The sequence below is a fragment of the Actinotalea soli genome (genome assembly GCF_017565425.1).
In the GTDB taxonomy this organism is placed as follows: Bacteria; Actinomycetota; Actinomycetes; order Actinomycetales; family Cellulomonadaceae; genus Actinotalea; species Actinotalea soli.
Genome location: NZ_JAGEMK010000013.1, coordinates 1 through 43393, shown reverse-complemented (window position 1 = coordinate 43393; position 43393 = coordinate 1). Strand labels below are relative to the sequence as shown.

Annotated in this window: 40 protein-coding genes; 27 read left to right on the top strand and 13 right to left on the bottom strand. The window is 72.4% G+C overall.

Annotated features, from left to right (window positions below; translation table 11 throughout):
* Positions 1-145: 145 nt before the first annotated feature.
* Positions 146-868, bottom strand: a complete 723-nt coding sequence (locus J4G33_RS16750; protein ID WP_208057145.1) for a FadR/GntR family transcriptional regulator — start codon at positions 866-868, stop codon at positions 146-148.
* Positions 869-885: 17 nt separating this feature from the next.
* Entirely contained in the window at positions 886-2214 is a 1329-nt protein-coding gene (locus J4G33_RS16745) for an L-fuconate dehydratase (RefSeq protein WP_208057144.1), read from the bottom strand.
* Between the two features lie 135 nt (positions 2215-2349).
* On the opposite strand from J4G33_RS16745, the gene J4G33_RS16740 reads away from it, so the two are divergent.
* The 5 genes from J4G33_RS16740 (at position 2350) to J4G33_RS16720 (ending at position 7195) form a co-directional block, all read left to right on the top strand.
* Positions 2350-3372: a 2-hydroxyacid dehydrogenase gene (locus tag J4G33_RS16740; RefSeq protein ID WP_208057143.1), complete on the top strand. Its 1023-nt coding sequence runs from the start codon at positions 2350-2352 to the stop codon at positions 3370-3372.
* Positions 3373-3465: 93 nt separating this feature from the next.
* On the top strand, positions 3466-4317 hold the full coding sequence (locus tag J4G33_RS16735; RefSeq protein WP_208057142.1) for an IclR family transcriptional regulator: 852 nt from the start codon (positions 3466-3468) through the stop codon (positions 4315-4317).
* Positions 4318-4497: 180 nt separating this feature from the next.
* Complete coding sequence (eda, locus tag J4G33_RS16730; RefSeq protein ID WP_208057141.1) at positions 4498-5124, top strand: bifunctional 4-hydroxy-2-oxoglutarate aldolase/2-dehydro-3-deoxy-phosphogluconate aldolase; 627 nt, start codon at positions 4498-4500, stop codon at positions 5122-5124.
* Between the two features lie 70 nt (positions 5125-5194).
* Entirely contained in the window at positions 5195-6295 is a 1101-nt protein-coding gene (locus J4G33_RS16725) for a sugar kinase (protein WP_208057140.1), read from the top strand.
* A gap of 129 nt (positions 6296-6424) precedes the next feature.
* Positions 6425-7195: an SDR family NAD(P)-dependent oxidoreductase gene (locus tag J4G33_RS16720; protein WP_208057139.1), complete on the top strand. Its 771-nt coding sequence runs from the start codon at positions 6425-6427 to the stop codon at positions 7193-7195.
* 13 nt (positions 7196-7208) lie between these two features.
* Here the strand turns inward: J4G33_RS16720 and J4G33_RS16715 are convergent, their stop codons facing one another.
* The 5 genes from J4G33_RS16715 to J4G33_RS16695 form a co-directional block, all read right to left on the bottom strand.
* Complete coding sequence (locus J4G33_RS16715) at positions 7209-8024, bottom strand: hypothetical protein (RefSeq protein WP_208057138.1); 816 nt, start codon at positions 8022-8024, stop codon at positions 7209-7211.
* 68 nt (positions 8025-8092) lie between these two features.
* Positions 8093-8938, bottom strand: coding sequence for an NAD-dependent epimerase/dehydratase family protein (locus tag J4G33_RS16710; protein ID WP_208057137.1), 846 nt, complete (start codon positions 8936-8938; stop codon positions 8093-8095).
* Between the two features lie 192 nt (positions 8939-9130).
* Complete coding sequence (glpK, locus tag J4G33_RS16705) at positions 9131-10648, bottom strand: glycerol kinase GlpK (protein ID WP_208057136.1); 1518 nt, start codon at positions 10646-10648, stop codon at positions 9131-9133.
* A gap of 76 nt (positions 10649-10724) precedes the next feature.
* Positions 10725-11459, bottom strand: coding sequence for an MIP/aquaporin family protein (locus J4G33_RS16700; RefSeq protein ID WP_208057135.1), 735 nt, complete (start codon positions 11457-11459; stop codon positions 10725-10727).
* A 107-nt stretch (positions 11460-11566) separates the two neighbouring features.
* Positions 11567-13381, bottom strand: a complete 1815-nt coding sequence (locus tag J4G33_RS16695) for a glycerol-3-phosphate dehydrogenase/oxidase (RefSeq protein WP_208057134.1) — start codon at positions 13379-13381, stop codon at positions 11567-11569.
* A 221-nt stretch (positions 13382-13602) separates the two neighbouring features.
* Between J4G33_RS16695 and J4G33_RS16690 the strand changes: the two genes are divergently transcribed.
* Positions 13603-14562, top strand: a complete 960-nt coding sequence (locus J4G33_RS16690; protein WP_208057133.1) for a sugar-binding transcriptional regulator — start codon at positions 13603-13605, stop codon at positions 14560-14562.
* 79 nt (positions 14563-14641) lie between these two features.
* Complete coding sequence (locus tag J4G33_RS16685) at positions 14642-15136, top strand: amino-acid N-acetyltransferase (RefSeq protein ID WP_208057149.1); 495 nt, start codon at positions 14642-14644, stop codon at positions 15134-15136.
* A gap of 12 nt (positions 15137-15148) precedes the next feature.
* Here J4G33_RS16685 and J4G33_RS16680 read toward each other — a convergent pair whose 3' ends face one another.
* Complete coding sequence (locus J4G33_RS16680; RefSeq protein WP_208057132.1) at positions 15149-16072, bottom strand: aminoglycoside phosphotransferase family protein; 924 nt, start codon at positions 16070-16072, stop codon at positions 15149-15151.
* Positions 16069-16941 (bottom strand): iron-sulfur binding domain-containing protein, encoded by an 873-nt coding sequence (locus J4G33_RS16675; protein ID WP_307793977.1) that lies wholly within the window; start codon positions 16939-16941, stop codon positions 16069-16071. The genes J4G33_RS16680 and J4G33_RS16675 overlap by 4 nt, the downstream gene beginning before the upstream one ends.
* 110 nt (positions 16942-17051) lie before the next feature.
* Between J4G33_RS16675 and J4G33_RS16670 the strand changes: the two genes are divergently transcribed.
* Positions 17052-17666, top strand: coding sequence for a hypothetical protein (locus J4G33_RS16670; protein WP_208057131.1), 615 nt, complete (start codon positions 17052-17054; stop codon positions 17664-17666).
* Here the strand turns inward: J4G33_RS16670 and disA are convergent, their stop codons facing one another.
* Both disA and radA read right to left on the bottom strand, forming a co-directional pair.
* Positions 17667-18584, bottom strand: coding sequence for a DNA integrity scanning diadenylate cyclase DisA (disA, locus tag J4G33_RS16665; RefSeq protein WP_208057130.1), 918 nt, complete (start codon positions 18582-18584; stop codon positions 17667-17669).
* Between the two features lie 98 nt (positions 18585-18682).
* Positions 18683-20128, bottom strand: a complete 1446-nt coding sequence (radA, locus tag J4G33_RS16660) for a DNA repair protein RadA (RefSeq protein ID WP_208057129.1) — start codon at positions 20126-20128, stop codon at positions 18683-18685.
* A 131-nt stretch (positions 20129-20259) separates the two neighbouring features.
* Between radA and J4G33_RS16655 the strand changes: the two genes are divergently transcribed.
* The 14 genes from J4G33_RS16655 (at position 20260) to J4G33_RS16590 (ending at position 36515) form a co-directional block, all read left to right on the top strand.
* Complete coding sequence (locus J4G33_RS16655) at positions 20260-20913, top strand: TetR/AcrR family transcriptional regulator (RefSeq protein WP_208057128.1); 654 nt, start codon at positions 20260-20262, stop codon at positions 20911-20913.
* A gap of 43 nt (positions 20914-20956) precedes the next feature.
* Entirely contained in the window at positions 20957-21934 is a 978-nt protein-coding gene (locus J4G33_RS16650; RefSeq protein WP_208057127.1) for an ABC transporter ATP-binding protein, read from the top strand.
* Positions 21931-23580, top strand: coding sequence for an ABC transporter permease (locus J4G33_RS16645; protein ID WP_208057126.1), 1650 nt, complete (start codon positions 21931-21933; stop codon positions 23578-23580). The genes J4G33_RS16650 and J4G33_RS16645 overlap by 4 nt, the downstream gene beginning before the upstream one ends.
* A gap of 94 nt (positions 23581-23674) precedes the next feature.
* Entirely contained in the window at positions 23675-24469 is a 795-nt protein-coding gene (locus J4G33_RS16640) for a hypothetical protein (RefSeq protein WP_208057125.1), read from the top strand.
* A 58-nt stretch (positions 24470-24527) separates the two neighbouring features.
* Positions 24528-25355 carry a pyrroline-5-carboxylate reductase gene (gene proC / locus J4G33_RS16635; protein WP_208057124.1) on the top strand — a complete coding sequence of 276 codons (828 nt, stop codon included), beginning with the start codon at positions 24528-24530 and terminating at the stop codon, positions 25353-25355.
* Positions 25356-25375: 20 nt separating this feature from the next.
* The gene (locus tag J4G33_RS16630) at positions 25376-26362 is read left to right on the top strand and encodes a LacI family DNA-binding transcriptional regulator (RefSeq protein ID WP_208057123.1); all 987 of its coding nucleotides are present in this window, start codon (positions 25376-25378) and stop codon (positions 26360-26362) included.
* A 124-nt stretch (positions 26363-26486) separates the two neighbouring features.
* Positions 26487-28091 (top strand): xylulokinase, encoded by a 1605-nt coding sequence (locus J4G33_RS16625; RefSeq protein WP_208057122.1) that lies wholly within the window; start codon positions 26487-26489, stop codon positions 28089-28091.
* Between the two features lie 78 nt (positions 28092-28169).
* Entirely contained in the window at positions 28170-28856 is a 687-nt protein-coding gene (locus J4G33_RS16620) for an L-ribulose-5-phosphate 4-epimerase (protein WP_208057121.1), read from the top strand.
* 54 nt (positions 28857-28910) lie between these two features.
* Positions 28911-30419 (top strand): L-arabinose isomerase, encoded by a 1509-nt coding sequence (gene araA, locus J4G33_RS16615; RefSeq protein ID WP_208057120.1) that lies wholly within the window; start codon positions 28911-28913, stop codon positions 30417-30419.
* Between the two features lie 316 nt (positions 30420-30735).
* Positions 30736-31539 (top strand): DeoR/GlpR family DNA-binding transcription regulator, encoded by an 804-nt coding sequence (locus J4G33_RS16610; protein WP_307793975.1) that lies wholly within the window; start codon positions 30736-30738, stop codon positions 31537-31539.
* Positions 31540-31655: 116 nt separating this feature from the next.
* Positions 31656-32819, top strand: coding sequence for a multiple monosaccharide ABC transporter substrate-binding protein (gene chvE, locus J4G33_RS16605; RefSeq protein WP_208057119.1), 1164 nt, complete (start codon positions 31656-31658; stop codon positions 32817-32819).
* A 94-nt stretch (positions 32820-32913) separates the two neighbouring features.
* Entirely contained in the window at positions 32914-34455 is a 1542-nt protein-coding gene (gene mmsA / locus J4G33_RS16600) for a multiple monosaccharide ABC transporter ATP-binding protein (protein ID WP_208057118.1), read from the top strand.
* Positions 34452-35627: a multiple monosaccharide ABC transporter permease gene (mmsB, locus tag J4G33_RS16595; protein ID WP_208057117.1), complete on the top strand. Its 1176-nt coding sequence runs from the start codon at positions 34452-34454 to the stop codon at positions 35625-35627. Before mmsA ends, mmsB begins: the two co-directional genes overlap by 4 nt.
* Positions 35628-35765: 138 nt before the next feature.
* Positions 35766-36515 (top strand): YitT family protein, encoded by a 750-nt coding sequence (locus J4G33_RS16590; RefSeq protein WP_208057116.1) that lies wholly within the window; start codon positions 35766-35768, stop codon positions 36513-36515.
* Between the two features lie 67 nt (positions 36516-36582).
* On the opposite strand, the gene J4G33_RS16585 is transcribed toward J4G33_RS16590, so the two are convergent.
* Positions 36583-37248, bottom strand: a complete 666-nt coding sequence (locus tag J4G33_RS16585; protein ID WP_208057115.1) for a potassium channel family protein — start codon at positions 37246-37248, stop codon at positions 36583-36585.
* Positions 37241-38575: a TrkH family potassium uptake protein gene (locus tag J4G33_RS16580; RefSeq protein ID WP_208057146.1), complete on the bottom strand. Its 1335-nt coding sequence runs from the start codon at positions 38573-38575 to the stop codon at positions 37241-37243. The genes J4G33_RS16585 and J4G33_RS16580 overlap by 8 nt, the downstream gene beginning before the upstream one ends.
* A gap of 170 nt (positions 38576-38745) precedes the next feature.
* Between J4G33_RS16580 and J4G33_RS16575 the strand changes: the two genes are divergently transcribed.
* From J4G33_RS16575 to J4G33_RS16555, 5 genes are all read left to right on the top strand, one after another.
* Entirely contained in the window at positions 38746-39939 is a 1194-nt protein-coding gene (locus tag J4G33_RS16575) for an acetoin utilization protein AcuC (protein WP_208057114.1), read from the top strand.
* A 221-nt stretch (positions 39940-40160) separates the two neighbouring features.
* On the top strand, positions 40161-40364 hold the full coding sequence (locus tag J4G33_RS16570) for a helix-turn-helix domain-containing protein (protein ID WP_243759298.1): 204 nt from the start codon (positions 40161-40163) through the stop codon (positions 40362-40364).
* A 130-nt stretch (positions 40365-40494) separates the two neighbouring features.
* Positions 40495-40593, top strand: coding sequence for a 30S ribosomal protein bS22 (locus J4G33_RS16565; protein ID WP_003792170.1), 99 nt, complete (start codon positions 40495-40497; stop codon positions 40591-40593).
* Between the two features lie 193 nt (positions 40594-40786).
* The gene (locus J4G33_RS16560; protein WP_208057112.1) at positions 40787-41812 is read left to right on the top strand and encodes a LacI family DNA-binding transcriptional regulator; all 1026 of its coding nucleotides are present in this window, start codon (positions 40787-40789) and stop codon (positions 41810-41812) included.
* 151 nt (positions 41813-41963) lie between these two features.
* Positions 41964-43340 (top strand): ABC transporter substrate-binding protein, encoded by a 1377-nt coding sequence (locus tag J4G33_RS16555; protein WP_208057111.1) that lies wholly within the window; start codon positions 41964-41966, stop codon positions 43338-43340.
* Positions 43341-43393: the final 53 nt, after the last annotated feature.

Here is a 43393-nt window from a genome sequence, read left to right as displayed (position 1 = left end):
GGGGGGTGTGGGGGGTTTTTGGGGCCCCCCCCCCCCACCCCGATCTCGGGCGCGGGTCCTGCCCCGACGGCGTCGGGCGCCCCGCTCACCCGACGGCGTCGGGCGTCGGACGGCCCGCGCGCCCCGGGGGCGCCGAACGCCGCGCTCACCCGTGGGCGCGGAGGAAGTCCTCGACCTCGAGGAGGTGCGCGGCCATCCGGACGCGGGCCCGCTCGGTGTCCCCGGCGAGCACCGCGTCGAGGACGGCCTCGTGCTCGTCCTGGGTGCGCTCGTCGGCCCCGGCCTGGGCGATCCCGCGCCACAGCCGGTGCCGCGCGGTCCGTCCGGCGAGGGCCTCGACCAGGGCCCCGAGCACCGGGTTGGCGGCTGCCTCGGCCAGGGCCCGGTGGAAGGCGATGTCGGCCTCGAGGAGGGCCTCGTGGTCAGCAGGGTCCTCCGCCGCGCCGCCGGCCGGGGAGGTGCGGGCCGCGAGGGTCGCGGCCGAGGAGTCGAGCGCGGCACGGGCCCTCGCGAGGGCCTCGCCCGCCCCGGCGGCGTTGCTCGCGGCGAGGCCGGCCACCTCGGTCTCGAGCATCCGGCGCACCGTGTGCACGTGCAGCGCGTGGCCTGCGCCCTGGAGCTCGACGACCAGCCCGAGGGGGGCGACCAGCAGGCTCGGGTCCAGGCTCGTCACGTAGGTGCCGTCACCCTGACGGGAGTCCACCACCCCGAGGACCGACAGGGCCCGGACCCCCTCGCGCAGCGACCCCCGGGAGACGCCGAGGGTCGCTGCCAGGTCCTTCTCGACCGGGAGCCGGTCACCAGGGGCGAGGCTGCCGTCGAGGATCATCGCGGTGATGCCGTCGACGACGCGGTCGGTGCGGGACATGCGAGGAGTATCCCGGCTCAGGGGGCCTCGAGGGCCAGACGGCCGGCCCAGTAGCTGCCGTCGGGGAAGCGGAACTCCTCGATCGAGGCGGCGTGCATCTCGGTCGAGTACCCGGGCTGGCTCGGCAGCGCGTAGGCCGCCTCGCGGACCACGCACGGGTCGGTGAAGTGCTCGTGCAGGTGGTCGACGAACTCGGTGACCCGGCCCTCGCGGGTGCCGCTCACCGCGACGAAGTCGAGCATCGAGACGTGCTGCACCATCTCGCACAGACCCACCCCGCCCGCGTGCGGGCACACGGGGACGTCGAACTTCGCGGCCAGGAGCAGGACCGCGACGATCTCGTTGAGGGAGCCGAGCCGCCCGGCGTCGAGCTGGCAGAAGTCCAGGGCGCCGGCCTGCATGAACTGCTTGAACATGACGCGGTTGTGGCAGTGCTCGCCGGTGGCGATGCCGACGGGGGCGACCCCGCGGCCGATGGCGGCGTGACCGAGCACGTCGTCGGGGCTGGTGGGCTCCTCGATCCACAGCAGGTCGAACTGCGCGAGGGCGTTGGTCCACTCGATGGCCTGGTCGACGTCCCACACCTGGTTGGCGTCGATCATCAGGGTGCGGTCCGGACCGATCACCTCGCGGGCGATCCCGCAGCGGCGGATGTCGTCCTCGAGGTTGGCGCCGACCTTGAGCTTGATGTGCTGGTAGCCCTCGTCGACGGCCTCCTGGCACAGGCGGCGCAGCTTGTCGTCGTCGTACCCGAGCCAGCCGGCCGAGGTGGTGTAGCAGGGGTAGCCGGTGGCCTCGAGCTCGGCGATGCGCTCGGCCTTGCCGGCCTCCTTGGCGCGCAGCAGGGCGATGGCCTCCTCGCGGCTCAGGGCGTCGGAGAGGTAGCGCAGGTCGGCGACGTCGACGAGCTGCTCGGGGGTCATGTCGGCGAGCAGGCGCCACACCGGCTTGCCCGCCAGGCGCCCGGCCAGGTCCCATGCGGCGTTCATCACGGCGGACAGGGACAGGTGGACGACGCCCTTCTCGGGGCCGAGCCAGCGGATCTGCGCGTCGGAGGTCAGGTGCCGGTAGACGGCGCCCATGTCGGCAGCCATCTCCTGGACGTCCATGCCGACGAGCAGCTCGGCCTGCTGGCGGGCGGCGACGGCGACGATGTCGTTGCCCCGGCCCGTGGTGAAGGTCAGGCCGAAGCCGGCGAGCGGGGCGCCGTCGGCCGCGGTGCCGTCGGTGCGCAGCACGACGTAGGCGGCCGAGTAGTCGCCGTCCTTGTTCATGGCGTCCGAGCCGTCGGCGGTGAGCGAGGTCGGGAAGCGGACGTCCTCGATCTCGATGCTGGTGATGCGCATGGGGAGCTCCTCGGTGCGGGCTGGGGTCCTCCCACCGTAGGCGCAATCATCAGATGAATCCACCCCGGACGGCGACAGTCGCCCGCTAGAGTGGCCACCGAACCCCCAGATGTCAGATGTATAGAGGAGAGACTCATGGTCCCGACCCCCTACCGCGTCGGCGTGACGGCCGAGGGCGTCGAGCCCGACGGCACCACCCTCTTCGGGGACATCGGCCTCGACCGGCTCACCGCCGCGGGCCTCTCCTGGGAGGTCATGCCTCCCGCGGCCGGCCACGCCCCGGCCCCCGAGGACCTCGAGCCCTATGACGCCGTGCTCTCCATCGGGCACCTGCAGTTCACCCGCGAGGTGGTCGCGGCGGCGCCCCGGCTGCGCCACGTCGCACGGTTCGGCGCCGGGTACGACGGGATCGACCTCGAGGCCCTGGCCGACGCCGGGGTCGTGGTCACCAACACCCCTGACGCCGTGCGTCGTCCCCTCGCCGCCTCAGCCGTGACCCTGCTGCTCGCCCTGGCCCACCGGCTCCTGGAGAACCACGCCGCCGCCACCTCAGGGCGCTGGTCCGAGCGCGGGCGGTACCGCGGGGCCGGGATCGCCGGCCGCACCGTCGGGATCATCGGCCTGGGCAGCGTCGGGGCCGACGTCGCCCGCCTGCTCGCGCCGTTCGGCGCCCGTGTCGTCACCCAGGACCGCCCCTCCGCGCGGGACCGGGCGGCCGAGCTCGGCATCGACTGCCTCCCGCTCGAGGACCTCGTCGCCCAGTCCGACTACGTGGTGCTGACCGCCGCGCTGACCCCGACCTCGCATCACATGGTCGACGCGGCCTTCCTCAAGGCGATGAAGCCCACCGCCTTCCTGGTCAACGTGGCCCGGGGCGGGCTCGTCGACCAGCCGGCCCTGACCGCCGCGCTCGCGGACGGCAGCATCGCCGGGGCTGGCCTCGACGTCCTGGACCCCGAGCCGCCGCTGCCCGGCGACCCCCTGCTGGGCCTGCCGAACGTCATCGTGACCCCGCACGCCCTGTGCTGGACCGAGGACTTCACCCGCGACGTCGCGAGCAGCTGCTTGGGCGCGCTCATCGACGTCGCCCACGGCCGACGCCCTGCCCACCCGCTCAACCCCCGAGCCCTGGACGTGACCTGGCCGACGGTCGACTGAGGGCCTGGCGACGGTGACGGCTGGGCGGTCCGACGACGGCGCATCGGTGCGGTCCCGGTCTCCGCACGCTGCGCTGCTCGTAGGGTGGGCCGCATGGACCGAGCCGACCCCACGGTGGTGAGCCCGACGACGGTGAGCCCGACGTCGGGTGCCTCCACGCCCGGGGCGGGCGGTCCGGTCGAGGCGCAGGGCTCCCCGGTCGAGGCCGTCGACCGCGCGCTGCTCGTCCTGCAGTCCCTCGCCCGTGCGGGGGCCCGCGGCGCCGTGCTCGCCGACCTGGCCACCGGGCTCGGGCTCAACAAGACCACCGTGCACCGCACCCTCGCCGCGCTGCGCTATCGCGGCTTCGTCACCCAGGACCCGACGTCGGGCGCCTACCGGCTCGGGCCCTCGGCCACTCAGCTCGCCGACGACTACCTGAGCGACGAGAACCTGCCTGCCCTCCTGCACCCCGCCCTGGTCGCCCTGTGCGCGGCCGCGGAGGAGCTCGTGCACCTCGGGGTGCTCGAGGGCAGCCACGTGGTCTACCTCGACAAGGTCGAGCCCGACCGGTCGCTGCGGGTGTGGTCGGCCATCGGTCGGCGCAGCCCCGCGGTCACCACCGCCCTGGGGCGAGCGCTCCTCTCGCACCGCCGCACCGACCGCTCGCTCCTGCCCGGGTACGTCCGCGCGGCGGGGGAGGGGGCCGGGGTCGACGCCGATCACGTCTGGGCGGTGCTCGAGCGGGCTCGCGAGCGCGGCTACGCCACCGAGGACCAGGAGAACGAGGTGGGCATCAGCTGCCTCGCGGTGCCTCTGCTGCGCTCGGGCACGGCGGTCGCCGCAGTGAGCGTCACGGCGCCCGCGGAGCGGATGACCCCCGACCGGGTCGCCTGGCTGCACGAGCAGATCCGGGCCGTGCTGCCGGCGCACCTGCCGGAGGGGATCACGATCCCTGGTCGGTGAGCCCTCGACAGGCGTGGCGCTGGTCGGTGCTGTGCACCGTTCGTCGTCCTCGCCAGGCTAGGTGAGGGTGCCGTCCGAGGCTCGTCGGTGCCCGACGTCCCTTGAGCCCGGGCCCGACCCATGGCATCCTGTGTTTCGGAGAGCGACACACGCATTCCGCCTAGCGAAATGGATGCCACGATGACGGACACCCTGACTGCCCTCGGCGCCGCGCGCCTCGTCCCGGTGGTCGTGCTCGACGACGCCGCCGACGCCGACGCCCTGGCCGGCGCCCTGGTCGCGGGCGGTCTGCCCGTCGCCGAGGTCACCTTCCGCACCGCCGCGGCCGAGGACTCGATTCGCGCGATGGCCGACCGTGGCGACATCCTCGTCGGCGCGGGCACCGTGCTGAACCCCGAGCAGGTCGACCGGGCGGTCGCCGCTGGCGCCTCGTACGTCGTCTCTCCGGGGTTGAGCCGGGCCGTCGTCGAGCGGTGCCGGGAGCACGGCGTGCTCGCCCTGCCCGGGGCGGTCACCGCGACCGAGATCCAGGCCGCCCTCGAGCTCGGGCTGAGCACCGTGAAGTTCTTCCCCGCGGGCACCTCGGGCGGCGCCCCTGCGATCAAGGCCCTCGCGGCCCCCTTCGGCGGCGTGACCTTCGTGCCCACGGGGGGCGTCGGTCCGGCCAACCTGCACGAGTACCTGGCCATCCCCGCGGTCGCCGCGGTGGGCGGCTCGTGGATGGTCCCCCGCGACAGGATCAAGGCCGGCGACTTCGCGGGCATCACCCAGCTCACGGCCGAGGCCGTCGCGCTGCTCGACGCCTGACCCTCCCGCCCCCGCCCGCGACCACCGGGCCCACGCCCACCCCAGCCGTCCCCGACGAAGGAGCCTGACCATGGCCCTGACCATCCGCCCCGCGGCCGAGTGCCGCTACGACGCCGTCTCCCTCGGCGAGGTCATGCTGCGCCTCGACCCCGGCGAGGGTCGCATCCGCACCTCGCGGCAGTTCCGCGCCTGGGAGGGTGGCGGCGAGTACAACGTGACCCGTGGCCTGCGCCGGGCCTTCGGGCTGCGGGGGGCGGTCGTCACGGCCCTGGCCGACAACGAGATCGGGCGGCTGGTCGAGGACTGCATCCTCACCGGTGGGCTCGACACCCAGTTCATCCAGTGGATCCCGTTCGACGGCCTCGGTCGCGAGGTCCGCAACGGGCTCAACTTCACCGAGCGCGGCTTCGGCGTGCGCGGCGCCGTCGGGGTCTCGGACCGTGGCCACACCGCGGCCTCGCAGATGAAGCCCGGCGACGTGGACTGGGACCACCTCTTCGGCGAGCTCGGCGTGCGGTGGCTGCACACCGGTGGCATCTTCGCGGCGCTCAGCGAGACCTCGGCCGAGACCGTGATCGAGGCCGTGACCGCGGCCAAGAAGCACGGCACGGTGGTGTCCTACGACCTCAACTACCGCCCCAGCCTGTGGAAGTCGATCGGCGGCCACGCCAAGGCGCAGGAGGTCAACAAGGAGATCGCCCAGTACATCGACGTCATGATCGGCAACGAGGAGGACTTCACGGCCAGCCTCGGCTTCGAGGTCGAGGGCGTCGACGAGAACCTCTCGGCCCTCGAGGTCGACAAGTTCGCCGCCATGATCGAGACCGCTGCCGCGGCCTACCCGAACTTCCAGGTCATCGGCACCACGATGCGGACCGTGCACAGCGCGAGCGTCAACGACTGGGGCGCCCTGGCCTGGTCCCGGGAGACCGGCGTCGTGCAGTCCACCCACCGCGAGCGCCTCGAGATCATGGACCGCGTCGGTGGCGGGGACTCCTTCGCCTCGGGCCTGGTCTACGGGCTGCTCGACGGACAGGACCTGCAGACCGCCGTCGAGTACGGGGCTGCCCACGGCGCCCTGGCCATGACCACCCCGGGGGACACGACCATGGTCACCAAGGCCGAGGTCCTCAAGCTGGCCGGCGGCGGCAGCGCCCGCGTCGACCGCTGACCCACCCCCCGGTGGTCGCAGGCTGAACCACCCCCACCCGTCCGGCCCCCGGCCGGCCGTCGATGACGACCCCCGCAGAGCGTTCTCGCAGGCGCTCGGCGGGGGTCGTCCTCTGATCAAGGAGAAACCATGAGCGAGACCGCAGCCCTGACCGACCTGACCGGCAAGCGAGCCCTGGTGACCGGGGGTGGCACCGGCATCGGCCGGGCCGTGGCCCTCGAGCTCGCCCGGGCGGGGGCCGACGTCGCCGTGACGTACCGCTCGCACGACGCCGCCGAGGTGGTCCGTGAGATCGAGGGCCTGGGGCGTCGCGCTGTGGCCTTCGCGCTGGACGCCACCGACAGCGCTGCCGTGACCGCCGTCGTCGAGCAGGCCGTCGAGGCCCTCGGCGGGGGGATCGACCTGCTGGTCAACAACGCCGGCGGCCTGGTCGGGCGGCAGAAGGTCGCCGAGATGAGCGACGAGCACTGGCACGCCGTGATCGACGTCAACCTCACCAGCACCTTCTACGTGACCCGCGCCGCCCTGGCGGCGATGCCCGACGGCGGGCGCGTGGTCTCGATCGGCTCCCTCGCCGGCCAGAACGGCGGCGGGCCGGGCGCGGTGGCCTACGCCGCCTCGAAGGCGGCCCTCGACGGGTTCACCCGTGGCCTCGCCAAGGAGCTCGGCCCGCGTGGCATCACCGTCAACGCGATCGCGCCGGGGTTCATCGGCGAGACACCCTTCCACGCGACCTTCACCCCCGAGGAGGGCCAGCGCGCCGCCGTCGCGGGCACCCCGCTGGCCCGCGCCGGTCGCCCCCAGGACGTCGCCGCCGCCGTGCTGTTCCTCGCCTCGGCCGCCGGATCGTTCAGCACCGGGACCGTGCTCGACGTCAACGGGGGCACCTGGTTCCACTGAGCCGACCGCGGGCTCATTCCTCGATCTCCGGCAGCTCGACGGGGTCGCCCCAGGCGGAGAACTCGTAGAAGGTCTCGCTGACGACGCCCATCGCGCTCACGGTGCTCTCGATGCGGACCGGCCGGTAGGTGTGATCGATCCAGATGTCGAAGCTCAGGACCTCCCCGAGCCCGAGGTCGGTGGGGGTGGCCGAGAACCCGACGGTCGCCGTCTCGTCGATCTCCCGCGGGCCGGTCGGGAAGAACTCGGGCGAGGTGCGCCAGTACTCCCGGTGGAAGGACGGGCGCGAGCTCTCGATCCCCGCGGTGACCAGCGCGGTGCCCATCATCGCCTCGGGGGGCGCCTCGGGGTAGACCTCGAGCCACCCCGCGTCCGGGTACCGGACCCACCCTCGGTCCTGACGCACCACGACCCGGACACTCTCGTCGTGGGTGGCGTCGAGGGTGAACTCGGGCTCGAGCTGCACCCGCCGGTCCCAGTGCGTGCCGTCCACCCCCTGCACCATGCGGTAGCTGTTCGACAGCAGCATGGCCGCCTCGGCGCACTCGGCGAAGACCTCCCCGGGTACAGGGTCCTCCGGGAAGGCGAAGGTCCGCCCGCACGCGTCGGTGAGGGCCTCCTCCTCCCCCTCGTCGGGGCTCCCGGACTCCTCGGGGTCCTCTGGCCCGACGGGGTCGGCCTCTGACGCTGCGGGCGCGTCCTCCTCAGGGCCGTCGCTCCCCGGGCCGCACGCCGTGAGGGTGAGCAGCGCGACGGCCATCACGACGGCGGCGCCCCGTGCACCCCCCGCGTGGGTCGAGGTCGGCGGGGAGGTGGTGACGGGGCGCATGACTCTCCTCTGCGGTGCTCGGGCGCGTCGGCGCAACCTAGCAGCCCCGAGGAGCAGACGGGCAGGCCTCAGCCCACGTGGTCGCGCCAGGAGTGCGCGGGGGCGTAGCCGATGAGCTCGCGGGCGGCGTCGATCGAGAGCAGGGTCTCGAACTCGCCGACCTCGCGGGTGCGCTGGACGTCAGGGAACACCTCGGCCATCAGGTCGGCCGAGGGACGGTTCATGATCGTGTCGGCCGCGGCGATGATGACGTTCTGCGCCCCCTCGGTCTCGGTCTCCAGTCCGAGGCGGAAGCCCTGCGCGACGTCGCGCACGTCGACGTAGCCCCACAGGTTCCACCGCCGCAGCTGTGCGTCGCCCCAGTAGCCGGGCACGGCCGCGTAGTCCTCGGGGCGGTGGATGTTCGACAGCCGCAGCCCGAGGAAGGGGATGCCGCTCCACGCCTGGACGTGACGGGCCGTCTCCTCCCCGAGCACCTTGGACAGGGCGTAGGTCGAGGTCGGCACGGGGAAGTGGGCCTCGTCGACCGGGGCGTACTGCGGGGGCACGTCGAAGGGCAGGCCGAGGGTGGTCTCGCTCGAGGCCCACACCACCTTGCGCAGGTTGTGCCGCGCCGCCGCGAGGAACACGTTCTGGTTCATCGCGGTATTGCGGTTGAGGGTCTCGGGGGCCGTGGCGCGGCCGGGGGCGGGGATGTTGCCCAGGTGGACCACGGCGTCAGCCTCGGAGAGCACCTCGAAGGCCTGCCCGTAGTCGGTGAGGTCCGCGACCAGGAGCTCGGTCCCGAGGCCGGCATCGGCTCCCGGTGGACCGGCCAGGTCCGTCGCGTGCACCTCGTAGCCGTGCTCGAGCAGATCGGCCACCACCGCTCGCCCTGCCTTGCCGTACGCCCCTGTCACAGCGATCGTCGTCATGCGCCCATCCTGGCCTCCCGAGGCCGCCCCCGCACGCGACCACCCCGCGGAGCCTGCCACCACCCGCTGCTGGGCCCCTCCCTCGACCGGGGATGGCGCTGGGGGGCGTGCAGAAGCCCCGCCGCGCTCGGGGCGTGGCGGGGCTTCTGGTGATGCGTTGCAGCTCAGGCGGTGGTCATCAGGCGGTGAGGCTCAGTCCACGTCCTCGTCGACCCAGTCGAAGGTCTTGGTGACAGCCTTCTTCCAGTTGCGGTAGGTCTTCTCCCGCGCCTCGTCCTCCATCGAGGGCTCCCAGCGCTTGTCCTCGGCCCAGTTGTCGATGACGTCCTGCTCACCGGACCAGAAGCCGACGGCGATGCCGGCCGCGTAGGCCGCGCCGAGGGCCGTGGTCTCGGCGACCTTGGGCCGCACCACCGGGACGCCGAGGATGTCGGCCTGGAACTGCATCAGGGTCTCGTTGGCGATCATGCCGCCGTCGACCTTGAGCTCGGTCAGGTCCACGCCCGAGTCCGCGTTCATGGCGTCGAGCACCTCGCGGGTCTGGAAGGCCGTGGCCTCCAGGGCGGCCCGCGCGATGTGGCCCTTGTTGACGTAGCGGGTCATCCCGACGAGCGCACCGCGGGCGTCCGAGCGCCAGTGCGGGGCGAACAGGCCCGAGAACGCGGGGACGAAGTACGCGCCACCGTTGTCCTCGACGCTGTTGGCGAGGGTCTCGCTCTCGGCCGCGTCCTTGATGATGCCGAGGTTGTCCCGCAGCCACTGGATCAGCGAGCCGGTCACCGCGATCGCGCCCTCGAGGGCGTACACCGCGGGGGCGTCGCCGATCTTGTAGCAGACCGTGGTGAGCAGGCCGTTCTTGGACTGGACGGGCTCGGTCCCGGTGTTGAGCAGCATGAAGTTGCCCGTGCCGTAGGTGTTCTTGGCCGTGCCCACCTCGAAGCAGGCCTGGCCGAAGGTGGCCGCCTGCTGGTCGCCGAGGATGCCGGCGATCGGGACCCCGGGCACCATGCCGCCCTTGCGCCCCTCGCCGTACACCTCGGAGGAGGAGCGGATCTCGGGGAGCATCGACACCGGGATCTTCATCTCGGCGGCGATCTCCTCGTCCCAGGTGAGGGTGCGCACGTCCATGAGCATGGTGCGCGAGGCGTTCGTCACGTCGGTCACGTGCACACCGCCGTTGACCCCACCGGTCATGTTCCACAGCACCCAGGAGTCGGTGTTGCCGAACATGAGGTCCCCGGCCTCGGCCTTCTCCCGCGCGCCGTCGACGTTGTCGAGGATCCAGCGGATCTTCGGCCCGGAGAAGTAGGTCGCCAGGGGCAGGCCGACCTTCTCCTTGTAGCGCTCGGCCCCGCCGCCCAGGGCGGCCAGCTCGTCGCAGATCTTCTGGGTGCGGGTGTCCTGCCAGACGATCGCGTTGTACACGGGCTTGCCCGTGGTGCGGTCCCACACCACGGCGGTCTCGCGCTGGTTGGTGATGCCTACCGCCGCGATGTCCTCGTGGGTGAGGTTGCCGCGGGTCAGGGCCAGGCCCACGACCTCGCGGACGTTCGTCCAGATCTCCTCGGCGTTGTGCTCGACCCAGCCGGCACGCGGCAGGATCTGCTCGTGCTCGAGCTGGCCGGTCGAGTGGATCGACCCGGAGTGGTCGAAGACGATCGCCCTCGAGCTGGTCGTGCCCTGGTCGATGGCAAGGATGTAGTCAGCCATGTCAGTCCTTCACGTCGTCGTTGATGGTGATGGTCGTGCGGGCCGCTGGGGGCCCTGAGGGAAAGGTCCGCACGGGTCAGCCGATGGCAGCGGCGAGCAGTCCGGCCAGGACGCCACCGACGATGGGGCCGGCGATCGGCACCCAGGCGTAGCCCCAGTCGCTGGACCCCTTGCCCTTGATGGGGAGCAGGGCGTGGGCGATACGAGGCCCGAGGTCACGAGCGGGGTTGATGGCGTAGCCCGTGGGCCCGCCGAGGCTCGCGCCGATGCCGACGACGAGCAGGGCGACGGCGAGCGGGCCGAGCTCGTTGGGCGTGTTGCCGAACTGGATCACGATGTACACCAGCACGAAGGTGCCGATCACCTCGGTCACGAAGTTCCAGCCGTAGGAGCGCAGCTCCGGGCCGGTCGAGAAGACGGCCAGCTTGATGCCCGCCTCGGCCTCCTGGTCGAAGTGCGGCTTGTAGGCGACGAAGGCGAGCACGGCACCCAGGAACGCGCCGAGCAGCTGGCCGGCGACGTAGACCAGGGTCGAGGCCACGGTGACCGGCACGCCGGTGGCGTACTCCTCCACACCGTTGGCCAGCAGGCCGAAGGTCACGGCCGGGTTGATGTGGGCGCCCGACTGCCAGGCGGCGAACACACCGGCGAAGACGGCGAGCCCCCAGCCGAAGTTGATCAGCAGCCAGCCCCCGCCGTTGCCCTTCGTCTTGGGCAGGATGACGTTGGCGACCACACCGGCACCAAGCAGCAGCAGCAGCCCGGTACCGATGACCTCAGAGATGAAGACATCGAGAAGACTGGGGTCCATGGCATTCCTCGTTTCGTCAGCGGGACGTCGTTGTCACGTGCTCTCCGGGCTGGTGCCCGGAGGGTCGAGGTCCCCCGGGCAGGTCACCCGGGGGGTCGGGGCGGGCCTCAGGTCCCGGCGGGACCTGCGGTACCGCGGTCGTGGGGGGAGGAGCCGGGCTTGGTCCCTCCCTCGGCGGAGGTGCCCAGGGGCACCAGGGGGGTGATGTCCTCGGCCGCCAGGCGAGCGGTCTCGGCTCCGGCGTCGTCGGTCTCGTGGGAGGCGGCCTCCTCGGCCTCGCACCGCGCACGGTAGGAGGCGATCTCGGCCGTGCGGGTCGCCTCGTCCCAGCCGAGGCGCTCGCCGACCAGGTCGGCGATCTCCTCGATCGCGCCCAGGCCGCGGTCGGCCTGCTCGTAGACGAGCCGGGTGCGGTGCAGCAGGACGTCCTCGAGGTGCAGGGCGCCCTCGTGGCTGGCCGCGTAGGCGACCTCGGCGCGCAGGTACGCCGGGGCGTGCTCGAGCGGGCGCCCCAGGGACGGGTCGGCCTCGACCATCTCGATGATCTCGGTGAGCAGCGACCCGTAGCGGTGCAGCAGGTGGTCGACCATGGCTCGGCTCCACCCGTGGGCCGCGGCGATGCGGCGGCTCTGGCGCTGGAGCACGGCGTGCCCCTCGGCGCCGACCAGGGGGATCCGGTCGGTGATCGAGGGCAGCTGCTTGGCGCGCCCGCCGAGGGCGAAGTCCACGGCGTCGACGGCCATGACCCGGTAGGTCGTCAGCTTGCCGCCCGCGACGACCGTCAGCCCGGGGGTCGGGGAGGCGACGGTGTGCTCGCGCGAGACCTTGGCCGAGGAGGTGCCCTCCTTGGTGCCCGGCTGGAGCAGCGGCCGCAGCCCCGCCCAGGTGCCGATGATGTCGTCGCGGGTCAGGGGACGGGCGAGCACCGTGTTGGCGTGCTCGATCACGTAGTCGATGTCCGCCGCGGTGGCCACGGGGTGCTGGAGCTCCTGCTCCCAGGGGGTGTCGGTGGTGCCGATCACCCAGTACCGCGACCACGGGATGACGAAGAGCACGGACTTCTCGGTCTGCAGGATCAGCCCGACGTCACCACGGATACGGTCCCGGGGCACGACGATGTGCACCCCCTTGGAGGCCAGCACCCTCAGGCCGCCGTCGGCCTCGGCCAGGGCCTCGGTCTCCTCGGTCCAGACGCCCGTGGCGTTGATGACCTGGTCGGCGCGCACGGTGACCCGCCGCCCGGTCTCGAGGTCGGCGAGCACCGCGCCGTTGACGGCGCCGGTCCCGCGGTGGGTCAGCTCGACCACCTGGGTGCGGCTCGCGACGTGGGCCCCGTAGGAGGCTGCCGTGCGGACCAGGGTGCTGACCAGGCGCGCGTCGTCGACACTCGCGTCCCAGTAACGGACGGCGCCGACGGCGGCGTCGTGGCGCAGGTCGGGGAACATGCGCTCCATGCCCTTGCGGCTGAGGTGCCGGTGCCAGGGCATCGCCCGGTTGCCCGGGGCCAGGCTGGCCAGGGTGTCGTAGAGGGCGACCCCCGCACCGACGTAGGCCCGCTCCCAGACCTTGTGCTCGAGGGGGTAGAGGAAGGAGACCGGGCGCACCAGGTGCGGGGCGATCCGCTTGAGCAGCAGGTCGCGCTCGGTGAGGGCCTCGTGGACCAGGTGGAAGTCGAGCATCTGCAGGTACCGCAGCCCGCCGTGCACGAGCTTGCTCGACCGGCTCGAGGTGCCCGAGGCCCAGTCCTGCGCCTCGACGATGCCGACCCGCAGGCCGCGGGTCACGGCGTCGAGGGCCACGCCGGCTCCGGTGACGCCGCCGCCGATCACCAGGACGTCGAGCTCGTTCCCGTCGGTCGACGACGCGTCGAGCGCATCGAGGGCCTTGGTCCTGGACTCCGGGGTCAGGGCGGCTGTCTTCACTTCGTCCTCCTCGACGCACGATGGCGCTCCGCGGTGCGCGGCGACCCTCGACGGAGGCCTCCGGGACGGAGGCTTCACGAAGCAGCCGGCCGCGCGGCTTGTCCTATGTTTTCCACGGGGAGAACGAACGCGCAACCCGAGTGCACGAACGTGCAAGACTGGGTCGTGCGGGATCTGGCCGGGAGAGGACCCCGACGACCCACGAGAGGGCGGAGAGCGCGATGGAGCGCGAGGACGTGCTGCGAGCAGCATCGATGTACTACCTGCAGGACATGACGATGGACGTGATCGCCCGCCACCTGAGCACCTCGCGGTCGACCGTCTCCCGCTTGATCAAGCGGGCCCGTGAGACCGGGCTGGTCGAGATCACCATCCGCCCTGCACGAACTCTCGCCCCGGGGCTGAGCCGCACGATCGCCCGCGAGCACGCGATCGAGGCGTACGTGGTGCCCGTGCCGGACTCCGCGACCGAGCTCCAGCGCCTCGAGCAGGTGGCCCTGACCACCGCCAAGCTCATCGGCTCGTGGTTCGACTCCGAGATGGTCCTCGCCCTGGCCTGGGGTACCACCCTGGCCGCGATCGGACGCAACCTGACCCCCAAGGCCACCCGCGGCAGCGCCGTCGTGCAGCTCAACGGGGCCGCCAACACCCGGACCAGCGGCGTCGAGTACGCGAGCGACCTCATCTCCGGGTTCGGTGGGGCCTTCGACGCCGCGGTGCACCACTTCCCGGTGCCCGCCTTCTTCGACTACCCCGAGACCAAGGCCGCGATGTGGCGCGAGCGGTCGGTCCGGCGGGTGCTCGACGTCCAGCGCCGCGCGGACATCGCCCTGTTCAGCGTGGGCGCCGTGAGCGGCGGGGTGCCCAGCCACGTCTACTCGGCGGGCTACCTCGACGCCGAGGACGTGACGCTCCTGCACGACGAGGGCGTGGTCGGCGACGTGTGCACCGTGTTCCTGCGGGCCGACGGCAGCTACGCCGACGTCGCCCTCAACGCCCGCGCGACCGGCCCCACGCCCACCGAGCTCCGCCGCATCCCGCGCCGGGTCTGTGCCGTCGCCGGGGACAACAAGGTCGCCCCGCTGCGTGCTGCGCTCGCGGCGGGGGCCGTCACGGACCTGGTGATCGACGAGGTCACCGCGGCGGCCCTGGTCGACCTGCCGGCCGCCGTCGTGCCCTGATCTGCTCTAGCGTTGGTCCGTGCCTGACGAGATCCCTGACCAGCCCGTGCCGTCGGCCGAGCCGTCGACCGGGCCGTACGTGCTCCGCCCCGCCCTGCCGCGTGACGTGCCCCAGCTGCGCGACCTGGTCCAGCCGTACGCGCAGGAGCGCATCCTGCTGGCCAAGGAGCTGGTCGGCTACTACGAGGCCGTGCAGGACTTCATGGTCGCCGAGGACGAGACCGGCACCCTGATCGGCTGCGGCGCGCTGCACGTCATGTGGACCGACCTCGCCGAGGTGCGCACCCTCGCCGTGCATCGCGCGTGGCGGGGCCGCGGGGTCGGGCACGCCCTGCTCGACGCCCTGGTCGCGCGGGCCCAGGACCTCGGGCTGCGTCGCCTGTTCTGCCTGACCTTCGAGGTCGAGTTCTTCCGCCAGCACGGCTTCGAGGCCATCAACGGCACCCCGGTCGACGCCGACGTCTACGTCGAGCTGCTCCGCTCGCACGACGACGGCGTGGCGGAGTTCCTCGACCTGGCGCGGGTCAAGCCCAACACCCTCGGCAACACCCGGATGCTCCTCGAGATGCCCTGAGGGCGCGAGCCGTCAGTCCTGGACGGCCTTGGCGATCGTGACGGCCCGGGTGATCCACTCGCGGTCGGCCGAGGTCAGGGAGCGGCCCTCGCGGTCCGCGGCCTCGAGGCACCAGAGCACCATGACCACCTCGCGTACCACCACCCAGTCCCGTGCACGGTCCGGGTCGAGGCCGCCCGCGTCCACCGCCGACCAGAAGCGCTGCTGCACCGCCCAGCGCACCTCGCCCGTCGCGACCACCTCGGCCCACCGGTTCCACAGCAGGGGGGCGACCTCGAAGGCCGGGTCCCCGGCCAGGGGCTTGGGGTCGATGGCGAGCCACGGCTCCCGGGTGGACGCGAGCACGTTCGCGTAGTGCAGGTCGGTGTGGACCAGCGTCTCGTCGACCCCGTCGGCGCGCGCGAAGGTGCGGGCGAGCGAGGCCGCCTGCTCGACGAGCCGCCGCGGCACCGGTGCGTCCCGGGGCAGGGCCACGAGCCTCTGGGCCCAGTCCGCCGCCACCCCGGACAGAGCCCGCAGCTGCGGCAGGGCGGGCCGGTGCAGCCTCCGGTACAGACCGCCGACGACGGCGCAGGCCTCGACCGCATCGATCGACCCGAGGTCGGTGGTGCTCGCGCGCTCGAGGAGCAGGGCGCCGCGCCGTGGGTCTGCCGTGAGCAGGTGCACCGCCCCCTGCCCGTGCCAGTGCTGCAGGGCGAGGTGCTCGTGGTCGGACTCCTCGTGCGGCCAGCCGAGCTTGAGGACCGCAGGCTCCCCCTCCTCGGTGCGGACCGGGACAGCCAGGGCGCACTCGCCGTGTCCCGGCACGCCGTCGGGGACCAGGGACCAGTCGCCGAGCACCTCCTCGAGCAGGCGTGGCAGGCCGTCGAGCCACGGCTGCCACGTGGCGCCGTGGTCGGGGAGGGCCAGCAGGCCGGCGGGGAGCTGGATGCTCATCCGGGCAGCCGGTAGCCGTCGTCGAGCTTCTCGACCAGGCCGTCGAGGAGCAGGCCCGCGAGGACCCGGGCGCGCTGCTCGGCGTCGAGGGTCACGTCCTCCAGGACCGCTCCGGGCACCGGGTGATCTGCAGCCCGGAGCCGGGCCATGACCCTGCCCCGCACCTGCCGGTCGGTGCCCTCCCAGGCCTGCCGGCGCCGGACCAGCACGTGCAGGTCGGCCGGACGTCCCGCGGCCAGCCAGCCGCACTGCTCACGCACCGGGCACGCCTCGCACCGCGGCGACCTGGCGGTGCAGACCACGGCACCCAGCTCCATGACCGCGGCGTTCCAGCGTGCGGAGGTCGCGTCGTCCTCGGGGACCAGCTCGCCCGCACGGCGCAGCTCTCCGGCCGACAGGTGCGGGGGCGGCAGGGCCTCGCCGTCCAGGGTGCGGGTCAGCACCCGGCGCACGTTGGTGTCCACCACCACGGAGCGACGCCCGTGGGCGAAGGCGGCCACGGCCGCTGCGGTGTACGTGCCGACCCCCGGCAGGGCGAGGAGGGCGGCCTCCTCGGTGGGGACCGCGCCGTCGTGCCGGTCGACGACGGCCTGGGCGCAGGCGTGCAGCCGGAGGGCCCGCCGCGGGTAGCCGAGCCGGTCCCAGGCGCGCAGCACCTCGGCGGGGGTCGCGGCGGCGAGGTCGGCCGGGGTGGGCCAGCGGTCCATCCACTCCTCCCAGCGCGGCTGCACCCGGACCACGGGGGTCTGCTGCAGCATGACCTCGCTGACCAGCACCCCCCACGGGGTGCAGCTCGGGTGACGCCAGGGCAGGTCACGGGCGTGGGCCGCGAACCAGTCGATCACCGGGGGGACGAGGGGGTGGACCACGCGACGATCATGCCTGGCGTGGGCGAGGTGGCGCGCGCGGGCCCCCGGCGCGCCACCAGGAGGCCGGGGTGGGGCGGCCGTAGCGTAGGGGCAGGAGAAGGGGAGGGTCCATGAGTACCGTCCTGAAGCCCGTCGGCCCGCAGCCAGACCGGGTCTACTGGGTGCGCCGCGTGGTCGTCCTCGTCCTGGCCGTCCTGCTGGTCGTGGTCGCCTCCTTCGGCGTGCGCGCGCTCGTCTCGGGGGGATCCGCCGAGGAGACCCCCGCCGCTGAGGGGTCCGAGGGCGCGCCGACCGAGGACGGCGCCGCCGAGGAGGGCGGTGCGGGTGGCGCCCCCATCTCCTGCGACCCCGGGGCGTTGACCGCGACGCTGGCCACCGACGCCCAGAGCTATCCGGCGGAGTCTGCGCCGGTGCTGACCCTCACCGTGACGAACACCGGTGAGGCCGCGTGCACGGTCGAGGTGGGTTCCGAGACGTCGGCGATCACGATCACCTCGGGCTCGGACCGGATCTGGGCCAGCACCGACTGCGAGGCCGAGGTCGAGGAGCCGCGCCTGCTGCTCCTCGACCCGGGCGCGCAGGTGCCGGTCGAGCGGGCGTGGTCCCGTGAGCGGTCGGACGAGGAGTGCACCGCGGGCCTTCCCGAGCCGCGACCGGGGACCTACACGGCCTCGGCGACGGTGCTGGGTGTCGAGGTCGAGCCCGTGGCCTTCGTGCTCGAGTAGTCAGACGTAGCGCTCGAGGATGCTCGACTCGGCGAGACGGGACAGTCCCTCGCGGACCGCGCGGGCCCGCTGCTCGCCGACCCCCTCGACGCCCATGAGCTCGTCGATGCCGGCCGCGAGGAGCTTCTGCAGCCCGCCGAAGTGCCCGACGAGCCGGTCGACGATGGTGGAGGGCAGCCGCGGGACCTTGGACAGCAGGCGGTAGCCGCGCGGGCCGACGGCGCCGTCGAGGGAGTCGTCGATCGCGACGAGGCCGAGGACCCGGGCGATGTGCGCGAGGTCGAGGAGCTCGGTGGCGTCGAGGGCGGCGAGGTCGGTCTGCACGTCGACCAGGTTGCGTCCGGCGCGGTTGGCCTCGACGTAGTCGCGGATGACCAGCTGGCGGTCCGAGCCGATGCCGCCGCTGACCTCGTCGAGGCGGGACTTGTAGCGCTCGAGGGTCGCGAGGGCCTGGTTGGCGCGGGACTGGATGATGTCCGAGCCCTCGAGCACGTACCGCGACCCGCCCACGTACAGGGCGATGATCCGCATGGACTGGCTGACCGAGACCACGGGGAAGCCCGACTGCTTGGCCACGCGCTCGGCCGTGCGGTGCCGGGTGCCTGACTCGGTGGTCTCGATGGTCGGGTCGGGCAGCAGCTGGACGGCGGCCCGCACCACCCGGGTGGCGTAGCGGTCGACGACGATCGCCCCGTCCATCTTGGCGAGCTCGCGCAGCCGGGTCGCGGAGAAGTCGACGTCGAGGGTGAAGCCGCCCGAGCACATGGACTCCACGACGTCGTCGTGGCCCAGCACGATCAGGGCGCCGGTACGACCGCGGAGGATGCGCTCGAGACCGTCCCGCAGCTCGGTGCCCGGCGCGACGGCGGCAAGGGTGGAGCGCAGCTTGTCCTCGGCGGAGCGCTCGGTGGTGACCACGTGCGAATCGTACGCGAGGGCGGGGCGCTGGGAAGGGGTGCCGCCCGGGCGCGCCGCGCCGGGACCTGCGCCGTCCGGGTGATGTCGACCCGGCGTGATCACGCCCTGCCGGCGGCTGGGCGCTGCGTCATGCGGACGGCCTCGGCGAGGTCCCGGACCTCGACCAGCTCGAGCCCCGAGGGGACCTGGGCCGCCTCGACCCCGCCGGCGGGCACGACGGCCCGCGTGAAGCCCAGCCTCCTGGCCTCGGCGAGCCGGCGGACCAGCCCCACGACCGGACGGATCTCCCCGGCGAGACCCACCTCGCCGAGGGCGACGAGGCCCGCGCCGAGGGGGACGTCGCCGACCCCGCTGGTGGTGGCGAGGGCGACCGCGAGGTCCGAGGCGGGCTCGGCGACCCGGGCCCCGCCGACGGTCGAGACGTAGACGTCACGGTCGGCGACCCCGACCCCGGCCCGGCGCTGCAGGACGGCGAGGATCATCGCGAGCCGGCTCGAGTCGATGCCGCTCGTGGTGCGCCGCGGGTTGCTGAGGATCGAGGGCACCACGAGGGCCTGCACCTCGGTCGCGAGGGGCCGGCGACCCTCGAGGGTCACGGTCACGCAGGTCCCGGGCACGTGGTGCAGGGTGTGGGACAGGAAGAGCCCGCTCGGGTCCGTGAGGCCGACGATCCCGGTCTCGGACAGGTCGAAGCAGCCGACCTCGTCGGTGGGCCCGTACCGGTTCTTGGTCGCGCGGACCATGCGCAGCCGCGAGTGGCGGTCCCCCTCGAACTGGCACACCACGTCCACGAGGTGCTCGAGGGTGCGTGGCCCCGCGACGCTGCCGTCCTTGGTGACGTGCCCCACGAGGACCGCGGGGATGTCGCGCTCCTTGGCCACCGCGATGAGCGCGGCCGCGACCTCGCGCACCTGGCTGACCCCGCCCGGGGCGCCGTCGACCTGGGCCGAGGCGATGGTCTGGACCGAGTCGACCACGAGCATGGTGGGGGAGTCGGCCTCGATGTGGCCGAGCACCGTGCCCAGGTCGGTCTCGGCCGCGAGCAGCAGCCCGTCGGCCAGGGCGTCGATCCGTTCGGCGCGCAGCCGGACCTGACCCGCGGACTCCTCGCCGGTCACGTAGAGCACCCGCTGGCCCGGGTGCCGGGCCACGCGGGCCGCGACGTCGAGCAGCAGGGTGGACTTGCCGACCCCGGGCTCCCCGGCCATGAGGATGACCGCTCCGGGGACCAGGCCGCCACCGAGCACGCGGTCGAGCTCCTCGACCCCGGTGGGCCGGGCCCGAGCGGTCTCGACGTCGATCTGGGCGATCGGGCGCGCGGGGGTACGCGCGGGGCTGGTCGCGACGGTGCGCGGCCCCGCGGTCGGCCCGGCGTCCTCGCTGACGGTGCCCCATGCCTGGCACTCGCCGCACCGACCGGCCCACTTCGCGGTGGTCCACCCGCACTCGGTGCACACGTAGCCGGGGCGGGCAGGGCGGGCCGAGCGTGAGCGGGCGGTCGTCGAGGAGGTCACGCCCGCGACGCTAGCTGCCGGCACCGACATCCCCGGGAGGTCCCCGCTGACATCCCGCAGGGCGGTCCCGAGGGCATCCCCGGCCCTCCTGGACGGACCTCCTCCCTTCGCCCTGCGACAACCCCTTGTGCCCAACTGAACGCGCGTTTAGCATCTTGAACATGCGTTCAGCGTCTGCGGCCGAGGACTCGACCGCCCGCGCGCGGATCCGGGACGCTGCCGTCCTGCGCTTCTCCCGCGAGGGCTTCCGGGCCTCCCTGCGGACCATCGCGCAGGAAGCCGGCGTGAGCGCAGCCCTCGTGGTGCACCACTTCGGCTCCAAGGACGGGCTCCGCGAGGCCTGCGACGAGCACGTCCTCGCCGTCATCCGAGAGCAGAAGCGGGACGCCGTGGGCCCGACAGGCCCGACGCAGCTCCTCGCGCGGATGGCCGAGCTCGACGAGTGGGCGCCGCTGGTCGGCTACGCGCTGCGCAGCATGCAGGCCGGCGGGGATCTCGCCCGGGCCTTCCTCGACCACTTCGCCGCGGACGCCGAGGAGTACCTCCGTGAGGGGGTGGCCGCGGGAACCATCCTCGCCAGCCGGGACGAGGTCGCCCGGGCCCGGTACCTGACGGTGATGGGCTACGGCGCCTTCCTGCTCGACATCGCGCTCCACCCGCCCGAGGACCCCGCCGACCTGCGCGCCTACCTGCACGGCTACCTCGAGCGCACCGGCCTGCCCGCGATGGAGCTCTTCACCCAGGGGCTGTTCACCGACCGCTCGATGCTCGACGCCTACCTCATGTACGTCACGGACCCGCCCGCGGAGGGCTGACCTCCGCGCCCCGCAGTCCCCGTACGACCCCGAGAGGTGCCCCGTGAACCCCGTCATCGACGTCCACGACCTGACCAAGCGCTTCGGCCGCGTGCTGGCCCTCGACGGCCTCGACCTCGTGGTCGAGCCCGGCGAGGTGCACGGCTTCCTCGGCCCCAACGGCGCCGGGAAGTCCACCGCGATCCGCGTGCTCCTCGGCCTGCTGCGCGCCGACGCCGGCAGCGTCCGGATCTTCGGCGCGGACCCCTGGGACCAGGCGGTGAGCCTGCACCGCCGCCTGGCCTACGTGCCGGGGGACGTGAACCTGTGGCCCAAGCTCACCGGCGGGGAGGCCATCGACCTCTTCGCGAGCCTGCGCGGCTCGCTGGACCAGCGCCGCAAGGCCGAGCTGCTCGAGCGCTTCGACCTCGACCCGAGCAGGCGCACCCGGACCTACTCCAAGGGCAACCGGCAGAAGGTCGCCCTCGTGGCGGCCCTCGCGAGCGACGTCGAGCTCCTGGTGCTCGACGAGCCGACCTCGGGCCTCGACCCGCTGATGGAGCTGGTCTTCCAGGAGTGCGTGACCGAGGCCGTCGCGGCCGGGGCCACGGTCCTGCTCTCGAGCCACATCCTGGCCGAGGTCGAGAAGCTCTGCGACCGCGTGACGATCATCCGTCAGGGCCGGGACGTGCAGAGCGGCACCCTGGCCGAGCTGCGCCACCTCACCCGGTCGACCGTCTCGGTCGTGACCACCCAGGAGGTCACCGGCCTGGACCTGCTCGACGGCGTCCACGAGGTGCGCCAGGAGGGCGGCCGCACCGTGCTCACGGTCGACGACCCGGCGCTCTCGGCGCTGATGTCCCGCCTGGCCCCCCACGGCATCGAGAGCCTGCAGGTGACCCCGCCCACCCTCGAGGAGCTCTTCGTCCACCACTACGGCACCGCGCCGTCCGGGGCGCCTGGCGGCACCGCGCCGTCCGGGGCGCCTGGCGGCACCCGGGCGGCCGGGGTGCCCGACGGCGCCGCACGGGGTGCACGGTGAGCGCGGTGACCGGGGCGGCCCCCGCGCGGCCGGTCGCCGCGACCCGCGGGGACCACGGCCTGACGGGCACCCGCCGGCTGGTGCGCTTCGGTCTGCGCCGCGACCGCGTGCGGATCCCGGCCTGGGCCCTGGGCGTCGCCGGGCTGGTCGGGTACATGGGCCTGGCCATCCCGCTCGCCTACCCCGACGCCGCGGCCCGGCAGACCCGCGCCGCGATCATGGCCGACCCGGCCGGGGCCCTGCTCACGGGCCCGGGCTACGGGTTGGCGGACTACACCTTCGGTGCGATGGTCGCCAACGAGCTCGTCGGCATGATCTCGGTGGCCGTCGCCCTGATGTCGATCTTCCTCGTGGTGCGCCACACCCGGGCCGAGGAGGAGACCGGCCGCGCCGAGCTCGTCCGGGCCGGGGCCGTGGGTCGCTACGCCCCGTTGACCGCGGCCCTCGTGGTCGCGGTGGTCGCGAACCTCGTCGTGGCCCTCGCGCTGGTCCTCGCGCTGAGCGCCAACGACCTCGCCCTCGTGGACTCGGTGGCTGTCGCCGTCGGGGTGGCGACCGTCGGCCTGGTCTTCACGGGCGTCGCCGCGGTGACGGCCCAGCTCGGTGACCACGGTCGCAGCGCGAGCGGGACGGCCGGGGCGGTCCTGGGCCTGGCGTACGTGCTGCGCGGCGTGGGTGACGCCCAGCAGCTGGGCGGCAGCGCGTCGTCCTGGGCGTCACCGATCGGCTGGGTGCAGCAGACCCGCGCCTTCGTCGACCTGAGGTGGTGGCCTCTGCTGCTCGGGCTGGGCCTGGCGGTGCTCCTCATCGCTGTCGCGTACGTGCTGGTGGTCCGGCGCGACGTCGGGTCGGGGCTCGTGGCCTCCCGCCCCGGCCGTGCGGGGGCGAGCCGTGGGCTGGTGCGCCCGGTCGGACTCGCGCTCCGGATGGAGCGGGTGAGCCTCGTGGGCTGGGGGGTGGGGCTCGCGGTCTTCGCGGGGCTGACCGGGTCGATGGGCCAGGGCGTGGTCGACAGCTTCCTCGAGCAGCCCGAGCTGGCCCAGGTCTTCGGCACCTCCGGTGCCCAGGACATGCTGCTGGCCACCCTCGCGGCCTTCCTCGGCTTCTTCGCCATGGCCGTCGCGGTCTACGCCGTGATCTCGGTCAACCACCTGCGCCGGGACGAGGACGAGGGCCGCACCGGGATGGTCGTCGCCTGCGGGGTGAGCCGGCCCCGGTGGCTCGGTTCCTCCCTGGCGGTCACGGCCGTGGGGGCGGTGGTGCTGCTCGTGGTCTCCGGACTCGCCCTGGGCCTGGGAGCTGGGCTGTCGACCGGCCGGGCGGGGCTCGCGGGGGAGTTCGCCGTCGCGGCGCTCGTCCACCTGCCCCTCGTGCTGTGCTTCGCAGGGCTCGCGGCCCTCGCGTACGCGGCGCGCACGGGGACGTGGGGCGTGTGGCTGCTGCTGGTCGCCTCGATCCTCGTCGGTCTCTACGGGCCGATCCTCAACCTGCCCGACGTCGTGCTCGACGCGGCCCCCTTCGGTCTGGTTCCCGCCCTCCCGCACGAGGCCCTCGAGCTCGGCCCGCTGGTCGCCCAGGGGGCGGTCGCCCTCGCCCTCGTGCTGCTCGCCACGCGGGCCTTCCGCCGCCGGGACCTCACCGGCTGACGGGGCCCCGCCTCGGGGCCGTCGGCGCCCTCGACCGGTGACAGGTGCGGCGAGGCCATAGTCTTGCCGCGACGGCAGCGGTAGGAGACGACGCATGGATGACAGCACCCGACGGCCCCGCGGGGACGCACGCGGGGCACCGACGGGACCGATCCCGGCGGGCACGGGCGAGGACTCGCGACGAGGTCGACGCGAGGCCGAGGGAACTGCCCAGGACGCCGCGCCGGCAGGACGACGGATCCCTCGGTGGGCGTTCGTCGTCGGCGCCGTGGTGCTCGTCGCCGCCGTGGTGGGGATCATCCTCGCGGTGACCAACAACGCCGAGACCGCCCCGCCGCCCGACCCCCAGATCGTGACCCTGCCGGTGCCGACCCCGACCGTGGAGCCGGCCGAGCGCGAGGAGGGCACCGCCTTCTTCGAGGCGCTGCCCTCGACGATCCTGGCCTTCGCCCTCACGGAGACCGCCGAGGAGTCCGCGCTGGTCGAGGCCGGCGCCATCGAGGCCTACCGCTTCGACTACTCGGACGGCTCGCAGGAGATCACGGTGCGGGCGGGGCAGTGGGCCGACGCCGAGGAGACCGAGGCGGCCCTCGCCGAGCAGCTCGCTGCTGCGGACGAGGAGATCGAGGCAGCCCGTGCTGAGGCGCCCTCCGAGGAGGAGGCCTCCGAGGAGGGCACTGCCGAGGAGAGCGCCGCCGAGGGGGCCGTCGCCGCCCCGGGGGTCGACGAGGGCACGGTCGAGGTCGACCGCGAGGAGGTCGGGCGCTACGTCATCCTCACCCGTGAGGACGGCACCGCGACCGCGTGGTGGACCAACGGCACCGTGCTGCTCCAGGTCGACGGCCCGGCCGCGGCGGTCCGGGACGTCTACACGGGCTACCCGCTCTGACGCCCTCGGCCTGGCTAGGCTGACGCACGCACCGTCCGCGTCACCCGAGGAGCAGCCCATGAGCACGTCCCGCTTCGGCCAGGTCGCCGTCCTCGGGGGCGGGGTGATGGGCGAGGCCCTCGTCGGGGCGATGCTCCGGGCTGGTGTCGAGGTCGACGACCTCAGTGTCAGCGAGCCGTCGGCCCATCGCGCCAACGAGCTCTCCGAGCGGTACGGGGTGCGAGCCGCGGACGGCAACGCCAAGGTCGCGAGCCGGGCCGACGTCGTCGTGGTGGCCCTCAAGCCCGGGGACCTCGCCGGGGTGCTCACCGAGATCGGGCCCCGCCTGCGGGAGGGGGCCGTGGTGGTCAGCGTGGCCGCGGGAGTCCCGCTGTCCTTCTACGAGCGCCACCTGCCCGAGGGCACCGCGGTCGTGCGGGTCATGCCCAACACCCCGGCCCTGGTCGGTCGGGGGGCCAGTGCGCTGAGCGGCGGCTCCCACGCCAGCGCCGAGCACCTCGAGACGGTGCGGGCCCTGCTCGCCGAGACCGGCCTGGTGCTGACGGTCCCGGAGAAGCACCTCGACGCCGTCACCGCCGTCTCCGGCTCGGGCCCCGCCTACGTCTTCTACCTGGTCGACGCCCTGGCCGAGGCCGGGGTCCTGCTCGGGCTGCCCCGGGCCCAGGCCCTCGAGCTCGCGACGGCGACCTTCGGCGGGGCGGTCGCGCTGCTCGAGGACGGCGGGGAGCACCCGGTGGTGCTGCGCGAGCGCGTGTCCTCCCCCGGGGGCACGACGGTCGCGGCGCTGCGGCAGCTCGACGCCCACGGCGTCCGCGCCGGGGTGCTCGCCGCGGCCGAGGCGGCCCGGGACAGGTCGCGCGAGCTCGCCGCCGAGATGGACGGGTGACGCCCCGTCGCCCTCCCGCGATGAGCGACGTCGCCGTCGTCGCGGGGGTCTCGCACCAGACGGTCTCTCGGGTGCTCAACTCCCACCCGAGCGTCCGCCCGGAGACGCGGCAGCGGGTCCTCGAGGCGATCGAGCAGCTCGGCTACCGCCGCAACGTCGCGGCCCGCGCCCTGGTCACCCGGCGCACCGGCACGCTCGGTGTGGTCACCTCGGGCTCGGCGCTGTTCGGTCCGACGAGCACCCTCATCGCGATCGAGGAGGCCGCGCGGGAGGCCGGGTACTTCGTCAGCCTCGCGACGGTGGCGCGGTGGGAGGTCCCGGCGCTGCTGCGGACCCTCGAGCACTTCATGTCGCAGGGGGTCGAGGGCATCGTCGTGGTGGCCTCGCACGACGACGCGGCCGACGCCGTCCGGGGCTTCGAGAGCACCGTCCCCGTGGTCATGGTGGGCCCCGAGGACCTGCAGGGTCCGCAGCTGTACTCGGTCGCGGTGGACCAGTACGCAGGGGCCCGGATGGCCGTGCAGCACCTGCTGGACCTCGGCCATCGCGACATCGTGCACCTCGCCGGCCCCGAGGACTGGTTCGACGCCCGCGCCCGTGCGCGTGCCTGGCGCGACGCCCTGGTCGAGGTCGGCGTCGAGGCCCGGACCGAGATCGCGGGGGACTGGCGCGCCGACCGCGGCTACGAGGTGGGCCTCGAGGTCGTGGCCGAGGGGCCGCCGAGCGCGGTCTTCGCGGCCAACGACCAGCTCGCCCTCGGGCTGCTGCGGGCCTTCGCCGAGCGAGGGCTCCGGGTGCCCGAGGACGTGTCGGTGGTGGGGTTCGACGACGTGGACGGCTCGGCGAACTTCTACCCGCCCCTGACCACGGTGCGCCAGGAGTTCCGTACCCTGGGGACCCGGTGCCTCGAGGTGCTGCTCGCCGCGATCGAGGGCGAGACCCCGTCCCGGCAGCGCATCGAGCCCCGGCTCGTGGTGCGCGCGAGCAGCGGTCCGGCCCGTCCGTGAGCCCGTCGTCACAGGGCTCGTGGGGACCGTGCCAGGGCACCGAAGGTCCCGGGGGGCACCGTCGACACCGTGTTAGTGTGAGCGTTAACATCGACCCCAGATCCAACCAATGACGGAGGACCGCATGGCCACCGACGACCACGCCACCGCCGCCCGGGACGAGATCGCGGCCGGACGAGCCGTCCTCGGCATCGAGCTCGGCTCGACCCGCATCAAGGCCGTCCTGATCTCCTCGGACGGCACCCCGCTCGCGGTCGGGGGGCACGCGTGGGAGAACCAGTTCGTCGACCGGATGTGGACCTACTCGCTGGACTCGGTCTGGACCGGGCTCCAGGAGAGCGTCGCGGCCCTCGCGGCTGACGTCCAGCAGCAGTACGGGATCCCCCTGGCCACGGTCCGCGCCCTCGGGGTGTCCGCCATGATGCACGGCTACCTCGCCTTCGACGCCGACGGCGAGCTCCTGGTGCCCTTCCGCACCTGGCGCAACACCACGACCGGTCCCGCGGCGGCCGAGCTCAGCGAGCTCTTCGGGTACAACATCCCGCTGCGCTGGTCGATCGCGCACCTCTACCAGGCGATCCTCGACGACGAGCCGCACGTGCCGCAGATCGCCTCCCTCACCACCCTGGCCGGCTACGTCCACCGTCGTCTGACGGGCCGCTCGGTCCTCGGCGTGGGGGACGCCTCGGGGGTCTTCCCGGTGGACACCGCGACCAAGGACTACGACGCACGGATGGTCGCCCAGTTCGACGAGCTGGTGGCCGCACGCCGTCCCGGGCTGCACCTGACCGACCTGCTCCCCGAGGTGCTCGTCGCGGGCCAGGAGGCCGGGCGGCTCACCGCGGAGGGCGCCGCGCTGCTCGACCCGACCGGCACCCTGCAGCCAGGCGCCCCGCTGTGCCCGCCCGAGGGGGACGCGGGGACCGGCATGGTCGCGACCAACGCCGTGGCCCCCCGGACCGGCAACGTCTCGGTCGGGACGTCGATCTTCGCCATGGTCGTGCTCGAGCGGCCCCTCGAGCAGGTGCACCACGAGCTCGACCTGGTCACGACCCCCGCCGGGGACCTCGTCGCGATGGTGCACTGCAACAACGGCGCCAGCGAGCTCGGGGCCTGGGCCGAGGTCTTCGGGCGGTTCGCGGCCGCCCTCGGTCACCCGACGGGGGCCGACGAGGTCTTCGGTGCCCTGCTGCGCGAGGCCCTCGACGGCGAGGCCGACGGCGGCGGGCTGCTGGCCTACAACTACCTCTCGGGGGAGCCGATCACCGGGCTCGACGAGGGCCGGCCCCTCGTGGTGCGCACCCCGGACAGCCGGCTCACCCTCGCGAACTTCGTGCGGACCCAGGTCTACGGCGCCTTCGGCACCCTGAGCCTGGGCATGCGCGTCCTCGCGGGCGAGAAGGTCGAGCTCGACACCCTCTACGCCCACGGTGGCATGTTCCGCACGGCCGGGGTCGCCCAGCGACTGCTGGCCGCGGCGGTCGGTGCCCCCGTCGCCGTGGCCCGGACGGCCAGCGAGGGAGGCCCGTGGGGGATCGCCGCGCTCGCGGCCTACCTCGAGACCGCGGGCGAGGAGGACCTGCCGACCTTCCTCAGCACCCGCCTCTTCGGGGACAGCGAGGTCGACGTCGTCGCCCCCGACCCGCAGGACGTCGCCGGCTACGGCGTCTTCCTCGAGCGGTACAGCGCGGGGCTCGCGATCGAGCAGGCCGCTGTCGAGGCGGTCTAGGCCACCGGCCGCGGGCATCAGCACCAGCAGAGGCAGCACAGCGCGCACCTGGCGTGCGCAGACGAAGGAGACGATGGGATGACTGGTCTGGACGCCTTCGGGCCCGAGGTCCACGAGGAGGTCGCGCGGGTCCGTGAGCTCGTGAGCCGGCTGCACGCCGAGCTGCCTCGCTGGGAGCTGGTGGTGTGGACGGCGGGCAACGTCTCGCAGCGCCTGAGCACCGCCGACCTCTTCGTCATCAAGCCCAGCGGGGTCACCTACGACGAGCTGACCCCCGAGTCGATGGTGGTCTGCGACCTCGACGGCACCCTGGTGGACGGCGACCGGTCGCCCTCCTCGGACACGGCTGCCCACGCCTACGTCTACCGCCACATGCCCGAGGTCAACGGCGTGGTGCACACCCACTCGACCTACGCCACGGCCTGGGCGGCGCGGGCCGAGCCGGTGCCCTGCGTGCTGACGATGATGGCCGACGAGTTCGGCGGGGACATCCCCATCGGGCCCTTCGCGCTGATCGGCGACGACTCGATCGGCCGCGGCATCGTCGAGACCCTGCGCGAGTCCCGCAGCCCGGCGGTCCTCATGCAGAACCACGGCCCGTTCACCATCGGCAAGGACGCCAAGGCGGCGGTCAAGGCCGCGGTCATGGTCGAGGAGGTCGCGCGGACCGTCCACATCTCGCGCCAGCTCGGCGACCCGCTGCCGATCCCGCAGGAGGACGTCGACCGCCTCTACGACCGCTACCAGAACGTCTACGGCCGCTGACCGGCCGCGCCCCTGAGCCCTCGACCTCACCCCGTACGTGACGAAGGAGTCCCCATGACCAAGCCCTATGCCGACCGCGAGGTCTGGTTCTGCACCGGCAGCCAGGACCTCTACGGCGAGGACACGCTCCGCCAGGTCGCCGAGCAGTCCCAGGCGATCGCCCGCGAGCTCGAGGCCGCCGACGCGGTCCCCGTCAAGATCGTCTGGAAGCCCGTCCTCAAGGAGTCCGACTCGATCCGCCGGATGGCCCTCGAGGCCAACGCCTCGGACGCGTGCATCGGCGTCATCGCCTGGATGCACACCTTCTCCCCGGCGAAGATGTGGATCGCGGGCCTCGACGCCCTGCGCACGCCGCTGCTGCACCTGCACACGCAGGCGAACGTCGAGCTGCCGTGGTCGACGATCGACATGGACTTCATGAACCTCAACCAGGCCGCGCACGGCGACCGTGAGTTCGGCTACATCCAGTCGAGGCTCGGCGTGGCCCGCAAGACCGTCGTCGGGCACGTCTCGAACCCGGCCGTGCAGCAGAAGGTGGGCACCTGGGCGCGGGCCGCCGCGGGGTGGGCCGCGACCCACGAGCTCAAGCTCGCCCGCTTCGGTGACAACATGCGCAACGTCGCCGTCACCGAGGGGGACAAGACCGAGGCCGAGCTGCGCTTCGGGGTGAGCGTCAACACGTGGGGGGTCAACGACCTGGTCGCCGCGGTCGACGCGGTCGAGGACTCCGCGGTCGACTCCCTGGTGACCGAGTACGAGGACACCTACGACGTCGCGGCCGAGCTGCGGGCGGGTGGGGACCGGCACGACTCCCTGCGCTACGGGGCCAAGCAGGAGCTCGCGCTCCTGGCCCTGCTGGGTGAGATCGGCGCGACCGCGTTCACCACGACCTTCGAGGACCTCGGTGCCCTGCGTCAGCTCCCGGGCCTCGCGGTCCAGCGGCTCATGGCCCAGGGCTACGGCTTCGGGGCCGAGGGGGACTGGAAGACCGCGATCCTGGTGCGCGCGGCCAAGGTCATGGGTGAGGGCCTGCCCGGCGGGGCCTCCCTCATGGAGGACTACACCTACGACATGGTGCCGGGGGACGAGAAGATCCTGGGCGCCCACATGCTCGAGATCTGCCCCACCCTGACCACCTCACGGCCGAGCCTCGAGGTGCACCCCCTGGGCATCGGCGGCAAGGAGGACCCGGTCCGCCTGGTCTTCGACACCGACTCCGGCCCGGGGGTCGTGGTGGCGCTGTCGGACATGCGCGACCGGTTCCGGCTCACCGCCAACGCGGTCGACATCGTCCCGCCCGACGAGGAGCTGCCGAACCTGCCCGTGGCGCGGGCCGTGTGGAAGCCCCAGCCCGACTTCGCCACCTCGGCCGAGGCCTGGCTCATGGCGGGGGCCGCTCACCACACGGTGCTGTCGACCCAGGTCGGCGTCGAGGCCTTCGCGGACTTCGCCGACATCGCCCGGACCGAGCTGCTCGTGATCGACGAGTCCACCACCTCGCGCGGGTTCGCCCAGGAGATCCGCTGGAACCACGCGTACTACCGGCTCGCGCAGGGCTTCTGAGGCGGAGCAGGGCCCCGGCGCTGCGCCGGGGAGGGGGCTCCCGGCAGGGCACGTGCCCTGCCGGGAGCCCTCGCTGGTTTCGGAACCAGAAGGGGGCCGTGCGTCGCCGGTGTCTCCGGCGCCGGTGCGCGGGGGTCAAAGGGGCCATGACCTGCGTTAGCGCAAACGGGTGACACGGTCGGACGGGCCGCGCGGAGGCGACGGCAGGGGACCTAGGGCCCGCCGGCAGGTCGCCACGTCCACCGTTACTGTTTCGCAATCAAAAGTTGTCTTCAAGAAGTTGACGCAAGGTTGCTCCAGCCCCGAAGGTAGGGGCGTGCTCAAGGAAGAGGCAGAGCAGCTGCCCGTCACGGTCCGCCGTGCGCGCATGCTCCAGGTGATCGCCGAACGCGAGTTCGTGCGTGTCGCCGACCTGTCCGAAGCCTTCGGCATCTCCGACGTCACGGTCCGTGCCGACCTCGCCGCCCTGGAGATCTCCCACTCCGTCCGTCGCGTCCGCGGGGGAGCGATGGCCCCCCCGCGCGGGATCCGGTCAGAGCCCTCCTTCGAGGAGTCCACCGTCGAGTTCGCCGGCGAGAAGCAGCGCATCGGCATCGCGGCCGCGGCCCTCGTGGCCCCGGGCACGAGCCTCCTGCTCGACGTCGGCACCACGACCACGGCCGTGGCCCGCGCCCTCGTCGCCCGGACCGACCTCGAGGGCGTCACGGTCGTCACGAACGGCCTCAGCGTGGCCCTCGAGCTCGAGGCGGCTGTGGGCAGGCTCGACGTCGTCGTCACGGGGGGCACCCTGCGTCGGCTGCAGCACTCGCTGGTGAACCCGATGGCGACGACCCTGCTCGAGGGCCTGCGCGTGGATCTCGCGATCGTGGGCTGCAACGGGGTCGACGCCGAGCACGGCGTGACCAACCTGAACCTGCCCGAGGCCGAGGTCAAGCAGGCGATGATCCGCGCCGCGGAGCGCACGGTGGTCGTGGCGGACGGCTCCAAGCTCGGCCAGGTCCACCTCGGCCGGGTCGCGACGACCGACCAGATCGACACGGTGCTCACCGGGACCTCGGCGCCCGAGGAGGAGATGCGGCGGCTCAGACGCCGCGGCGTGGACCTCGTCCGTGTCGAGTAGGCCGAGCAGCAGGACCCACAGAACTTCCTGACCGGTTCGGTCAGGTCGCCCGGACCGATCAGGGAACCGCCCAGATCAGTCCACATCAGGAAGATGCACGTTCTCGAGGAGGAGACATGAGCACCAAGAAGTTTGCCGCAGTCGCGGCAGGACTGACGCTCGCGATGGGCCTTGCCGCTTGCGGTGGCGAAGGCGCGGGCGACACGGGCACGGACACCGGCGGCGGCTCCGAGGGCGGCGACGCCGTCGAGGGCGGCACGATCGGTGTCGCGATGCCGACCCAGACCTCCGAGCGCTGGATCGCGGACGGCAACGCCGTCCTGGCCGGGCTCGAGGGCGCGGGCTACGACGTCGACCTGCAGTTCGCCAACGACGACATCCCCACCCAGTCGCAGCAGATCGACCAGATGATCACGCAGGGCGTGGACCTGCTCATCATCGCGGCGATCGACGGCACGGCCCTCACGGGTCAGCTCGACGCCGCGGCGGCCGCGAACATCCCGGTCATCGCCTACGACCGGCTGATCAACGACAGCGAGAACGTCGACTTCTACGTCACCTTCGACAACTTCGAGGTCGGCGTTCAGCAGGCGACCTCGCTGCTCGTGGGCCTGGGTGTCCTCAACGAGGACGGCTCGGAGGGCGACGCCGAGGGCCCGTTCAACGTCGAGCTCTTCGCCGGCTCGCCCGACGACAACAACGCGACCTTCTTCTGGGACGGCGCGATGTCCGTCCTCGAGCCCTACATGGAGGACGGCACCCTCGAGGTCCCCTCGGGCCAGACGGAGTTCGAGCAGGCCGCCATCCTGCGCTGGCAGCAGGAGACCGCCCAGCGTCGTATGGAGGACCTCCTGACCTCGGCGTACAGCGGTGGCACCGAGCTGCACGGCGTGCTGTCGCCCTACGACGGCCTGTCGCGAGGCATCATCACGGCCCTCCAGGGCACCGGTGGCTACCCGGCCACGATCGAGGAGGGGCTGCCGGTCGTCTCCGGCCAGGACGCCGAGATCGCCTCGGTCAAGCTGATCGCCGACGGCACGCAGTTCGCGACGATCTTCAAGGACACCCGCAAGCTCGCGGACCAGGCCGTCGTCTCGGCCCAGTCCTTCCTCGCGGGTGAGGAGCCCGAGGCGAACGACACCGAGAGCTACGACAACGGGGTCAAGATCGTCCCGTCGTACCTGCTCGAGTCGGACATCGTCTACGAGGGCAACATCACGGAGCTGCTCGTCGACAGCGGTTACTGGACCGAGGAGCAGGTCGAGTCGGGCCAGGCCTGACCAACGCAAGCCCCGATCCGGCCCGGCGGTCCCCCCACCGCCGGGCCGGATCGGCCCCGCCAGCGCGGCCCACGAGAATCGAGGACTGAGGCCGATGAGCAACAACATTCTGGAGATGCGCAGCATCACCAAGACCTTCCCCGGCGTGAAGGCTCTGCAGGACGTCACCCTCGAGGTCGAGCGCGGGGAGATCCACGCGATCTGCGGCGAGAACGGCGCCGGCAAGTCGACCCTGATGAAGGTGCTCTCGGGCGTGTACCCGCACGGCACCTACACCGGGGACATCTACTTCGAGGGCGAGCACGCCAAGTTCGGGACGATCAACGACTCCGAGGCCAAGGGCATCGTGATCATCCACCAGGAGCTCGCGCTCATCCCCTACCTCTCGGTGGCCGAGAACATCTTCCTCGGCAACGAGCAGCGCGGCCGCGGCGGCATGATCGACTGGAACCACACGAACTCCGAGGCGGCCAAGCTGCTCGCCCGCGTGGGCCTGCGCGAGAACCCCACCACCCCCATCAACCAGCTCGGGGTCGGCAAGCAGCAGCTCATCGAGATCGCCAAGGCGCTCTCCAAGAAGGTCAAGCTCCTCATCCTCGACGAGCCGACCGCTGCGCTCAACGACACCGACTCGGCCCACCTGCTCGACCTGCTGCGCCACCTCAAGGGCCAGGGGATCACCTCGATCATGATCTCCCACAAGCTCAACGAGATCGCCGACATCGCCGACCGCACCACGATCATCCGTGACGGCCGGACCATCGAGACCATCGACATGAAGGACCCGGCGTCCACCCAGGACCGGATCATCAAGGGCATGGTCGGCCGCGACCTCGAGCAGCGCTACCCCCACCGCACGCCCGAGATCGGCGAGGAGGTGCTGCGGGTCGAGAACTGGACCGTGCACCACCCGACCCAGCACGACCGCGTCGTCGTCCGGGATGCCTCCTTCAACGTCAAGGCGGGCGAGGTCGTCGGTATCGCGGGCCTCATGGGCGCCGGGCGTACCGAGCTGGCGATGAGCATCTTCGGTCGCAGCTACGGGCGCGACATCAGCGGCGAGATCTACCTGCGCGGCGAGCGGATCCAGGTCCGCAACGTCTCCGAGGCGATCTCCCACGGGCTCGCGTACGCCACCGAGGACCGCAAGCGCTACGGGCTCAACCTCATCGAGGACATCCGCCGCAACATCTCCTCGGCAGGTCTGGGCAAGCTGTCGAAGCGCGGCTGGGTCAACGGCAACGAGGAGCTGAAGATCGCGGGAGAGTACCGCGAGAGCCTGAACATCAAGGCTCCCAGCGTGCTCTCGGTGGTCGGCAAGCTCTCGGGCGGCAACCAGCAGAAGGTCGTGCTGAGCAAGTGGCTCTACACCGACCCTGACGTGCTGATCGTCGACGAGCCCACCCGTGGGATCGACGTCGGGGCCAAGTACGAGATCTACACGATCATCAACCGGATGGTCGCCGCAGGGAAGGCGGTCGTGGTGATCTCCTCCGAGCTGCCCGAGCTGCTCGGCATCTGCGACCGCATCTACACCCTCGCCTTCGGGCGGATGACCGGAGAGGTCCCTGCCGGCGGTGCCACGCAGGAGAGCCTCATGGAACTCATGACGATGGAAAAGGACCAGGTGCAATGACCGGCATCGCCGACGTACGGGAGCTCGTCACCCGGAACCTGCGGCAGAGCGGCATCTTCATCGCGTTCATCGCGATCGTGGTGCTCTTCTCCCTGCTCAACCCGAACTTCCTGAGCCCGGGGAACCTGACCAACATCGTCCTGCAGTACTCCTACATCCTGATCCTCGCGATCGGGATGGTCATCGTGATCATCGCGGGGCACATCGACCTGTCGGTCGGCTCGTTGGTCGCCCTGACCGGGGCGGTCTCCGCCACCGTGGTCATCGCCAACGGGAACCCGTGGTGGATGGGTGTGCTGGCCGCGATGGTGGTCGGTCTCCTCGCGGGGGCCTGGCAGGGGTTCTGGGTCGCCTTCGTCGGGATCCCGGCCTTCATCGTGACCCTGGCCGGCATGCTCGTGTTCCGTGGCCTGACCTACGAGGTCCTCGACAACATCTCGCTGTCCCCCTTCGGCGGCTCGTACTACCTCATCGCCAACGGCTTCCAGAACGGCCTGTTCGGTGGCCCGGGCTACGACGTCTTCACCCTGGTGGTCTTCGCGATCGCCGTCGTCGGCTACGCGATCAGCCAGTTCCGTGCCCGCCAGGCGAAGATCGCCTACCAGCAGGCCGTCGAGGCCTTCCCGCTCTTCATCCTCAAGATCGTGCTCGTCGCCGCGGTCGTCATGTGGTTTGCCTACCAGCTCGCCCAGAGCCGTGGTCTGCCGAACGTGCTGATCCTGCTCGCCGCGCTGATCCTCATCTACACGCTGGTGACGCAGAAGACGGTCTTCGGCCGTCACGTCTACGCGATCGGTGGCAACCTCAGCGCCGCGCAGCTCTCAGGCGTCAAGGTGCGGAAGGTCAACTTCTTCATCTTCGTCAACATCGGCTTCCTCGCGAGCATCGCGGGCATCGTCTACTCCTCGCGGTCGAACGGCGCGCAGCCGGGCGCAGGAAACATGTTCGAGCTCGATGCGATCGCCGCCTGCTTCATCGGTGGCGCCGCGGTGACCGGTGGTGTGGGGCGGGTGACCGGGGCCATGATCGGTGGTCTGATCATGGCCGTCATGAGCAACGGCATGCAGCTCATGGGTGTCGACCAGTCGGCCCAGCAGGTCGTCAAGGGTCTGGTCCTGCTCCTGGCCGTCGCCTTCGACGTCTACAACAAGCGTCGGGCGGGCACCCGCTGACCAGCGGTCCGCGCCCTACGCGCTGACGGACCCGAAGGGCCCGGCCCGCCTCGAGGCGGACCGGGCCCTTCGGCATGCCCGCCCGGCCCGGCCGTGCGGGGGCGCAGGGAGTCCGCACGGTGTGGTTCCATCGGGCCCGTGAGCAGAACGAGCCCCTCGGCCCCCCGCCCCCCGAGCGTCCCCGAGGAGGGGCCCGGCGCCGACGAGCGCCCGGTCCCCGGAGCCAGCCGGGTTCCCGGAGCCAGCCCGAGCACCGGAGCCGAAGGGGCCCCCGCCGGCCCGTCGGGTCTCAGCCCCCTCCCGCACTCCTGGGTCGAGGACGTCGTCGCGACCCTGCTGGGCACCTACCTCGCGGCCCTCGGCGTGGCTCTCCTGGACGCGGGCGGTGCGGTCACCGGAGGGACGGCCGGCCTGTCCCTGCTCCTCGGCTACGCCGCGGGGCTGCCGTTCTGGCTCCTGTTCCTCCTGGTGAACCTGCCGTTCCTGGCTCTGGGCACGTGGAAGCGGGGCTGGGCCTTCGGGGCGCGGACCTTGGTCGCGATCGGGCTCGTGGGCGGCGGCTCCGAGCTCCACGGCCAGATGCTCGACCTCGCGTCCGTGCCACCCCTCTACGGCGCCCTGACCGGGAGCCTGCTCGCCGGCGTGGGGATGCTCATCCTCTTTCGGCACAACGCGAGCATGGGCGGGTTCAACACGTTGGCCCTCGTGGTGCAGGACGTGTGGGGCATCCGCGCGGGTTACGTCCAGCTCGGGTGCGACGTGGTGATCATCCTGGCGGCCCTGACGGTGGCGCCCCCCGGGATCGTCGCGGCCTCGGCCCTCGGCGCGGCCCTGCTCAACCTGGTCCTCATCATGAACCACCGGCCGGGCCGCTACCTCGGCACCTGAGCGGCCACCCGACGGCCGGGCCCTGCCCGTGAGCCCACCGACGGCCGGGCCCTGCCCGTGAGCCCACCTACGGCCGAGCGGCGAACCTCTCGAGGAGGTCGGCGTGCCCCGACACGATGAGCAGGTCGTTGGCCGAGATCCGGGTCTCCTCCGTGGCGTACACGAACTCCTCGCCCGGGGGCTTGACCCCGATGACCGTCACGCCGTACTTCTTGCGGATCTGCGACTGGCCGATCGTGAAGCCCTGGGTCTCGTGCGGGGGGCGCATCTTGACGATCGTGAACCCGTCCTCGACCTCGATGTAGTCGAGCAGCTTCCCCGAGACCAGGTGCGCGACCCGGTTGCCGGCGTCCGCCTCGGGCAGGACCACGTGGTGAGCGCCGATGCGCTGCAGGATGCGCGCGTGCTCGACGGAGACCGCCTTGGCCCAGATCTGCGGCACGCCGATGTCCACGAGGTTCCCGGTGATGAGCACGCTCGCCTCGAGGGAGGTGCCGACCCCGACGACGGCGACACGGAAGTCCCGCGCACCGACCTGCTCGACGGCGTCGGGGTTGGTCAGGTCGGCCTCGATCACCGGGACGCGACCTGACCAGTACTGGACCAGGTCCGCCGACTTCTCGACCGCGAGCACGTCGTGCCCCAGCCGGTCGAGGGTGTTGGCGATCGCGCCGCCGAAGCGGCCGAGGCCGATCACCAGCACCCCTGCGTTCTTGCTCTTGTCCTCAGCCAACGATGGGCCTCTCTTCCGGTAGGCGGACCACGCGCTGACGGTCGCGCAGGGCGAGCGCCCCCGCGAGGGTCATGGGTCCGGTACGGCCGACGAACATCAGGACCGACAGGATGTACTTGGCGCTGTCGGGCAGGTCAGCGGTGATCCCGGTGCTCAGCCCGCAGGTCGCGAAGGCGCTGATCGTCTCGAAGAGGACGACGTCGAGGCTCAGGCCGGTGATCTCGAGCAGCAGCAGGGTCGCGACCAGCACGATCGTCGCGGCCATGAAGGAGACCGCGATCGCGACGCGCACGATGTCGTGCTGGAGCCGGCGCCCGAAGGCCTCCAGGTCCCGGTCGCCCCGCGCCTCGGCGCGGATCGCGAGGAAGAGCACCGCCAGGGTGGTGACCTTGAGGCCTCCCGCGGTCGAGGCACTGCCCCCGCCCACGAACATCAGGGCGTCGCTCACCAGCCACGTGGTCTCGTTCATCTCGCTCACGGGCACCGTGCTGAAGCCGCCCGAGCGGGTGTTGACGCTCGCGAAGACCGTGTTGAGCAGCTTGCTCGACCAGCTCAGGTCGCCGTAGGTCGCGGTGCGGTTCCACTCGGACGCCCCGATCACGAGGGCACCCACGACGAACAGGACCCCGGAGGTGAGGATGGTGAGCTTCGTGTGCAGGGCCCAGCGCCGCGGGGTGCTCCACGTGCGGGCCACGTTGAGGATCACCGGGAAGCCGAGGGAGCCGATGAACACCCCGACCATGACCGGGATCTCGATGAGGGCGTCCCCGGTGAACGGGACCATCCCCTCGGCGTTGGGCACGAACCCGGCGTTGTTGAAGGCCGAGATCGCGTAGAAGATGCCCCACCAGAACGAGGTGATCGTGTCGTACCCGAGGTAGAGGAACCGCGGCACGAGGACCAGGGCTGCCGCGAGCTCGACGGCGGTCGAGGCGAGGATCACGGTGCGCAGCAGGGTGCCGACCTCGCCGAGCTTGGTGGTGCGCGTCTCCCGGGCGGTCAGCATGCGCTGGGTCAGGCCCATGTGCCGCGAGACGGCGACACCGAGCAAGGAGGCCAGGGTCATCACGCCCAGGCCGCCGACCTTGATCCCGACGAGGATGACCGTCTGGCCGAACCCCGACCAGTAGGTGCCGGTGTCGACCGTGACCAGCCCGGTGACGCACACCGCGGAGGTCGCGGTGAAGAGCGCGTCGACGAACGGGGCCGACCGTCCGCTGGCGGTGGCCTGCGGGGTGAGCAGCAGGGCCGTGAAGACCGCGATGACGCTCGCGAAGACCGTCAGGGCCAGGCGGGCGGGCGTCTGTCGGGCGACCTGGTCGACCATCTCGCGCGCGAGGAGCAAGGGCCGCGGCAGTGCCACCCCGCACCTCCCGCTCTCGCTGCGTCCGACGGTCCCGGTGACCGACGTCCAACTCTGGCACGTCCGCGGCGTACCGGCGGCCTCCGCGGGCGGCGTGGCCCGCGCGTCTGCCCGACCTCCGGCTACGGTGAGGCATGACCTCGCCGGGCCCGCACCGCACCCGCCTCGTGTGGTCCACGGAGATGCTGGGCTACGACTTCGGTGACGGCCACCCCATGGCGCCGCTGCGCCTGGACCTCACGATGCGTCTCGTGGAGGACCTGGGTCTGACCACGCTCCCCGGCGTCGAGCTCGTCGGAGCGGCCCCCGCCCCGGACGCCCTCCTCGAGACGGCCCACGCCCCGGGCTACGTCGCCGCCGTGCGCGCCGCCTCGCTGCACGGGAAGCTCGACCTGGTCCACGGCCTCGGGACGAGCGACGACCCCGTCTTCCCCGGCATGCACGAGGCCGCGGCCCGGGTGGTGACGGGCAGCGTCGAGGCGGCCCTGGCCGTCTGGCAGGCCAGAGCGGACCACGCGGTCAACCTCACCGGTGGCATGCATCACGCCATGGTCGACCACGCCTCGGGGTTCTGCGTGTACAACGACGCGGTCGCCGCGATACGTGCGGTGCTCGAGGCGGGCGCCGAACGGGTCGCGTACGTGGACGTCGACGCCCACCACGGGGACGGCGTCGAGCGCGCGTTCTGGGACGACCCGCGGGTGCTCACCATCTCGGTCCACGAGAGCGGGCACACCCTCTTCCCGGGCACCGGTCATCCGACCGACGTCGGCGGACCTCACGCGCGGGGCCGGGCCGTGAACGTGGCGCTCCCCTCGGGGACCACCGGGACGCCGTGGCTGCGCGCGGTCGCCGCGGTGGTCGAGCCCTTGGTGCGGAGCTTCCGGCCCGAGCTGATCGTGAGCCAGCACGGGTGCGACGCGCACGGGTCGGACCCGCTGACGAACCTCGCGGTCTCGGTGGACGCCCAGCGCCGGGCGATGGGCATGGTGCACGACCTCGCGCACGAGGTGTCGCAGGGGCGATGGGTCGCGCTGGGGGGCGGCGGCTACGCCGTGGTCGAGGTCGTCCCTCGGGCGTGGGCCCACCTGGTGGGGGTCGCGACGCACCACCCCGTCGACCCGGCCACGCCGGTCCCCGAGGCGTGGCTCGAGCACGTCGCGACGGTGCTCGGTGCTGCCGGCCCCGTGACCATGGGGGACGAGGACCTCGTGCTGCCCCGCCTGTGGTCCGAGGGGTACGACCCCGGAGACCTCGTGGACCGGATCATCATGGCCACCCGCCAGGCGACCTTCCACCACCACGACCTCGACGCCCTGTACGACTGAGGACCGCGGAACCTGGCGCCTGGCCCGTACGGGTGATCCTGCCCTGGGCGCGAGCGTCCGTCGGTATGTCACACCCTTCACCTCTTTCACTCCAGCACCGTCAGGCCCTAGGGTTGAGCAGCGCTGCGGCAGGGGTCGTGGCGAAATGAACCGGGCGCGCCTGAGGGCCCCCCGGACTGGTTCCAGATCGGGGCAGCATGAGCAGTGGGCCGGAGCCGCGGATGCGGTACCTGACGGTCGCCGAGGTGGCTGACACCATGCGCGTGTCCCGGATGACCGTCTACCGCCTCGTGCACGGTGGCGAGCTGCCCGCGGTGCGGGTGGGTCGTTCCTTCCGCGTCCCGCAGGACGCCCTCGAGGCCTACCTCGCCGCCTCCTCGGTCGAGGGCGAGCAGGGGAGCCAGGGCAACCGCCTCTCCTCCTGACCGTCGCGGGGCCCGCTGACGCGGGGAGTCCCGGGACCGGGTAGACTGGGCGGCGGACTTTCCAAGCGCGTCAGTGGTTCGGTGCTCCCGGCCCGCGGTTCGCGCAGAACCGATCACATTGCGAGGACCCATGGGCTCCGTCATCAAGAAGCGCCGTAAGCGCATGGCCAAGAAGAAGCACCGCAAGCTGCTGCGCAAGACGCGTCACCAGCGTCGCAACAAGAAGTAGCCGTCTGCCCGGTCGCCGGGCGATGCGATGACCTCCGGGCCCGGCACGTGAGTGCCGGGCCCGCGGTGTACCTCGATCCCGCGTCGTGGCGGACACGGGCCTCTACAACGATGTAGGCTCGAGCCGGTCCAGCCACGGTCGGCGTGCCCGCACCCGGGGAGGAGCTGGCGCGTGTCACCGAGAGGGCGGTCCGATGGCGGCAACCATGCAGGACGTCGCGCAGCGCGCGGGGGTCTCGATCAAGACGGTCTCGAACGTCGTGAACGGCTACCCGTACATCCGGGAGAGCACGCGGCAGCGAGTCCTCGACGCGATCCAGGCTCTCGACTACCAGGTCAACGCGGCCGCGCGGAACCTGCGGACCGGGAGGACGGGCATCATCGCCCTGGCCCTGCCCGAGCTGAGCCTGCCGTACTTCGCCGAGCTCGCCGATGCCGTGATCGAGTCCGCCGACGAGCAGGGCCTGACGGTGATCATCGAGCAGCACGGGGGGCGCCGGGAGCGGGAGCTCGACGTGCTCTCGGGCGTCCGGAGGCACCTCACGGACGGCTTGATCTACAGCCCGCTCGCGCTGGGCGAGGGTGACGAGGCGCGTCTCGACGTCGACTTCCCGCTCGTCCTGCTGGGGGAGCGGATCTTCCACGACCCGGTCGACCACGTGACGATGGACAACGTCGAGGCGGCCCGGGCGGCGACCGCGTACCTGCTGGGCCTGGGACGCCGCCGGATCGCCGTGATCGGGGTGCACCCCGGCGAGGTGGTCGGCTCCGCCGGTCTGCGTCTCGAGGGTCATCTCGCCGCCCTCGCCGAAGCCGGGGTCGCGCCCGACGACGCCCTGCTGGGCGCCGCAGGCCTGTGGCACCGGGCGACGGGAGCCGAGGCCATGGCCGCCATGCTCGACAAGGGCGTGCGCCCCGACGCGGTCTTCGGCCTCAACGACGCGCTCGCCCTCGGTGCGATGCACGAGCTCCAGCTCCGGGGGATGCGCATCCCGGAGGACGTCGCGGTGATCGGCTTCGACGACATCGACGAAGGGGCCTACGCCAACCCGGGCCTGACGACTGTCGACCCGGGCCGCGGGCAGATCGCGCGGACCGCTGTCGAGATGCTCGCGACGCGGATCAGCAGCCGGGGAGCGGCCGCACCGCACCGCGTGGTCGCGGACTACACGATCGTCGTCCGGGGGTCGACCGAGGCCGGTCACGACCGCCCGGCGTGAGCTTCGGAGGTCGTTCTCGCCCTGGGCCTTGACTCCCGATCTACAACGTTGCATTCTTACTTCTGCATCGATGTAGACGCACGGGTCCTCGCCCGCTCGTCTCTCAGCTCCCGGACGGCACGAGCCTCCGGTCGAATCAAGGAGGATTCGCATGCAGGGCATTCGCAGCTCGGCCCGCCGACGGACCGTCGTCGGCGCAGCCGCTCTCGGCGTGGTCACCGTGCTCGCCGCGTGCACAGGCGGGAACGGTGAGGGCGGTGGCGGTGGCGGCGGTGGCTCGTCGTCCTGCACCAACTCGATCCCGAACGGTGACGCTGAGCAGGTCAGCGTCTGGGCCTGGTACCCGGCCTTCGAGCAGGTCGTCGACCAGTTCAACGAGACCCACGACGACGTCCAGATCTGCTGGACCAACGCCGGCCAGGGCGCCGACCAGTACACCGCCTTCTCGACCGCGATCGAGGCGGGCTCGGGCGCCCCGGACGTCATCATGCTCGAGGCCGAGGTGCTCTCGACCTTCACCATCCGTGACGCCCTCGTCGACCTCGCCGAGTACGGCGCGGCCGACCGTGCCGACGAGTTCACCGAGGGCGCGTGGAGCGACGTCAGCAGCGGCGACGCGGTCTACGCGGTGCCGGTCGACGGCGGCCCGATGGGCATGCTGCTGCGGCAGGACATCTTCGACGAGTACGGCGTGGACGTCCCGACCACGTGGGAGGAGTTCGCGACCGCGGGCCAGGAGCTCAAGGACGCGGGCTACGACGGCTACATCACGAACTTCCCGATCAACGGCAACGCCTTCATCCACGCGCTGATGGCTCAGAAGGGCTGGTCGCCCTTCACCTACGACGCCGCGTCCCCGACCGACATCGGCATCGACGTCAGCACCCCCGAGGCCGAGGAGGTGCTGACCTACTGGAACGACCTCATCGAGCAGGACCTGGTGAGCACCGACGAGGCCTTCACGGCCGACTACAACACCAGCCTCGTCGACGGCACCTACGCCGTCTACCTCGCTGCTGCCTGGGGCCCGGGCTACCTCCAGGGGCTCTCGGACGCCGATGCCGAGGCCATCTGGCGGGCCGCCCCCATCCCGCAGTGGGAGGGCGAGGAGCCGACCCAGATCAACTGGGGCGGATCGACCTTCGCCGTGACCACCCAGGCCGACAACCCTGAGCTCTCGGCCCAGGTGGCCCAGGAGATCTTCGGCAACGAGGACGCCTGGGAGATCGGCATCGGCGAGGCGGCCCTGTTCCCGCTGTGGCGCCCGGTGCTCGAGTCCGACGACTTCACGAACCGTGAGTACGAGTTCTTCGACGGCCAGCAGATCCAGGCCGACGTCTTCCTCGAGGCGGCAGCCGGCTACGAGGGCTTCACCTTCGCGCCGTTCCAGACCTACGTCTACGACCAGCAGACGCAGGTGCTCCAGTCGATGGTCGAGGGCCAGGCCGCTCCGGCCGAGGTGCTGCAGACCTTCGAGGACTCCCTCCTGAGCTACGCGAACTCGCAGGGGTTCACCGTCGCCGAGTGACCACCCTCCGGGCGGGCGGCGGGGGGCCCCCCCCCCCCCCGCCCCGCCCCCCC

Bases quoted from the DNA above. Each gene is read 5' to 3' on its own strand.
- J4G33_RS16720 (WP_208057139.1), top strand. From the start codon at position 6,425: ATGAGCGAGACCGCAGCCCTGACCGACCTGACCGGCAAGCGAGCCCTG.
- J4G33_RS16570 (WP_243759298.1), top strand. From the start codon at position 40,161: ATGCGGTACCTGACGGTCGCCGAGGTGGCTGACACCATGCGCGTGTCC.
- glpK (WP_208057136.1), bottom strand. From the start codon at position 10,648: ATGGCTGACTACATCCTTGCCATCGACCAGGGCACGACCAGCTCGAGG.
- J4G33_RS16750 (WP_208057145.1), bottom strand. From the start codon at position 868: ATGTCCCGCACCGACCGCGTCGTCGACGGCATCACCGCGATGATCCTC.
- J4G33_RS16640 (WP_208057125.1), top strand. From the start codon at position 23,675: ATGGATGACAGCACCCGACGGCCCCGCGGGGACGCACGCGGGGCACCG.
- J4G33_RS16680 (WP_208057132.1), bottom strand. From the start codon at position 16,072: ATGAGCATCCAGCTCCCCGCCGGCCTGCTGGCCCTCCCCGACCACGGC.
- J4G33_RS16655 (WP_208057128.1), top strand. From the start codon at position 20,260: ATGCGTTCAGCGTCTGCGGCCGAGGACTCGACCGCCCGCGCGCGGATC.
- eda (WP_208057141.1), top strand. From the start codon at position 4,498: ATGACGGACACCCTGACTGCCCTCGGCGCCGCGCGCCTCGTCCCGGTG.
- J4G33_RS16715 (WP_208057138.1), bottom strand. From the start codon at position 8,024: ATGCGCCCCGTCACCACCTCCCCGCCGACCTCGACCCACGCGGGGGGT.
- J4G33_RS16735 (WP_208057142.1), top strand. From the start codon at position 3,466: ATGGACCGAGCCGACCCCACGGTGGTGAGCCCGACGACGGTGAGCCCG.
- araA (WP_208057120.1), top strand. From the start codon at position 28,911: ATGACCAAGCCCTATGCCGACCGCGAGGTCTGGTTCTGCACCGGCAGC.
- J4G33_RS16565 (WP_003792170.1), top strand. From the start codon at position 40,495: ATGGGCTCCGTCATCAAGAAGCGCCGTAAGCGCATGGCCAAGAAGAAG.
- J4G33_RS16620 (WP_208057121.1), top strand. From the start codon at position 28,170: ATGACTGGTCTGGACGCCTTCGGGCCCGAGGTCCACGAGGAGGTCGCG.
- J4G33_RS16580 (WP_208057146.1), bottom strand. From the start codon at position 38,575: ATGGTCGACCAGGTCGCCCGACAGACGCCCGCCCGCCTGGCCCTGACG.
- J4G33_RS16690 (WP_208057133.1), top strand. From the start codon at position 13,603: ATGGAGCGCGAGGACGTGCTGCGAGCAGCATCGATGTACTACCTGCAG.
- J4G33_RS16670 (WP_208057131.1), top strand. From the start codon at position 17,052: ATGAGTACCGTCCTGAAGCCCGTCGGCCCGCAGCCAGACCGGGTCTAC.
- J4G33_RS16560 (WP_208057112.1), top strand. From the start codon at position 40,787: ATGGCGGCAACCATGCAGGACGTCGCGCAGCGCGCGGGGGTCTCGATC.
- J4G33_RS16710 (WP_208057137.1), bottom strand. From the start codon at position 8,938: ATGACGACGATCGCTGTGACAGGGGCGTACGGCAAGGCAGGGCGAGCG.
- chvE (WP_208057119.1), top strand. From the start codon at position 31,656: ATGAGCACCAAGAAGTTTGCCGCAGTCGCGGCAGGACTGACGCTCGCG.
- mmsA (WP_208057118.1), top strand. From the start codon at position 32,914: ATGAGCAACAACATTCTGGAGATGCGCAGCATCACCAAGACCTTCCCC.
- proC (WP_208057124.1), top strand. From the start codon at position 24,528: ATGAGCACGTCCCGCTTCGGCCAGGTCGCCGTCCTCGGGGGCGGGGTG.
- J4G33_RS16625 (WP_208057122.1), top strand. From the start codon at position 26,487: ATGGCCACCGACGACCACGCCACCGCCGCCCGGGACGAGATCGCGGCC.
- mmsB (WP_208057117.1), top strand. From the start codon at position 34,452: ATGACCGGCATCGCCGACGTACGGGAGCTCGTCACCCGGAACCTGCGG.
- J4G33_RS16725 (WP_208057140.1), top strand. From the start codon at position 5,195: ATGGCCCTGACCATCCGCCCCGCGGCCGAGTGCCGCTACGACGCCGTC.
- radA (WP_208057129.1), bottom strand. From the start codon at position 20,128: ATGTCGGTGCCGGCAGCTAGCGTCGCGGGCGTGACCTCCTCGACGACC.
- J4G33_RS16745 (WP_208057144.1), bottom strand. From the start codon at position 2,214: ATGCGCATCACCAGCATCGAGATCGAGGACGTCCGCTTCCCGACCTCG.
- J4G33_RS16630 (WP_208057123.1), top strand. From the start codon at position 25,376: ATGAGCGACGTCGCCGTCGTCGCGGGGGTCTCGCACCAGACGGTCTCT.
- J4G33_RS16555 (WP_208057111.1), top strand. From the start codon at position 41,964: ATGCAGGGCATTCGCAGCTCGGCCCGCCGACGGACCGTCGTCGGCGCA.
- J4G33_RS16575 (WP_208057114.1), top strand. From the start codon at position 38,746: ATGACCTCGCCGGGCCCGCACCGCACCCGCCTCGTGTGGTCCACGGAG.
- J4G33_RS16740 (WP_208057143.1), top strand. From the start codon at position 2,350: ATGGTCCCGACCCCCTACCGCGTCGGCGTGACGGCCGAGGGCGTCGAG.
- J4G33_RS16700 (WP_208057135.1), bottom strand. From the start codon at position 11,459: ATGGACCCCAGTCTTCTCGATGTCTTCATCTCTGAGGTCATCGGTACC.